General features: G+C 63.9%; 57 protein-coding genes (1 of these 57 running past the window's edge). 32 read left to right on the top strand and 25 right to left on the bottom strand.

Annotation, left to right across the window (positions count from 1 at the left end; all coding sequences use genetic code 11):
- Both R3P93_RS14305 and R3P93_RS14300 read right to left on the bottom strand, forming a co-directional pair.
- Nucleotides 1-1,188: the 5' portion of a carbon starvation CstA family protein gene (locus R3P93_RS14305; protein ID WP_269595267.1), read on the bottom strand. It extends 1,086 nt beyond the left edge of the window; 1,188 of the gene's 2,274 nt are visible here — the first part of the coding sequence; the start codon lies at nt 1,186-1,188; its stop codon lies beyond the left edge, outside the window.
- Between the two features lie 141 nt (nt 1,189-1,329).
- Nucleotides 1,330-2,511 (bottom strand): ROK family transcriptional regulator, encoded by a 1,182-nt coding sequence (locus tag R3P93_RS14300; protein ID WP_317533311.1) that lies wholly within the window; start codon nt 2,509-2,511, stop codon nt 1,330-1,332.
- Nucleotides 2,512-2,653: 142 nt separating this feature from the next.
- Between R3P93_RS14300 and edd the strand changes: the two genes are divergently transcribed.
- Nucleotides 2,654-4,477: a phosphogluconate dehydratase gene (edd, locus tag R3P93_RS14295; protein WP_317533310.1), complete on the top strand. Its 1,824-nt coding sequence runs from the start codon at nt 2,654-2,656 to the stop codon at nt 4,475-4,477.
- A 30-nt stretch (nt 4,478-4,507) separates the two neighbouring features.
- Nucleotides 4,508-5,137: a bifunctional 4-hydroxy-2-oxoglutarate aldolase/2-dehydro-3-deoxy-phosphogluconate aldolase gene (gene eda, locus R3P93_RS14290; RefSeq protein ID WP_317533309.1), complete on the top strand. Its 630-nt coding sequence runs from the start codon at nt 4,508-4,510 to the stop codon at nt 5,135-5,137.
- A gap of 19 nt (nt 5,138-5,156) precedes the next feature.
- Here eda and R3P93_RS14285 read toward each other — a convergent pair whose 3' ends face one another.
- Nucleotides 5,157-5,927, bottom strand: a complete 771-nt coding sequence (locus R3P93_RS14285) for an SDR family NAD(P)-dependent oxidoreductase (RefSeq protein ID WP_317533308.1) — start codon at nt 5,925-5,927, stop codon at nt 5,157-5,159.
- Nucleotides 5,928-6,029: 102 nt separating this feature from the next.
- On the opposite strand from R3P93_RS14285, the gene R3P93_RS14280 reads away from it, so the two are divergent.
- From R3P93_RS14280 to ychF, 4 genes are all read left to right on the top strand, one after another.
- Nucleotides 6,030-6,866, top strand: coding sequence for a helix-turn-helix domain-containing protein (locus R3P93_RS14280; RefSeq protein ID WP_317533307.1), 837 nt, complete (start codon nt 6,030-6,032; stop codon nt 6,864-6,866).
- 94 nt (nt 6,867-6,960) lie between these two features.
- On the top strand, nt 6,961-7,275 hold the full coding sequence (locus R3P93_RS14275) for a CD225/dispanin family protein (RefSeq protein ID WP_317533306.1): 315 nt from the start codon (nt 6,961-6,963) through the stop codon (nt 7,273-7,275).
- Nucleotides 7,276-7,323: 48 nt separating this feature from the next.
- The gene (locus tag R3P93_RS14270) at nt 7,324-8,118 is read left to right on the top strand and encodes a TIGR03620 family F420-dependent LLM class oxidoreductase (protein WP_317533305.1); all 795 of its coding nucleotides are present in this window, start codon (nt 7,324-7,326) and stop codon (nt 8,116-8,118) included.
- A gap of 12 nt (nt 8,119-8,130) precedes the next feature.
- Nucleotides 8,131-9,210 (top strand): redox-regulated ATPase YchF, encoded by a 1,080-nt coding sequence (ychF, locus tag R3P93_RS14265; protein WP_121873315.1) that lies wholly within the window; start codon nt 8,131-8,133, stop codon nt 9,208-9,210.
- A 637-nt stretch (nt 9,211-9,847) separates the two neighbouring features.
- On the opposite strand, the gene R3P93_RS14260 is transcribed toward ychF, so the two are convergent.
- The 5 genes from R3P93_RS14260 to R3P93_RS14240 all read right to left on the bottom strand — a co-directional run bounded on the left by R3P93_RS14260 (nt 9,848) and on the right by R3P93_RS14240 (nt 15,715).
- Nucleotides 9,848-10,669, bottom strand: coding sequence for a hypothetical protein (locus tag R3P93_RS14260; RefSeq protein WP_317533304.1), 822 nt, complete (start codon nt 10,667-10,669; stop codon nt 9,848-9,850).
- Nucleotides 10,666-11,487, bottom strand: coding sequence for a hypothetical protein (locus R3P93_RS14255; RefSeq protein ID WP_317533303.1), 822 nt, complete (start codon nt 11,485-11,487; stop codon nt 10,666-10,668). Before R3P93_RS14255 ends, R3P93_RS14260 begins: the two co-directional genes overlap by 4 nt.
- Before the next feature lie 693 nt (nt 11,488-12,180).
- Complete coding sequence (locus R3P93_RS14250) at nt 12,181-12,999, bottom strand: TRADD-N-associated membrane domain-containing protein (RefSeq protein WP_317533302.1); 819 nt, start codon at nt 12,997-12,999, stop codon at nt 12,181-12,183.
- Between the two features lie 1,085 nt (nt 13,000-14,084).
- Nucleotides 14,085-15,311 carry a DUF6575 domain-containing protein gene (locus tag R3P93_RS14245; protein WP_317533301.1) on the bottom strand — a complete coding sequence of 409 codons (1,227 nt, stop codon included), beginning with the start codon at nt 15,309-15,311 and terminating at the stop codon, nt 14,085-14,087.
- A complete protein-coding gene (locus R3P93_RS14240) occupies nt 15,308-15,715 on the bottom strand; it encodes a hypothetical protein (RefSeq protein WP_317533300.1) in 408 nt (135 codons plus the stop codon). Before R3P93_RS14240 ends, R3P93_RS14245 begins: the two co-directional genes overlap by 4 nt.
- Before the next feature lie 577 nt (nt 15,716-16,292).
- Between R3P93_RS14240 and R3P93_RS14235 the strand changes: the two genes are divergently transcribed.
- The 4 genes from R3P93_RS14235 to R3P93_RS14220 all read left to right on the top strand — a co-directional run bounded on the left by R3P93_RS14235 (nt 16,293) and on the right by R3P93_RS14220 (nt 18,474).
- Nucleotides 16,293-16,538: a hypothetical protein gene (locus tag R3P93_RS14235; protein ID WP_317533299.1), complete on the top strand. Its 246-nt coding sequence runs from the start codon at nt 16,293-16,295 to the stop codon at nt 16,536-16,538.
- A 6-nt stretch (nt 16,539-16,544) separates the two neighbouring features.
- The gene (locus R3P93_RS14230) at nt 16,545-17,219 is read left to right on the top strand and encodes an alpha/beta hydrolase-fold protein (RefSeq protein WP_317533368.1); all 675 of its coding nucleotides are present in this window, start codon (nt 16,545-16,547) and stop codon (nt 17,217-17,219) included.
- Between the two features lie 112 nt (nt 17,220-17,331).
- Entirely contained in the window at nt 17,332-17,685 is a 354-nt protein-coding gene (locus R3P93_RS14225) for a DUF1801 domain-containing protein (RefSeq protein WP_317533298.1), read from the top strand.
- A gap of 171 nt (nt 17,686-17,856) precedes the next feature.
- Nucleotides 17,857-18,474: a class I SAM-dependent methyltransferase gene (locus R3P93_RS14220; protein WP_317533297.1), complete on the top strand. Its 618-nt coding sequence runs from the start codon at nt 17,857-17,859 to the stop codon at nt 18,472-18,474.
- Nucleotides 18,475-18,498: 24 nt separating this feature from the next.
- Here the strand turns inward: R3P93_RS14220 and R3P93_RS14215 are convergent, their stop codons facing one another.
- The 4 genes from R3P93_RS14215 to R3P93_RS14200 form a co-directional block, all read right to left on the bottom strand.
- A complete protein-coding gene (locus R3P93_RS14215) occupies nt 18,499-19,506 on the bottom strand; it encodes a polysaccharide pyruvyl transferase family protein (RefSeq protein WP_317533296.1) in 1,008 nt (335 codons plus the stop codon).
- Nucleotides 19,503-20,405, bottom strand: coding sequence for a glycosyltransferase (locus tag R3P93_RS14210; RefSeq protein WP_317533295.1), 903 nt, complete (start codon nt 20,403-20,405; stop codon nt 19,503-19,505). The genes R3P93_RS14215 and R3P93_RS14210 overlap by 4 nt, the downstream gene beginning before the upstream one ends.
- Before the next feature lie 66 nt (nt 20,406-20,471).
- The gene (locus R3P93_RS14205) at nt 20,472-21,644 is read right to left on the bottom strand and encodes a winged helix DNA-binding domain-containing protein (RefSeq protein WP_317533294.1); all 1,173 of its coding nucleotides are present in this window, start codon (nt 21,642-21,644) and stop codon (nt 20,472-20,474) included.
- Nucleotides 21,645-21,648: 4 nt separating this feature from the next.
- Entirely contained in the window at nt 21,649-22,416 is a 768-nt protein-coding gene (locus tag R3P93_RS14200; RefSeq protein ID WP_317533293.1) for a metallophosphoesterase family protein, read from the bottom strand.
- A 178-nt stretch (nt 22,417-22,594) separates the two neighbouring features.
- On the opposite strand from R3P93_RS14200, the gene R3P93_RS14195 reads away from it, so the two are divergent.
- The 3 genes from R3P93_RS14195 (at nt 22,595) to R3P93_RS14185 (ending at nt 24,345) form a co-directional block, all read left to right on the top strand.
- Nucleotides 22,595-23,389 carry a hypothetical protein gene (locus tag R3P93_RS14195; protein ID WP_317533292.1) on the top strand — a complete coding sequence of 265 codons (795 nt, stop codon included), beginning with the start codon at nt 22,595-22,597 and terminating at the stop codon, nt 23,387-23,389.
- A 78-nt stretch (nt 23,390-23,467) separates the two neighbouring features.
- Nucleotides 23,468-23,863, top strand: coding sequence for a hypothetical protein (locus tag R3P93_RS14190; protein WP_317533291.1), 396 nt, complete (start codon nt 23,468-23,470; stop codon nt 23,861-23,863).
- A 5-nt stretch (nt 23,864-23,868) separates the two neighbouring features.
- Nucleotides 23,869-24,345, top strand: a complete 477-nt coding sequence (locus tag R3P93_RS14185; protein WP_317533290.1) for a DUF5956 family protein — start codon at nt 23,869-23,871, stop codon at nt 24,343-24,345.
- Nucleotides 24,346-24,460: 115 nt separating this feature from the next.
- Here the strand turns inward: R3P93_RS14185 and R3P93_RS14180 are convergent, their stop codons facing one another.
- Entirely contained in the window at nt 24,461-25,834 is a 1,374-nt protein-coding gene (locus R3P93_RS14180; RefSeq protein WP_317533289.1) for an FAD-binding oxidoreductase, read from the bottom strand.
- Nucleotides 25,835-25,874: 40 nt separating this feature from the next.
- On the opposite strand from R3P93_RS14180, the gene R3P93_RS14175 reads away from it, so the two are divergent.
- Nucleotides 25,875-26,414, top strand: a complete 540-nt coding sequence (locus R3P93_RS14175; protein WP_317533288.1) for a hypothetical protein — start codon at nt 25,875-25,877, stop codon at nt 26,412-26,414.
- 6 nt (nt 26,415-26,420) lie between these two features.
- Here R3P93_RS14175 and R3P93_RS14170 read toward each other — a convergent pair whose 3' ends face one another.
- Complete coding sequence (locus R3P93_RS14170) at nt 26,421-27,380, bottom strand: SDR family NAD(P)-dependent oxidoreductase (protein ID WP_317533287.1); 960 nt, start codon at nt 27,378-27,380, stop codon at nt 26,421-26,423.
- Nucleotides 27,381-27,451: 71 nt separating this feature from the next.
- On the opposite strand from R3P93_RS14170, the gene R3P93_RS14165 reads away from it, so the two are divergent.
- The 4 genes from R3P93_RS14165 to R3P93_RS14150 all read left to right on the top strand — a co-directional run bounded on the left by R3P93_RS14165 (nt 27,452) and on the right by R3P93_RS14150 (nt 31,257).
- Nucleotides 27,452-29,365 carry an alpha-amylase family protein gene (locus tag R3P93_RS14165; RefSeq protein ID WP_317533286.1) on the top strand — a complete coding sequence of 638 codons (1,914 nt, stop codon included), beginning with the start codon at nt 27,452-27,454 and terminating at the stop codon, nt 29,363-29,365.
- A 74-nt stretch (nt 29,366-29,439) separates the two neighbouring features.
- Nucleotides 29,440-30,396 carry an alpha/beta hydrolase gene (locus tag R3P93_RS14160; RefSeq protein WP_094641227.1) on the top strand — a complete coding sequence of 319 codons (957 nt, stop codon included), beginning with the start codon at nt 29,440-29,442 and terminating at the stop codon, nt 30,394-30,396.
- A gap of 17 nt (nt 30,397-30,413) precedes the next feature.
- Entirely contained in the window at nt 30,414-30,773 is a 360-nt protein-coding gene (locus tag R3P93_RS14155) for a VOC family protein (protein WP_317533285.1), read from the top strand.
- 10 nt (nt 30,774-30,783) lie between these two features.
- On the top strand, nt 30,784-31,257 hold the full coding sequence (locus R3P93_RS14150) for an SRPBCC family protein (RefSeq protein WP_317533284.1): 474 nt from the start codon (nt 30,784-30,786) through the stop codon (nt 31,255-31,257).
- Here R3P93_RS14150 and R3P93_RS14145 read toward each other — a convergent pair.
- Together R3P93_RS14145 and R3P93_RS14140 are read right to left on the bottom strand one after the other, a co-directional pair.
- Nucleotides 31,223-32,104, bottom strand: coding sequence for an alpha/beta hydrolase family protein (locus R3P93_RS14145; protein ID WP_317533283.1), 882 nt, complete (start codon nt 32,102-32,104; stop codon nt 31,223-31,225). The genes R3P93_RS14150 and R3P93_RS14145 overlap by 35 nt on opposite strands.
- Nucleotides 32,105-32,179: 75 nt before the next feature.
- Nucleotides 32,180-33,547 carry a WS/DGAT domain-containing protein gene (locus R3P93_RS14140; protein WP_317533282.1) on the bottom strand — a complete coding sequence of 456 codons (1,368 nt, stop codon included), beginning with the start codon at nt 33,545-33,547 and terminating at the stop codon, nt 32,180-32,182.
- A 196-nt stretch (nt 33,548-33,743) separates the two neighbouring features.
- On the opposite strand from R3P93_RS14140, the gene R3P93_RS14135 reads away from it, so the two are divergent.
- Nucleotides 33,744-35,096 carry a sialidase family protein gene (locus tag R3P93_RS14135; protein WP_317533281.1) on the top strand — a complete coding sequence of 451 codons (1,353 nt, stop codon included), beginning with the start codon at nt 33,744-33,746 and terminating at the stop codon, nt 35,094-35,096.
- Nucleotides 35,097-35,150: 54 nt separating this feature from the next.
- On the opposite strand, the gene R3P93_RS14130 is transcribed toward R3P93_RS14135, so the two are convergent.
- Both R3P93_RS14130 and R3P93_RS14125 read right to left on the bottom strand, forming a co-directional pair.
- The gene (locus tag R3P93_RS14130; RefSeq protein ID WP_149407578.1) at nt 35,151-35,972 is read right to left on the bottom strand and encodes a hypothetical protein; all 822 of its coding nucleotides are present in this window, start codon (nt 35,970-35,972) and stop codon (nt 35,151-35,153) included.
- A 134-nt stretch (nt 35,973-36,106) separates the two neighbouring features.
- Nucleotides 36,107-36,685: a TerD family protein gene (locus tag R3P93_RS14125; RefSeq protein WP_068052993.1), complete on the bottom strand. Its 579-nt coding sequence runs from the start codon at nt 36,683-36,685 to the stop codon at nt 36,107-36,109.
- 226 nt (nt 36,686-36,911) lie between these two features.
- Between R3P93_RS14125 and R3P93_RS14120 the strand changes: the two genes are divergently transcribed.
- Entirely contained in the window at nt 36,912-37,661 is a 750-nt protein-coding gene (locus R3P93_RS14120; RefSeq protein WP_317533280.1) for a DUF1906 domain-containing protein, read from the top strand.
- Nucleotides 37,662-37,814: 153 nt separating this feature from the next.
- Here the strand turns inward: R3P93_RS14120 and R3P93_RS14115 are convergent, their stop codons facing one another.
- On the bottom strand, nt 37,815-38,675 hold the full coding sequence (locus tag R3P93_RS14115; protein ID WP_068052996.1) for an Rv1157c family protein: 861 nt from the start codon (nt 38,673-38,675) through the stop codon (nt 37,815-37,817).
- Nucleotides 38,676-38,978: 303 nt separating this feature from the next.
- Here R3P93_RS14115 and R3P93_RS14110 point away from each other — a divergent pair, with 303 nt between their 5' ends.
- Nucleotides 38,979-40,196 carry a mannosyltransferase gene (locus R3P93_RS14110; RefSeq protein ID WP_300518086.1) on the top strand — a complete coding sequence of 406 codons (1,218 nt, stop codon included), beginning with the start codon at nt 38,979-38,981 and terminating at the stop codon, nt 40,194-40,196.
- On the opposite strand, the gene R3P93_RS14105 is transcribed toward R3P93_RS14110, so the two are convergent.
- Nucleotides 40,141-40,422, bottom strand: coding sequence for a 4a-hydroxytetrahydrobiopterin dehydratase (locus tag R3P93_RS14105; RefSeq protein ID WP_300518089.1), 282 nt, complete (start codon nt 40,420-40,422; stop codon nt 40,141-40,143). The two genes, R3P93_RS14110 and R3P93_RS14105, sit on opposite strands and share 56 nt — an antisense overlap.
- A gap of 14 nt (nt 40,423-40,436) precedes the next feature.
- Between R3P93_RS14105 and R3P93_RS14100 the strand changes: the two genes are divergently transcribed.
- A complete protein-coding gene (locus R3P93_RS14100) occupies nt 40,437-40,862 on the top strand; it encodes a (deoxy)nucleoside triphosphate pyrophosphohydrolase (protein WP_300518092.1) in 426 nt (141 codons plus the stop codon).
- Here R3P93_RS14100 and R3P93_RS14095 read toward each other — a convergent pair.
- Entirely contained in the window at nt 40,828-41,004 is a 177-nt protein-coding gene (locus R3P93_RS14095; protein WP_094609726.1) for a hypothetical protein, read from the bottom strand. The genes R3P93_RS14100 and R3P93_RS14095 overlap by 35 nt on opposite strands.
- 175 nt (nt 41,005-41,179) lie before the next feature.
- Between R3P93_RS14095 and typA the strand changes: the two genes are divergently transcribed.
- From typA to R3P93_RS14065, 6 genes are all read left to right on the top strand, one after another.
- Complete coding sequence (gene typA / locus R3P93_RS14090) at nt 41,180-43,117, top strand: translational GTPase TypA (RefSeq protein WP_068052974.1); 1,938 nt, start codon at nt 41,180-41,182, stop codon at nt 43,115-43,117.
- Between the two features lie 106 nt (nt 43,118-43,223).
- Entirely contained in the window at nt 43,224-45,005 is a 1,782-nt protein-coding gene (locus tag R3P93_RS14085) for an ABC transporter family substrate-binding protein (RefSeq protein WP_317533367.1), read from the top strand.
- A complete protein-coding gene (locus tag R3P93_RS14080; RefSeq protein WP_317533279.1) occupies nt 45,002-45,682 on the top strand; it encodes a haloacid dehalogenase type II in 681 nt (226 codons plus the stop codon). The genes R3P93_RS14085 and R3P93_RS14080 overlap by 4 nt, the downstream gene beginning before the upstream one ends.
- A gap of 91 nt (nt 45,683-45,773) precedes the next feature.
- Nucleotides 45,774-46,667: an N-acetyl-1-D-myo-inositol-2-amino-2-deoxy-alpha-D-glucopyranoside deacetylase gene (gene mshB, locus R3P93_RS14075; protein ID WP_317533278.1), complete on the top strand. Its 894-nt coding sequence runs from the start codon at nt 45,774-45,776 to the stop codon at nt 46,665-46,667.
- A 43-nt stretch (nt 46,668-46,710) separates the two neighbouring features.
- A complete protein-coding gene (locus R3P93_RS14070; protein ID WP_008714214.1) occupies nt 46,711-46,869 on the top strand; it encodes a hypothetical protein in 159 nt (52 codons plus the stop codon).
- A 45-nt stretch (nt 46,870-46,914) separates the two neighbouring features.
- The gene (locus R3P93_RS14065) at nt 46,915-47,367 is read left to right on the top strand and encodes a hypothetical protein (protein ID WP_068052980.1); all 453 of its coding nucleotides are present in this window, start codon (nt 46,915-46,917) and stop codon (nt 47,365-47,367) included.
- Here the strand turns inward: R3P93_RS14065 and R3P93_RS14060 are convergent.
- The 4 genes from R3P93_RS14060 to R3P93_RS14045 form a co-directional block, all read right to left on the bottom strand.
- Nucleotides 47,294-47,989: a uracil-DNA glycosylase gene (locus tag R3P93_RS14060; protein ID WP_068052983.1), complete on the bottom strand. Its 696-nt coding sequence runs from the start codon at nt 47,987-47,989 to the stop codon at nt 47,294-47,296. The genes R3P93_RS14065 and R3P93_RS14060 overlap by 74 nt on opposite strands.
- A 1-nt stretch (nt 47,990) precedes the next feature.
- Nucleotides 47,991-49,439, bottom strand: a complete 1,449-nt coding sequence (locus R3P93_RS14055) for a PH domain-containing protein (RefSeq protein WP_300518207.1) — start codon at nt 49,437-49,439, stop codon at nt 47,991-47,993.
- 77 nt (nt 49,440-49,516) lie between these two features.
- A complete protein-coding gene (locus R3P93_RS14050) occupies nt 49,517-49,996 on the bottom strand; it encodes a PH domain-containing protein (RefSeq protein WP_068052988.1) in 480 nt (159 codons plus the stop codon).
- Between the two features lie 19 nt (nt 49,997-50,015).
- Entirely contained in the window at nt 50,016-51,059 is a 1,044-nt protein-coding gene (locus tag R3P93_RS14045) for a zinc-binding metallopeptidase family protein (protein ID WP_300518120.1), read from the bottom strand.
- Between the two features lie 71 nt (nt 51,060-51,130).
- Between R3P93_RS14045 and R3P93_RS14040 the strand changes: the two genes are divergently transcribed.
- From R3P93_RS14040 to dapC, 4 genes are all read left to right on the top strand, one after another.
- Nucleotides 51,131-53,749 (top strand): bifunctional FO biosynthesis protein CofGH, encoded by a 2,619-nt coding sequence (locus R3P93_RS14040; RefSeq protein WP_394855305.1) that lies wholly within the window; start codon nt 51,131-51,133, stop codon nt 53,747-53,749.
- A gap of 36 nt (nt 53,750-53,785) precedes the next feature.
- Nucleotides 53,786-54,544, top strand: a complete 759-nt coding sequence (locus R3P93_RS14035) for a hypothetical protein (RefSeq protein WP_317533277.1) — start codon at nt 53,786-53,788, stop codon at nt 54,542-54,544.
- Nucleotides 54,545-54,657: 113 nt separating this feature from the next.
- Nucleotides 54,658-54,981 (top strand): ferredoxin, encoded by a 324-nt coding sequence (gene fdxA / locus R3P93_RS14030; RefSeq protein ID WP_008714223.1) that lies wholly within the window; start codon nt 54,658-54,660, stop codon nt 54,979-54,981.
- Nucleotides 54,982-54,985: 4 nt separating this feature from the next.
- Nucleotides 54,986-56,089, top strand: coding sequence for a succinyldiaminopimelate transaminase (gene dapC / locus R3P93_RS14025; protein WP_317533276.1), 1,104 nt, complete (start codon nt 54,986-54,988; stop codon nt 56,087-56,089).
- The last annotated feature ends 130 nt before the right edge of the window (nt 56,090-56,219 follow it).

Raw genomic sequence — 56,219 nt, 5'->3', positions numbered from 1 at the left:
GCCGTACCCGATCATCCGCATCTGCTTTTCCTTCTCCAGCAGCTTCGGCGTGGTTCCGGAGGAGATCAGTGCGTGGAAGCCGGAGAGTGCGCCGCAGGCGATGGTGATGAACAGGAACGGGAACAGTGAGCCTGCGAAGGCCGGGCCGTTGCCCTCGGTGGCGAAGGTCGTCATCGCGGGCATCTGGATCTCGGGGCGGGCGATGAGGATGCCGACGGCGAGCAGCGCGATGGTGCCGACCTTCATGAACGTCGACAGGTAGTCGCGCGGGGCGAGCAGCAGCCACACCGGCAGGATGCAGGCGAGCAGACCGTAGCCGATGAGCAGCCATGCGACGGTCACCTTCGACAGCGTGAACCAGTTGTTGCCCCAATCGGTTTCGGACACCCAGCCGCCGGCGATGATCGCGAACAACAGCAGGACGACGCCGATGAGCGAGACCTCGGTGACGGCCCCCGGTCGCAGGAAGCGTAGGTAGACGCCCATGAACAGCGCGATCGGGATGGTGAGCGCGATGGAGAAGACTCCCCAGGGGCTCTCGGCGAGGGCGTTGACGACGACGAGTGCGAGGACCGCGATCAGGATGATCATGATGGTGAACACTGCAATCAACGCGGCGGTGCCGCCGACGACTCCGAGTTCGTCGCGGGCCATCTGCCCGAGGCTGCGTCCGCGGCGGCGGGTGGAGATCCACAGCACCAGGAAGTCCTGGACCGCCCCGGCGAACACGACGCCGATGATGATCCACATGGTGCCGGGCAGGTAGCCCATCTGGGCGGCGAGGACGGGTCCGACGAGAGGACCGGCACCGGCGATGGCGGCGAAGTGATGGCCGAACAGCACCCGACGGTCCGTCGGCATGTAGTCCTTGCCGTTTTCCAGAATCTCGGCAGGAGTGGCGCGGTCGTCGCGTGGGAGGACGATCTTGCGTTCGATCAGCCTGGCGTAGAAGCGAAAAGCGAAGATGTACGTACACACCGCGGCGATGACGAACCAGACGGCGTTGGGATTCTCTCCGCGGACGATCGCGATGATCGTCCACGCAACACCGCCGAGTAGGCCGATGGCGACGAGCATCAGGCGCTTGATCGGGGTCATCGGATGTGACTCGACGACGCCGACCGGCGGTAGGTCGGGATCTGTCTTCAGCAATTCGACGTGTGGTTCGTCGGCCGCTTTCAGTGACATGTGTGGGGTCTCCAGGATCGCAGGTGTGACTGCGATCACCCTATGTGGGCCGCCGGTGTGCGTCCTCGAATCGACGCATCGCGGTGCGCCCGGCGGTCGCTGGAGTGCGACGAGCGGCAACCGCGGCGACGATGCCCGCGGTCAGCCGCCCAGTGCGTCGTCGACGGCCCGGGCGCTGAGCACCTGATCCAGCACCAGCGCCGCACTGCCGATCACCCCGGAGAGGTCACCGTGGGTGGTGGCCTGGATGGTGAGGGCCTTGGTGGCCAGCGCGGTTGCGTTTCCGTAGACGGTCTCGCGGAGGCCGGCGACGAAGATGTCGTAGGCGTTCGCCATGTCGCCGCCGACGATGAGGACCTCGGGGTTGAGCAGGTTGACGGCACCGGCCAGAGTTTCACCGATGTGGCGTCCGCTGTCGCGAATGAGTCTGCGCGCTTCGGGGTCACCGCTCACCGCGAGATCGACGACGCCGCGAACGTGGCCCACTTCGCGGCCCTGCTCGTTGAGTGCGCGCACAAGAGCCCAGCCGCCCGCGATGGCTTCGAGGCAGCCGCTGTCGCCGCACCTGCACGCGACCCCTGCCGCGGCAGCGGTCTTGGTGTGGCCGAATTCGCCTGCAGCGCCCAACGATCCGCGCTGCAATGCGCCGCCTGCGACGATTCCGGCACCGAGCCCGGTCGAGGCCTTGACGAGTAGGGCGTTCTGGAAGCGATCTCGATTGTCGCGGCGTTCGGCCAACACCATGGCGTTGGCGTCGTTGTCGAGGAAGACCGGAGCAGACGTGGTGTCGGCGAAGAACGGTGCCAGCGGCACTCCGTCCCAGCCGTGCATGATCGGCGAGTCCAGGCTGCACCCTCGGTCGGTGTCGGCGGTGCCGGGGATGGACAGTCCGACGCCGAGGATGCGGTGGTCGGTTCGGTGCGATTCGTCGAGCAATGCCTGCAAGCGCTTGGTGATCTGCGGCATCAGCTCGTCCGGGCCGACGCCGATTTCCTGATCGACGGTATCGCTCGCGAGCAACTCGCCGCCGAGGGTGAACACGCCCAGCTGGGAGCGGCTGCGTCCGATCGCGGCGGCGAGCACCACACCGGCGTCGATGTCGAAGGACAGTCTCGCCGGGGGTCTACCGCCGGTGGAGTGCGTGTCCTCGGTTTCGATGACCAGGCCGAGCTCGGTGAGCGCGGCGACGCGGGAGGCGACGGCCGACCGTGAGAGTCCGGTGATTCGGCCGAGTTCGGCACGAGTAGCTGCTTCTCTGTCGCGAATCAGAGCGAAAACCTCACCTGCCGTCGCAGGTGGAGCGCTCAGGCGCGGCATGGTCATAAACGCCATTCAACCAACTGGCAACTTTTACGGCAACAGCCTAAGAAGTGCCACTTATAACTTTGAAAAGCATAAGTTGGGTTGTCGGTCGACCTAATTGGCCTTAGGGTGAGTGATGAGAGACCGAACATCGGAGATACTCATGGACACACTTCATCCGGTCCTGCGTCAGGTCACCGACCGCATCGCAGACCGCAGCCAGTCCGACCGCACCGCCTACCTCGCGCGAATCGCATCGGCCGGGGATCGAGGCCCGGCCCGTGGCCGCCTCGCCTGCGCCAACATCGCTCACGGCTTCGCAGCCTCCGGCAAGGCCGACAAGCAGGCCCTGCGCGGCATGGTCAAGCCCAACATTGCGATCGTCTCCGCCTACAACGACATGCTCTCGGCGCACAAGCCGTTCGAGACCTATCCGGCCGTGCTGAAGAAGTCGGTCATCGACGCCGGCGGCATCGCGCAGTTCGCCGGTGGGGTCCCCGCCATGTGCGACGGCATCACCCAGGGCCGTGACGGCATGCAGCTCTCGCTGTTCAGTCGCGACATCATCGCGATGTCGACCGCAATCGCGTTGTCTCACGACATGTTCGACGCCACCCTGATGCTCGGGGTGTGCGACAAGATCGTCCCCGGAATGCTCATCGGCGCACTGAGTTTCGGCCATCTGCCTGCGGTGTTCGTGCCCGCCGGGCCGATGACGTCCGGACTCCCCAACGGGGAGAAGGCAAAAGCGCGCCAGCTCTACGCCGAGGGCAAGGTGGGGCGCGAGGCTCTGCTCGACGCCGAGGCCGCGTCGTATCACGGTAGTGGTACCTGCACGTTCTTCGGAACAGCCAATTCCAATCAGTTGCTCATGGAGGTCATGGGCCTGCATCTGCCGGGATCGTCGTTCGTCAACCCCGGAACCGCGATGCGCGACGCGTTGACCCGCGAGGCCGCCCACGTCGTCACCGGTCTGACGTCGCTCGGCGACAATTACACGCCGGTGGGGGAGGTCGTCGACGTCAAGTCGATCGTCAACGGCTGCGTTGCACTGCTCGCCACCGGCGGCTCGACCAATCACACGATGCACCTCGTCGCCATCGCGAAAGCCGCGGGTATCACGTTGACCTGGCAGGACCTGTCCGATCTGTCGGCCGTCGTGCCGCTGATGGCCCGGATCTACCCGAACGGCAAGGCCGACGTGAATCACTTCCACGCGGCCGGTGGACTCGGGTTCGTCATCGGGTCTCTGCTCGACGCCGGGTTGATGCACGAGGATGTGAAAACCGTTGCCGGGCCGGGTCTGCGGCGCTACACGCAGGAGCCGAAGCTCGACGGCGACGGGGTGATGTGGCAGGACGGTACTCGGATGAGCCACGACGACACCGTGTTACGAGGCGCGAACGAGCCGTTCAGCGCCGACGGCGGACTGAAGATGCTGACCGGGCCAATCGGTAAGTGCGTCATCAAGACTTCTGCACTGGCACCCGAACATCGCGTGGTCACCGGACCGGCGCGAGTGTTCGATGATCAAGCCGACTTCCTCGAGGCATTCGAAGCAGGGCTACTCGACGGCGACTTCGTTGCCGTGCTGCGTTATCAGGGCCCGAAGGCCAACGGTATGCCCGAGTTGCACAAGCTCACCCCGGCTCTCGGAATTTTGCAGGACAAGGGACGTTCCGTCGCGCTGATCACGGACGGCCGAATGTCCGGTGCCTCCGGCAAAGTCGCTGCGGCAATTCACCTCACGCCCGAGGCCGCGAGTGGGGGACCGATCGCGAAAATTCTCGACGGTGACATCATCACCCTCGATTCCCTCGGTGGCACACTGTCGATCGACGTACCGCTCGACGAGTTCGAGGCACGGCCGGTCACCGGCCGAGCCTTGGACAAGGACGAGTGGTCCAGCACCGGTCGGGACCTGTTCTCGGGCATGCGTGCGCTCGTCGGCCCTGCCGACGAGGGTGCAATGTTCGTCATGCGCTGAGCCCCTGTAACTCCAGAAGAAGGTAAGAACGTGACTGCATCTCTGCTCGACCGCGTCCCCGTCATCCCTGTCGTCGTCATCGAGAACCTCGATCATGCCGTTCCGATCGCCCGCGCCCTGGTGGCGGGCGGAGTGCCCGTCATCGAGCTGACCCTGCGGACACCGGTGGCCCTCGACGCCATCGAGCGCATCGCCGCCGAGGTTCCCGACATCCTCGTCGGTGCCGGCACCATCATCACCCCCGGTCAGGCCAAGCAGGCCGCCGATGCGGGCGCTCAGTTCCTGGTGTCGCCGGGCTGCACGCCTTCCCTGACGAAGTCCATGCGAGATACCGGATTACCGCATCTGCCCGGTGCCGCAACTGTGTCCGAGGTGCTCACCCTCCTCGAAGCCGGCTACACCGAGCTCAAGTTCTTCCCGGCCGAGGCGTCGGGCGGGGCGAACTTCCTGAAGTCGATCCACTCGCCGATCCCGGCCGCACGCTTCTGCCCGACGGGTGGCATCTCGACCGAAAATGCCTCGACGTACTTGGCTCTGCCGAACGTCGGCTGCGTCGGGGGATCGTGGCTCACTCCGGGTTCGGCCGTTGCGCAGGAGGATTGGGACGCCGTCACTCGGTTGGCCGAGGCCACCTCGACGCTGAAGACCTCAGCTCAGTAGCGGTCTTCGGTACGCGCGTTCATCCGCGGGTGACCGAGATACCGCCGTCGACGTAGAGCGTTGTGCCGTGCACCATCGCGGCGTCGTCGGAGACCAGGAACAACACACCGTTCGCGATGTCCTGGGGCGAAAGAACAGTGCCTGCAGGCGTTCCGGCCGTCATGGCGTCCAACACCTCCCGCGCATCCTCGTTGCCCGGCGTCAGCGTCGCACCGGGTGCGAGGGCGTTCACCCGCACGCCGCGTGGACCGAACTCGGCGGCCCAACTGCGCGTGAGTTGTTCGTCGGCGGCCTTGGTTGCGGAGTACATCGCGGCGAACGGGCTCCCCATCGTGGCCATCCACGATCCGATGTTCACGATGACGCCGCTGCCGCGCTCAGCCATGGCCGGTGCCAATTCACCGACCAGCACGTGTGGAGCACGAACGTTGACGGCGAGCATCGCATCGAGCTCCTCGTCGGCGAGATCTGCGGTTGCGGTGGCGGGATAGATGCCGGCATTGTTGACGAGAATGTCGACTCGGCCGCCGAGTGCAGCGGTAGCGACGCCCGCGAACCCGCGGATGTCCTGGTAGCTGCCGGAGAGGTCCACCGGCACGAAACTCGCGGTGCCGCCGGCCCCGGAGATTCGATCGACCACCGCCGAACCCTTCGCGGAGTCGCGGCCGCTGACGACGATCGATGCTCCGTGCGCGGCGAGAGTCGAGGCGATTGCGGCACCGATACCGCTGGTGGATCCGGTGATGACGGCGGTCCGTCCGGAAAGTCGCTGTGATGTAGAAGAAGTCATGACGTCATGTCTACGGGCGGTGAACACGGCCATCCAGGCGTCACTCGACCTAGGTCTGACATGACCAGGCTGGTAACCATCGTTGTCGCTACTGTGGAATTCGTGAGCAACGACAGGTCCGCCCTCAGCGCATTTCTGCGTGATCGGCGCGACCGCATCACCCCCACCGAGGCCGGACTGCGCACGTATCCCGGTACCCGACGAGTGCCTGGACTGCGGCGGGAAGAACTTGCTGCGATGGCCGGAGTGAGCCCGGATTACTACAGCAAGCTCGAACAGGGTCGTCAGGCGAACGTGTCGATCGAGGTGCTGCGAGCGATCGCTCGGGCGCTGAAGTTGAACGAGGTGGAGTCGGCTCATCTGCTCGACCTTGCGTCTCCCGCCGGATCCGTCGATGACGCCACTGAGCGACCGGATCCGGGATTGCTCCAGGTGATGAGGACGCTCGATCACGTTCCTGTGCTGCTACTCGGACGCTCGGGCACCATCCTGGCCAGCAACGCATTGGTTCGATCAGTGCTGAGTTTGCCCTCGGCGGCCGGAGAATCACTGTTCGACTATCTGTTTCGCAATCCCATCGCCCGCGAGCGAATCGTCAACTGGTCGCAGTTCGCGGCCGCCGCGGTCGCCAATCTGCGCCGCGACCTCGCCCGTCGCCCCAGGGACCGTGCGCTCACTGCGTTGATCGACGAATTGCGTTCCAGCGAGCCATGTTTCGAGCAATGGTGGAGCGACCACGAGGTTCGAGAATTCGAGCGTGCAACAAAGATCATTCAGCATCCGGCGGCGGGGACCCTCGAATTCGGTATCGAGTTTCTGACCTCGCCCAGCGAGCCGACTCAGAGTCTCATCGTCTACACGGTCGAGGACGGGTCGAGTACCGCCAAGATCCTGCCGATCCTGGCGAGCTGGGACCCCAATTCGGCAATCACCACCTGAACTCGGGATCGACCGGATTCGATTCGGTGGAACCCAACGGGTCGGTGCGGCGTCCTACTAGCTGTCCGTCATCGAACAATCGGGGGAAATGGTCATGTCGAATCCGTACGAGCAGTCAGAGTTTCAGCAGCCCTATCCGGCAGCGCAGTCCTATGTGCAGGCACCGACTCTGCCGTCGTCCAATGCGGGATGGGCCGTCGTCGCCATCATCTTCTTCTGGCCGTTGGCCATCCCGGCGTTCAATCACGCACTGAAGGTGCACCCGCTGTGGATGATGGGAGATGCTCAGGGCGCGCACTATTCGTCGAATCGTGCCGGGTTCTTCGGAAAGCTGTCGCTGGGGATTTTCGTCGTCCTCATAGTCCTGTACTTCGCCTTCATTGCACTGGTCGTCGCGAACTCGTACTAGGTCCCGACACTTGACCTCGACATAACTCGAGGTTCTAGCGTCGTAGCCATGGACACACTCGGTCTCGGCAGAATCGGCATTTCCATCGACGTATCGCCATCGTATCTCGACGACGTGCGCGAGTTGGAGGCACTTGGATTCACCTCGTTCTGGCTGCCGGGCGGGCAGATCGATCGACTCGGCAGGCTGACCGATCTGGTTCGGGCGACCGAGACAGCGAACATCGTTCCGGGCATCGTGCCGGTCGATGTGTACTCGCCTGCGCAGACCGGGAAGCTGTTCGACGAGCTCTCGCCCAGCGGTCGATTCGTCCTCGGGCTCGGTGGGCCGCAGACTGCGCGGCCATTGGCCGCATTGCATCGCTACCTTGACGAGTTGGCTGTGCCATCGGATCGAATTCTGCTCGCGGCGCTCGGGCCGAAGAAGCTGGAGATGGCCCGCGATCGCGCTGCCGGCGCGATCGGGTTGCTCGTGACGCCCGAGTGGACGGCGCAGGCGCGGCACTCTCTGGGGACGGCCGAGCTGGTTGTCGATCAGTTTGTCGTCGTGGAATCCGATACGGATCGTGCCCGTACTGCCGCCCGTGAGCCGCTGAGCTTTCTCGCCACAGTCCCTGGCTATCGGCAGAACTTTCTGCGCATGGGATTCACAGGGGCCGACGTCGACCAGCTCAGCGACCGTTTGGTCGACGCGCTGGTGGTGTGGGGGAGCGTCGGCGACATCGCCGATCGAGTGGCCGCCCACCACGAGGCCGGGGCGGATCACGTCGTTCTTGCGCCGCTCGGCGCGTCGAGCATCGCTGCTGGCCGGGCACTGTCCGAGCTGGTGGTGTTGTCAAAGTAGACTCCATAGACCGTGAGCCTCACCCTCGGAATCGTCGGACTGCCCAACGTCGGCAAGTCCACCCTCTTCAATGCACTGACCAACAACGATGTGCTGGCCGCGAACTATCCGTTCGCCACCATCGAGCCCAACGTCGGTGTGGTCGCGCTGCCGGATCCCCGGCTCGAGAAGCTGGCCGAGGTGTTCGGTTCGGAGAAGCTCGTGCCCGCGCTGGTGTCGTTCGTCGACATCGCCGGCATCGTCAAGGGTGCGTCCGAGGGCGCAGGTCTGGGCAACAAGTTCCTCGCCAACATTCGTGAGGCCGACGCCATCTGCCAGGTTGTTCGTGTCTTCGCCGACGACGACGTGGTGCACGTCGACGGTCGCGTCGACCCGACCGCCGATATCGAGGTCATCGAAACCGAACTCGCGATCGCAGATCTGCAGACGCTAGAAAAGGCCATCCCGCGCCTCGAGAAAGAGGTGCGGATCAAGAAGGATCGCAAGCCTGCACTCGACGCGGCGCTGGCAGCGCAGGCTGTACTGAACGATGGCAAGACGCTGTTCTCGGCCAAGGCGAAGCTGGACTTCGAGCTGCTCGGTGAATTCCAGCTGCTCACCACCAAGCCGTTCCTCTACGTCTTCAACGCCGACGAGTCGGTGCTCACCGACGATGCGAAGATCGGCGAACTCGCGCGCCTCGTCGCTCCCGCCGACGCCGTGTTCCTCGATGCGAAGATCGAATCCGAGTTGCTCGAACTCGACAAGGAATCGGCAGCGGAACTGCTCGAGTCGGTCGGACAGACCGAGCCCGGTCTCGACGCTCTCGCCCGCGCCGGCTTCCACACTCTCGGTCTGCAGACCTACCTCACCGCAGGCCCGAAAGAGGCCCGCGCGTGGACCATTCATCGTGGTGACACCGCACCGCAGGCAGCGGGCGTCATTCACACCGACTTCGAGCGCGGATTCATCAAGGCCGAAATCGTCTCCTTCGACGACCTGATTGCCGCGGGTTCCATGGCCTCGGCCAAGGCTGCAGGCAAAGTGCGCATCGAGGGCAAGGAATACATCATGTCCGACGGCGATGTGGTGGAGTTCCGCTTCAACGTGTAACCGCTGGTCAGTCGTCGCGCGGATGGGTCGATGGACACTGTCGGAGACTTGACTAAACGGGCGACTGCCGACCATTCGCAGAACGCTGCGTTTGGGACCCCTCCCAACGTCGCTCATATTTCGACGGCGTACTTAGCAACTGCCAATCGAAGCTGGAGCTAGCTGAATCTAATCCGTCCACATTGAATCGCGTGGTACGACGAACCCTGTGTCTGGTCACCAATTCAGCAACTATCAGGGTGGTCTTAGTTGCTTCGGTCTATTGGAGCATCCGAAGATCACAGCACGATTGCTTCAGCGGGCGGTCTGGACCGGCGAAGTCCGCAAAGGCTGGTCAACTGACTCGACGTGTTGGTCGACCGCACCCGCAATGGAGATCATCTCGGGTAGCATCCGTCCAACAGGTCAGAAGCTTGCTCAGTGCACCCACTGCTCGCGTGCACTTGGCCGCGCCTGCGCCCGTTAATGCAAGTGTCAAGGCTTCCCTGGAAACGCAATTAAAGGCGAGGACCCACGGTTCTGTAGGTCATTGGGAAAATGTGGGAAAAGGGTTCAATTGATGAAATGCCGGGTGATGGCGAACCGATTGGTCGGCTTCATTCGCTTGAGACCGGCTCGAACAAACTGAGCACGATAGTTAAGAGGTGTCCCCAGACGTTCTGGGAGTGAACATCGCATCGGCATCGGCCATTTCGGTACATCGATTCTCAAGGTAGTCGCTGAGCTCGTGCTCAGACAGTTCAGCGGAGTGAGTGCGCTCCTCAGTGTCCGTCGGTAGGGGGTAGTCGAAGGGGGTTGGCCGGTAGGGATTCTGCGTCCCGCCATCCCACTTGTCCAGTTCTAGGGCTAGTTTGTGGATCGCCCCGATCGTAACCGTTGCAGTCCGGAGGGAAACGTCGAGACGGCGAAGGCCAATGACTTCTGCCCGGTCTTCACCACTGAGCCGAAGCTTGTGGTGCTGCAGTACTTTCGCCTGAGCAATTGAGACGTTTGGGATTTGGTAGGCGGCCCAAACATAGGGGCCGGACCCCAGTCTCGAACTGAGTAGAGCAGCCGCAGCAGATAGATCCACGTTCGCACGCGTGGCAGATTTGATGAACGTAGTGACGCTTCCAAGGTCGGTCTCGCGGACGAAACTGGCGCAGTCCTCCAGAAGGTTGTCGGCGATGCGACGAGCTGTTGCAGCATAATCAAGACCAAATCCGTGCCGTCGCTCAAGTTCGCGGGCAGCTCGGTCGGCCTCGAGCTGTGTATTCAGTGCTTTGCGGTCCGCCTCAAGGGTGCCGTTGAAGTACCGACCGGCAAGCCAAAGACCAAGACCGGCAACTACCAGGGGCAGCCCGACGTCGGCGATCCACTCCACCGTCGCAAACCGTGACAGCAATGCCGTGAATGACCTCCAAATGTTGACGGCCGCGGACGCGAGCCATCCGATGACCGCGGGATCGCCGTCGGTCATCGCTGGGTGTTCGTTGCGGTGCTTGCAGGCTGATCGCTCAAGGTTGAAGAGGCTTCCCCGGCGAACACTTCCCACGCCTCTTTGGCTTGGCTGGGGAGTACGAGCATTCCGCCTGCGGCTCCGGTAGCGAGCGTGATGGCAGCGAGCAGTTTGCCGACTTTCTGCAGGAGGGTGCGGCCCTCGGGTGTGGTGGGAATGCCTGTGTTGGTGAGGGTGCGGATCATTGCGCCGTGGACTTCGTCGGCTGAGGACTGGACTACGCGGGTACCGACGAGCTCGGCCGCATCAAGGGCGGCGATGACACGGCCGAGTTGTTCGGTTACGAAGTAGCGAAGTTGCTCGTCCAAGTCGTTGGAGCCGTATATCTCGGCGATCAGCTGTGTGACGCGCTCACGTAGTTCGACAAGGGTCGCGGTGGTGACAGGTGGGTGGGTAGTGAGGTTCTGCAGCCAGTAGTGGGCGGCTTCGAGACTTGCCATCTCTTCAACGTCGATGACTCGGCTGACGGCGGAGGTCGGGCCGGCGAGATTGTAGAAGGCGGTGTGGAGGGCTTTGCTGACGGTGGGGTGCCAGCGGCGATAGAACATGAACTGGGCACTGTTGACGTCGAGTCCGGTGCGGTTTGCGGCGTCGATCAGCGCCTTTTCGGTTTCGTCCGGCAGCGCCAATAGTCGGCCGATACTGGTGAAGACCTCGGCGTGAGTTTCAGCATCGAGCAGTGGACGAAGGTTGTCGCGCAGGGAGATGTCGGCGTTGGCGTTCCTGATCTTGGTGAGGATGGTGTGGAGTCTGTAGGCGGGGTTGCAGATGTCGGTCACGGAACGATCCTTGTCGATTCGTGGCACTACCGGGTGTAGGCCGCCATTCAAGTGTGACGGCTGGGTGAAACTCGAGCGATGGTCAGTGCTTGTCAGCCCCACCCCTCGCAATTTTGGTGGGAGCTGGTGTGTTCGCGATGCAGCGGGTCGGAATGAGAGACGGCCCCGAATTCGCCGACCACGACGCCAGCAGGCGGGACCCAAACATGTTCGTCTATGAATCTTCTCGGTCGCCTGCCGCATCGCCATCCACGCCTACTACACGCACTTGAGACTGTCGAAAACTGCGACCTGGTCGGCGCTGATCGTCATCGACCTGGCCCGGTTGGCGGCGTTCACTGCGCCCGCCTGACCATCAACCCGCCCGCACCGCCAACCCGATAGACCCCGACTCGTACCGAGGAACCGAGCGCCGCCGACCGACATCGCCTTGCGCACCCGGCGCAAGGCGGGTCGAAAACCGCAGTCTCGAACCGCTCAGCCAGCACCTCAACCTGACGAAAGATCAAGGCTAGATGGCCACCGCTAGTCAGCTCTATGAGTCCAGTTGGCAGGAGTGACTGGCCTGCACGACGACGCCCATGCTGCCGTCACGGATGCGATGTGAGCGGCCTTGGCGCACCTGGCATTTGGGAGAGGGATGCGAGGGTGATCAGAGATTGAGGCCCCAGGTCGTCGGCCGTTCAGCTTCGTCTAGGAAAACGAAGGCCGGTTTTCTAACGCAGATCGGTACACAGCCTCAGGGTGGCCACTTTGAGTGCTGCTTTGCATAACTAGCGATAGTGCGATGGTAGAGAAGACATACTCTCGCTGAGCCTCGTCCTTTAGATTTGCCGCAATGGAAAGCGATTGATTTAACCGGTTCGAATCATTGACGGCCTGGTTGAGGTGCGCAAAATTCTCGTTCGCTACCTTCTCTGCCGCATCTGCGCGCTGGAATATTAGCGACCCGAAAATGGTCGGTACAGCGCCGCAGACGCCTGTGAATATGCCTACGTCAAGTGCTGAGAATAGAGCTAATCCGACTCCTAAAATTACAACCGCGAGCCCCAGGATGATGCTCGCGATTGAAAGCAAGCGTAGTATCGAATTTTGACGTTCTGCAGATCTAAGGTGATTAAGGTATAAGTTGGCTCGTTTGGTCGTAAACTCATCTATATTCGATTTGATTTCGGCTTGTTGGACGTATTTTGCCGCTTTATCATCCAGTGTGGCGAGGTCTGCAGCAGAGATGTCGCTGACGCTGCCGCTACTCTCTGGATTTCCACCGTCAATTGAACCAAGGTGAAGTTCAAGAAAATCGTATAGCTCTTCACGGTTCTTCTTCCCGATGGCCTCAAGGTCTCCCACTAACTCCTCGGCCTCGTTGAGCTGTTCCTTGCGATTGCTGGTGCGGACAAAGGCGCTAACAGCTGCTGCGGCACTTGATATCCCAACCGCCGCCGAGGCAGCGGTAAGTGGCCAGGTCGAGTCCCCGCCTTCGAAGAAGGAAGCCAACAGTTGCGTGGTCATTGGAGCATTCTGCACTATGGAAAACCCACCTCGGGAGTCTTGGGCTAGTTTGGTGCAAAGTGCTCAGTTGAACGACGCATTGTTGCTGCTCAAGCGACTAGCCGCGGCCTGGGCAGCGTTCAGCTTCAACGACTAGGAAGCTCTCAGCGCGACGGGTAAGCCGAGTTCGGACCGACCTGAGACTCGACAACCGCTTGCCTACGGTTTTTTCCGGACGGCGTCGGTCTAGTCCCGAACAGGAGTGGTTGAGCCCCGATGCGGGGGCCGGCGGGGTTTAAACAGGGCTAAGTTAGGCCTTGAAGATCGGCGCGCGAGGGCATGTTGCGGTGCGGGCACGGTAGCCCAGCCAACGGGCTTATTCGCGACGACATGCCCCGACACCATCGAGAAGAGGTGACGTTCTTGAGGGTGCCGCAAGTAGAGCGGTTGGCTGTTGCTTTGGAGTCCGTGGCCATCGACGCTGGCAGTAGCGACTCGACGGCCACGGCATGCTGGTGCGGTTCACCGCGCAGACCAGAATGCGTGCCAGCGAAATCTGCGGTCTGCGGGGGAAGAACGTCAACAGGTTGCGCCGGCTGGTCGCGGTTAGCGAATCAGTCAGCACGAGCAGTTCTGGGGAGTGGTAGGTGGTTCCGCCGCAGTCCAACAGACTTGAGACGTACCGTTGACTCCCGTCCTCGCATCATCACTCGCGGCTGATGGAAAAGAGCAGGCGAAACGGGGTGCGCTCGGCCCCGGCCGTGTATGTGTGGCAGACCCCGGTTATGTCTGAGGCAGAGCCCTGCGGGTCGACACCGATGCACTGGTGCCGAGTCTTCTACTTGCCGCACTCGAAAGATGCTGCAATAGTCGCGGGGTCGCCAGATACGCTGCGCTCCCACGATCTCCGACATACTTGCGCCGCGCTTCTCATTGCGGCCGACGTGTCAGCGAAGGCCATTCAAGCTCACCTTTGCCAATCTTCCTTCAAAGTTGCGATGGAGATTTACGGGGACCTCTATGACGACGTCTCAGACGCGGTCACGGATGTGAGCGGTGCCGCCTTCGCTGTTTTGGCACAGCGATCAGATCGAACTTGTGGATGCTCAGGGGGCAGTCGCGCCATCAGTCGGGACTGGGTTAATTTGCATCAGGCGGTATGTGTATTGCGTGGCGTTGGTCAATTCGTCGGTCACGCTCGTCACTGACAGGACCATATCGTAGAAGGCCCCGAGAGGGGCCTGCTTGAATCCCGAAAGTGCTTGTTCATCAACGTATCCCGTGTATGTCTGTTCGCTGGACGGATTATCCGCACCGAATGTCGAATGGTCAACGTCGCCCCTGAACAGGCGCATACGCGCTCGAACTTCCGGCTCGATTTGATCAGGGGTTAAGTAATTAAGGGTCGCAAGCATTCGTTGAATTTTCAAAGAGGACAGCTTTGCTTCAGTGAACTCCGCTGACTCATTGGCTGCAACAAGGCTGACCGGCCCCCCGATGTTGTCGAATTGTTTTACAAGGCTACGGAAACTTCTCTGCGCACGAGTATTGAGGGACTTCACTTGTTCTTTGAATTCCAGTTTCGTGTCGTCCATGGAAAAAATTAACACTATAGCGTTTGAGCTATCCTCGAACGGGGAGCCAAACAGATTCATGAAGCCCATTGATGCAATATCAATCACGAAACTTGCGGCTGTCAAGCTGACGATTTCGCTGGCCATTGTTTCCTGAATATTCGTTGGCACGCGTCCGCGCAGCGCAGCTTCTCTACCAGACAGTGCTTGTGAGTATCCCATGTTGTCCAATAGGTTTTGGGTGAGGACTAGGAGATTGCCAACTGCTCGAGTAGGAGCGACCGTCCGTCGACTGGCGGTTGGTTCCACTTCGACACGAAGGAATGGCCGCGCCTCGCGCATCGCTCGACGAGCGAGTTCTGATGGCCTCTCTGCACGGGGTGCTGTATCGGTGTGTCGCTCTATCCGATAATTTGTGCCGGGAAGCCATTCTTCCTGAATTTCGGGTCCACTAATTAGTCGCTCGATCGTGTCCACGTTTTCACCATCCGTGGGGGTGCGAACCAGATACACGAAGTCCTCGGCATTCAGGAATGCTGCCCGAACTGTTATCCCACCGGAACGTGCAATGCTGAACCGTTCATTCGATATTGGCAGGTAAAGCCAGAGGTCGTGATCGGGGGCTTCCTCGGCCCAAGCGGCCAAGTAACGCTGGCCCGACGCGGACGATGCTGCAAAAAGGCGTGGTCCGTCGTAAAACTCGAACGTCTCATCAATCTCAAGACGCCCAAGTGCTGTTCCGACCGGAACCCAACTCATGCCACGACCTCGCAGTTTCCCCAGTCGTTGTCAGCCGCCGGCCTCCACCACGTGTGGTGATTCTGGTTGCCCCCCGTTTGTTTAAGGACCCCCGAGCCTGAGACGTCTACCTTGGCGATCAACTTCTTGCGCAAGGGGCCTACTGCTTCACGTGTCCGTTCCGCTGCAAGTTGCTCGTCAAAGACGCTGAACCCTGACGCCATGCACTCTTGGTCGCCGAAGTCCTTGTTCTTAAAGCGGGCACCTGCCCGTTTAAGCTCCACGTGGCTGAGCGTGTCCTCGCCTGTCGGCGGGGCCGCGTCGACCAGCCGGAAGTAGAGACCAACCGCCCGTGCGGCGTCAGCAGGAGGGCACTGGTCCGGATAGTGGTCCGGCCAGATGATGTCTACTCCTCCTCCAGTCATTCGCAGATCTTCGCACAGCACTCCGACGTTCCTCAGACTCGGCGGGTAAGCCGAGCGGGGCATCGTGAGCTAGGGGGATGAAACGGGAATGTCTCGAACCTAGCGCTATGCGTTCTACCTGGTCGGAGGATTGTGTTTGGTCTTGCTCGCGTTCCGCTTCAAGGTCTAGCCCGACGTGCGACATCAGTAGGTCACCCGGGCATGTCACTTGTTGGGAGCCCACTGGAAGCTCGCGGCCTAGGTTAAGTACTGAACTATTCAAATGGGTGCGGCACAAAACAGGCTGAATCCCGGATTTTTCACAAGTTGCTGACGATTTAGTCCGATTCGTGCCATTCCTTCTTGCAAGATTGCCTCGACGACAGCGGGCCACAGCGCCGCGGGCAGTGGGGGTTCTATGCTCGGCGTGCGGCCGGTTCTGGTGGTGATCGCAGTTCTGCTCACCTGCCTAGCGGGCGTGCCCGCCGCTGCTCAAGACATCGACACTGAAAATCCTGCACCGAGCCAGCCTGCGCGGATCGAGAACCGAATCAATACCGGCCCGACGCTAACGTGGCTGTCGGTGTACTCGCCGAGCATGGATCGGACCATAGAGGTGCAGGTTCTGACCTCCGCGGAGCGTAAAGGCCCGCGCCCGACGCTGTACATGCTCAGCCGATCCGGGGAGAACGAACCGTCGAGCAGCATCTGGCTTCGCAAGGGCAACGCGGCGGAGTTCTTCCGTGACAAGAACATCAACGTGGTTCTCCCGCTTGTCGGTCCAGCGAGCTTCTACACCGACGGGGAGAACAACGACCCCCGCCTCGGCCCCTACCGCTTCTAAACCTTTCTGACGCAGGAGCTTCCGCCGCTGATCGACGCGGAGTTCGAGGGCAACGGCAGTGACGGTGTGGCGGGCCTGTCGAGGGGCGCTCAGTCGGCGATGATGCTGGCCGCCCGGAACCCGGACAAGTACTCGGCCGTCGCGGCGTACAGCGGGTGCTTTCTATCCGAGGGCATACTCGGGCAAACCGTCCTGCGAAGCATCGTCGCCGGTTACGGCGGCAAAGCGGACAATATGCTCGGCGGGTCCCTCAACGCGGGGTGGGCCGCCCACGACCTGTTGGTAAACGCAGAACCGCTGCGCGGAATGTCGATCTACCTCTTTTCCGCCAGCGGCCCCCGGTCCGCACGAGCGGTACGAGACGCTCGAAGACCTCGACACGCTGGTGATCGGCGGGGCGATCGAAGTAGGCACCGATTTCTGCACGCGACTGCTGCGCGACAGGCTTGTCGAGCTGAACATGCCGGCCACGTTCGATCTGGGCAGCCCTGGTACGCACTCGTGGCCGTGCTGGGCCGATCAGCTTGCGAAGAGCTGGCCGACGCTGGCCGCGGGGCTCGAGCCGTGAGCTTGTCCAGTCGACGAATGTGCAGACTCTTTGGCGCAGTACGACCGAGTGTCGGATATTCTTATCGCGGTGGTACGCGCCACCGACTGCGCTTCCACGTGGCAACCACGTGAATCATCGAGGAGAGGCCTGACCAGCTCAGGACATGTCCGGATGGGGTGCGGCGCAGAATTGCGCCATCTTCATTCCGCCGATGCCCGACATCGGTTGACGAAAGGACATGACATGTCGTCGAAGGACGAGAAGAATTTGGCTCAGGTGATCGAAAAGATCTCGAAGATGGACGAACCTCGGCGTTCGGTCATGCAACGTGTGCACGACATCATCGTGTCCGCGGCCCCCACGTTGAAGCCGCGGATCTGGTACGGAATGCCCGCCTACGCGAAGTCGGCGAGCACGCCGGCGCTCGTGACGCTGCGCAACGACGATCGATTGAATCTAGCCATCACCGAGAAGGCGGCATTTCACGCTGCCGGTGGCGCGGACGGGCAATTGATGCCGGCGGCGTGGTACTTCGAGACTGTGGACGACGCTACGGCGCAGCGTATCGCCGAGATTGTTCGTTCTGTCGTCGACTGAGCGAGCACGCTCGGTAGACCGAGGGTCCCGGCGGGACAACGAGCCCACGGGACCCTCGCCATGACGGAAGATCCAACAGGTTCGTGGCGGCGTGTTCTGCGAGTGGGCGTCGTCGTCTGCGCCGCCCACCGATGCTGACTACGCTCCGAATCAGACGATAGGAGAACGTGAATGGGTCTGCAGGAACTCGAGGCATTGGTGCACCGAACAGCCACTGCTGGGGAACCTTTCGAGCGGGGAGCCGACGAGGCGGAGCAGGCATATTTGTCTTCGCTTGCGGCACGGCCGAGTACGAAGCTGATCTGTGAGGTCGGGTTCAATGCCGGCTTCTCGAGTTGGGCGTTCCTCGACGCATCGACCGACACGACCGTCGTGTCGTTCGACCTGGCCGCCTATGCCTACAGCGACGCCGCGAAAGCCCATATCGACGAACACTTTCCGGGCCGACACACGCTGATTCAGGGTGACTCGCACACCACTATCGCGGCCTACGCGAAGGAACATCCGGACATGCGGTTCGACGTCATCTTCATCGACGGAGACCACTCGGTGGAGGGGGCTCGCACAGACCTCGACGATCTACGTGCGCTCGCTACCGCAGAATCGGTCGTGATCATGGACGACATCACCCCGTGGCTCTGGTTCGGCGAAGGCCCCACTAAGGCGTGGCAGGAAGCGGTCGACGAGGGTCGGATTCTGCACACGCAGTACTTTCGCGACGGTGAACCTGTCGAGGCGGTGGAACCTCCCGCCGCTCGCGCCTGGGCCGAGGGCCGCTACCCCTTCTGAACTTCCGCGCGGTGCAAGCAGCGTTCATCCACGACAGTCGGACACGGCCTGCCGAACCAACTCGGCAGCCTCGTCGGAGTTCGATGCGTAGTGGACATTGTCGAAGCGGTGCAGGTAGGCGTCGTAGATGCCGGAGACCTTCTTGTTCGCGTTGTCCATCGCCACGACACGCTTACCCATCATTGCGGCCAGTACGGCAGCGTGCAGTCGATCGGTGAGGACAATGGGCGCAAGGTTCAGAATGCGTTGCGCCACACGAAGGTTGAGCTTGGCTGTTTGCTCGTACGAGCGTAGGAGAGCGGGGTAGAGCAGCCGATTCGTTCTGGGGAAACGTTGCGCAATCAGAGTCGGCAGCATCACCGCCGTCGAGATCGCCAGATCCGTTCCGCGTAGGCCCCAGTCGTAGTGCACGGACGAGGCGTCGATGTTCACCGCCGCGTGGCCGAGGCTTTCCGAATCGGCGCGCAGGAGTTTCACGACGTCCACAGCAGATCCTTCGGTGCTTCGAGCGATGTCGGCACCGAACGCCATGTCCGGACAGTATTCGACGCGGTTGCTCGGGAAATGGGCGAGCGCCAACTCGTACGAACGCTTTTCACGCAGCATCAGGGTCAGATCCGGGTGCTGTGCGTACAGGGCTGCGGTCCGCGTAAGGGCGTCGGTGTCGGCAAAGTCGATGCTCTGGGGGAGGCAGACGATCTTGTTGCGAGGAAACCGCGCAACGATCGTTTCACGGAATTTTTGGTCGATCGGCCACCGGTCACCGAAATTTCCCCCGCCTTGCAGAAACAGGGTCCCGTCACCGATTCGTTCCTCGAGAAGAGCATGGTTGTGAGTGAACGGATCCGACACGTAGTCGACGTGCACGTTCAACCGCTTCAAATACTCGACCTCGCCGGCGTAGATGAGCGAGTCGCCGGCGTTGTAATGATTCGGAAAATCCAAGTGAGCCACACGATCTCCCGGTGCCGCGTGAGTCCGTAGGACGGCGAGAGTCTCCTCGCGTATCGCGTCGATTGTCTTGCGGGTCATCGGACGCTCGGTCGCTGTCGTCGGCCCAGCGTCGTCACTCGAATCCGCAGTGCGCCGTAGTGAATCCCGATGTAGTGAGCCCACAGACCGACGGGCATCGGTCTCAGTAATTTCGGTAGCCACGGATTACGAACTGTCGCAAGATAAAAGATCGACACTGCATGTACGGGGATCCGGACGAACGACGACGGGTGCGGGCAGCCCGCCGCACGGTGCTTCGTCGACAGTTGGTAGGACGTGTGCCCGTAGGCGCGGCCTTGCACGAACGATCGGCGGACAGTGGTTCTGATGCGGTAAGCGACCAACGCATCGGCGGCATGTCCGAGCGTCAATCCCGCTTGCTGAATCCTCCACGAGTAATCGACGTCCTCGGCACCGCCGATGAGGTCCTCGTCGAAGTCTCCGACCTTCTCGAAAACTTCACGCCACATTGCGAAGTTGCTGCCCGGCGCGTACGGCAGGTAGGCAGTGGAAAACAGAGCACCGGGTGGCGGTACATTTCGCCACTCCGCCACGTCCGCCGAATTGAGGGATTCGATTTCCAGTGCGCCGCCCACGGCGTCGAAGCTGTCGAGCGCACGCACCATCGCAGTCAGCCACGTCGGATGAGCGACGTCGTCATGGTCGACGACGGCCACGATGTCACCGCGTGCGGCTTTCACTCCGACGTTTCTGGCGTATGACACTCCACGCTTGGCGGAGGCGTCGACCCTACGCATCGACAGAGGCAGGGACAGTTCTTCGAGGTGTGCGCGCAGGCCATCGCTCGAGCCGTTGTCGCTGATTATGAGCTCGACATCGCCCGTGTAGTCCTGTGCGGCGATGGCCTCGAGCTGCTCGTCCAGATCGGGCAAACCGTTGTACACGGGGAGGACGATGGAAACCAGACTGATCGGCACGGTCTGACCCTACCGCGAATTCGAGCGCCGATCGGTCGCGTGCACCGCTGACCAGGCGCAGGTCGGCTACTTCTTCCCACGAAGTTTCTTCTCCAGCGGTGTCGGGAAGGAGGGGACCACCGGGGTGCCGTCGAGCAGGGTGGTGAGTCGTTCGGCCTCGGCTGCAACTGCTTTCGATGCCGTCGATCCGACGTCCTCGAGCAATTCGGTGACCACCTCGCCGGAACCGGTCACCGCCCAGCCGCCGACGATGCGGCCCCCGGACCAGATGGTCGGGCCGATGTTGCCGAAGGTGTCGAACAACGGGGCCTTGTGTTCGCCGAGATACCAGGTGCGGTGCTTCCACCCCATCGGCGTCGGATCGAGTGCAGGTAGCAGCATGACACTCGTCTCGGACGGCTTGTCGAAGGTAGTGCTGGACAACATGATTCCGTCGCCCTCGGTCAGTTCGACCGTCTCGGTGTCGAGGCCCGAGACCGCACCGCGAGTCTGCGTCTTGTTCCAGCCCGTCCACCACTGCAGGTCGTCGAGGGTTGCGGGTCCGAATACTTCGAGCCATCGTCGTGCCAGGACCGTCCTCGCCTCGGTCTCGTCGAGTTCGGGAATCCCGTCCGGCCACCAGTGATCGATCGGTGCCCATGCGTGCCGTCGGGAAGTCCACGCGCCCCGCGGTTCGACGCGCACCAATTTTCCCTCGGCAGCCATCATCACCAGCACCTCGGAGGTGACGTACCTCTTGACGTCGTACACCTTGTCGGTGGTCGGTAGCAGCGCGGTCTTGAGCCCGGGCACGGCGGCCGAGAGCTCGGCTCCGGTCGCGGTCCCCATCGATCGCAACGCCGATTCGGTCTCGGCTTCGGTTGCGGCGAGCCATGATTCGACGTCGTCGATCACCGGTTCGGTGGGCAAAGTGGAGACCTGCTTGATCAGCCGCGCTCGCATGGTGCGCGATACCCCGAGGCTCGCCGCAGCGTGAATCATCGGAACGTCGTCGTGCGCGACGACGAACATCGTGCGCCGCATCGCCATCAACCGCACCAGGCTCCGGCGTTCGTACATCGCATCGCGAACATCCAAGAGTCCCAGTGTTCGAGCGCGGGCGAGCACCGACAGATACACCGTCGCCGGATCGGTCGCATGCAACGCGAGGAGTGACGACACCACACCTTCGGTGGTCGAGGCACGGGCGAAGTGCTGCGCGACGAGCCGGTGTCGGCGCTGAGCGTCGGTGATCTTCACGCGATCAGTGTGACTGCTCTTGTGGCGCAGGGCCGACGAATCCGGTGAGAAGAGCGTCGGCGATGTCGTTCATCCCGTGTGCGCGGGCGTCGTCTGCCGCACCGACGTAGTCGTATTCGACCAACTCGAACGACACTGTCCAGCTGCCACTGTCGTGGTCGTCGAGTACCGCGTAGCGGGCATGCGGAGACCCGGATTCCATGACGTGAGGGTAGGGGAGATCGTCGTCGTACGCGGGGGTGCCGACGCTTCCGGGATTGACCACGAGTGTGCCGCTGGGGAGAGTCCACTGTCGCTGCAGGTGGGTGTGTCCGCAGACGATGACAGCTTTGTCGGTGAAACCTGCTGCCCGGTCGAGAATTTCGGCATCGGTTGCCTCGCGAGAGCCGTCGGGGTCGACCGAGTGCAGAAAGTACTGCTGATCATCGGTGGGCGTTCCGTGCACTGCGAGGATTCCGTGATCGAGGTCGAGTGAGAACGGCAGCGAGCCCAGCCACTGTCGATGCTCGTCGTCGAGTCGATCATGGGCGTGCCGATCCCAACTACCCATCGAATCGGGATGCTGTTCGAGCAGATAGCGATCGTGATTGCCCGCGATCGTGGGCATGTCCAAGGCCATGAGTCGATCTGCAGTTCGACGCGGATGCAGGCCGCCGGAGAGCAGATCGCCGAGATTGATCACCGAGTCGACGCGATGACGTTCGATGTCTTCGAGGACGGCGTCGAGCGCCGCGATGTTGCCGTGAATATCGGCTATGAGAGCTACTCGCACGACCACAGAATCGCAGCGTGGGCAGTCGACTGCAACACGGCAGCCACTGGGCAACCCTCGCCTAGCATGAGGACGCATGCGACGCTCTCGGTTGGTTTGTGTCTCTATCGCTGCTGCCGTGTTCCTGACCGGGTGTACGGGACCACCCCCTCCAGAGGAGGAGCGTCTCCCTGCGCGAGTGTCGTTCGACGACGGCTATGGCCAAATTTTCGTGATGAACGAAGACGGCACCGGCTTACGTCAGGTCACGCCTACTGTGACCGGTGAAATGTCCGATACGAGGTATGCGAACTACGCCTCGATTTCGCCCGATGGATCGTCCATCGCTTATACCCGAAATGGCCGGTTCATCGAATCTGTGGATTTGGAGTCCGGAAATTCACGGACTCTGTACGAGGGGGGATATCAGCCCACCTTCTCGCCGGACGGATCGACAATCGCATTCACTAGCCTCGACGGGATCAGCGCGATGAATGCGGACGGTAGCGACGTACGGCTGTTGGCTCGCGAGGAGAGTGCGTTCGGCGCAGCTTTCACACCCGATGCGACCCGCGTCGTCTTCAATATCGGCGGATACATTGTCGCTGTACCTGCTACGGGCGGTGAGACGACTGTGGTTCTGAGAGATCAGTTCTGGAACGCCGACCCTACATTTTCCCCGGACGGTTCAACAATGGTCTTTTCCAGCAATCGGGGTGGAAACAACGGGTCTGAGCTGTATTCGATGCCTGCGGCCGGTGGACCGATCACGGCTTTGACCGACACGTATGCGGTGCACCCTCAGTTCAACGCGGACGGTTCCCGGATTATCTACAACAGGGCGACGACGCGTACCGGCGAACTGGTTACCGACATCGTCAGTTACGAGCGGTCCGAACTTGCAACGATGAACGTTGACGGCTCCGATCAGATTCGGCTGACTCCGCAATCGATCACAGCGCAGGACGCGAGCTTTGGCGGAGGAAGGCCCTGACGGCATGTTGCTTGCGCGACGCGGACCGGCACTAGGGCTGTTGTCGGCTTTCCGTTTGGGACACTGTTCTCGTGAACGATGCGGACCTCGAACAGCGGAGATGAAACACTCCTGCCCGACTTCAGCGCCGCGGAGGTCGAGCGGCTCCTGAATGCAACCGGTCCATGGTCCGTGACTAGCCAATGGGAGCGGCTGTCACGGTTTCTGACAGCGAATCTGAAGGTCGAGAATTTCGGTGTCTCCGACAAAGCGATCACAGAAGCCGAGCTCGCGATGTGCCCGTTGACCGAAGAAGTACGGGAACTCTACCGATGTGTCGAACGAGTTGATGACCGCCGGGGCATGCTGCTCTTTCCTCCCAGTTTCGAGCTGTTGCCCGTTTCGCAGGCCACCGATCTGGCGGTCGATAAGCGCGATGCTCGAAGACTTGACCCTCTCGCTCGGTGGCCGACGTTGGTGTATCGACCAGAATGAAAAGTATGGCGCAATACTGGAGCGAGTATCCGTTGTCCGAGGTAGACGAACGGGTGCCTAGCGAGCTACCCGCGGGGCGCTACGTCAGCGTCATATCGAACGGTCACGGCGCGTTGACCGCGTGGGTTGCTGGACCGGGCCGGTGCTACCGCACGCCCTATCCAGCATCCGCTCATCCGCCAGTGCGGGTCACTCGCGGTGACCCGAGCAAAGAACCCGAGGAAGTCTGGTTCGAGCCCTTCACCGAGTCGGACCTTCGGATGGTGAACGACGACGTCAACTCCTACCTCGCAGACGCCGGCGTTCGCCTGCAGCCACAGGGATACAAATGGCACGTGCTGGTGCCTGAGAACATCCGCGACGGTCGTGAGTTGGACAACGCGATGCGAGAGAAGAACCAGTGGATCGAGCCAGCAGAGGTCCTGAAGGCAATACAACGGTTGTACGAATCAGTGGTGGGCCAAGCGCCGCCGCCATCGTGACAGCGCCGGCTGTGTCTGCATCGGTTGGTCTTGTGCTGGTCAACGGCCTACCGAGTCTGCTGGTGACCGTGCTGCACAACGGCAATCTGCGATCACAACCACAGGGCTGAAACCGTTACGACGCGAATACCTTGCCCGGGTTCAGGATTCCGTGGGGATCGAGCGCCTTTTTCACCGCGCGGTGCAGGTCCAACACCACCGGATCGAGTTCTTGCACCAGACCGTCCATCTTGAGCAGTCCGACTCCATGCTCGCCGGTGACGGTGCCACCGAGTTCCAATGCCGCGTCGATGATTTCGGCGAAGGCGGCCTGAGCCCGCTCCCGAGCCGGGAGGTCGTCGTGCGGCGTGATGAGCAATGGGTGCAGGTTTCCGTCGCCTGCGTGGGCGATGTTGGCGATCGTCGTCTCGTAGCGCAGGCCGATCTGCTCGATACGCGAGAGCATCTCGGGCACATGCTTCTTCGGCACGCACACGTCCTCGGTCAACACCGGACCCAGGCGTTCCATCGCCGGATACGCCAACCGTCGGGCAGCGAACAGCGCGTCGGCCTCCTCCTGATCCGTCGAGACCGCGGACCACGTGGCCCCGGCCTCCTCGAAGCACGAGAGCATCTTCTCGGCTTCCTGGTCTCCGATGAGTCCGGGATCGTCGATCCGTCCGAGCAACACCACATTCGCCTCCACCGACAGCCCCATGTTCTTCCAGGCGTCGACGGCGATAAGGCACTGCTTGTCGATCAGCTCCAGCGCGGACGGCGTCAATCCGGCGGCGGCCACCGCTGCGACGGCACGCCCGGCGTCGACGATCGAATCGAAGTAGCCGGCGACGGTCCGCTGCGGATCCTGGAGCGGACGGAGCTTGAGCGTCACCTCCGTGATGATGCCGAGCGTGCCTTCCGATCCGACCATCAGGCCCGCAAGATCGTATCCGGCAACACCTTTGGCGGTCTTACGTCCGAGCCTCACCAGCTCTCCGGTTCCGGTGACCACCTGCATGCCCATGACGTAATCGCGGGTGACGCCGTACTTCACGCAGCACAATCCGCCGGCATTGGTGGCGACGTTGCCGCCGATGGTCGACCACGGCGCGCTGGCCGGATCCGGGGGATACCAGAGACCCTGTTCGGCGACCGCTGCCCGCAAGTGGTCGTTGACCACCCCCGGTTCGACGACGGCGTAGCGCTCGAGCGGGTCGATCTCCTTGATCGCGTCCATGCCGTCGAGGGCGAGCACGACGCATCCCTCGGTGGCATTCGCACCACCGGACAGTCCGGTGCCCGCCCCGCGAGTGACAATGGGCGCGCCGTGAGCGAGGCATGCGCGAACGACGGCCTGCACTTCCTCAGCGGTGCGGGGCCGAACGACCGCGATCGGGACCGAATACGGTGCCCACTCTGCCTCGTCGTGCTGGTACGACGCGATGACGTCGGGATCGACAACGCTCCGATCCGTGGGGAGCGAGTTCGACAACCGATCGACGAGCGACATGTCTCGACTGTAGCTATGCGATGTCCGATAGCGTCGGGTCATGGCAGTCGACTTCTCGTGGTCTCAGTTTCTGTGGATTGTCTTCGTTTTCGTCGGTGTTCCGTCGACGTTCTGGGCTCTTGTTCTGTGGGCCATCTTCTCGAAGCGCCGAGAGACTGCGGGGACCGGCCCGCTTGGCTTGTGGGCCACCGGATCGACTGCTGCCGCATCGGGTTTCGTAGCGTGTGCGGGCTGGTTGAGCTGGTCTGCCGATCAACGGGGCGAGTTCCGCGGACCGGGTCTCCCAGCTCCCAACGCGTTCCCGTCATGGCAGGTGGCGGCGTGCGGTGCGACGGTGGTGTTGCTGTGCCTGCTGGCCGCGCACCTGTCACGATGGCCGAAGACCGGCGGACACGTTGCTGCGTTGGGCCTGACGGCGGGCTTCTCGACGGCGTTCTGCATCGAAGCGAGCACCGATGTCACCGGGCAGTCGGGCGTGGGTGTCATTCTGTGCATGCTCGGCTGGGGATTCAGCTTGACCCTGCTGATCCTCATTCGAAACGCGGTCGTTGGGCGGAAACAGCCTGCACGCGAGCCGTGAACGACGTCAGATCTCGATACCCGTTGCCTCGACCACGCTGGCCCACAGGGCATCTCGCACGCGAGGTGAATCACCCCGCCACGACGGGTAGTGCGTCGGACGCGGGGCTCGGTCGTGCCAGAACGTGCCGGTACTGGTCAACGCCTGGTCGGATGCGACGAGCCAGACGATGGTGTCGGCCCCGTTGTCGGCACTGCGCAGAATCGGCTTCATCACCGAACCGAACAGTGGCATCGATCCGGTGACGCCGGGTGTCGCCGCCCAGCCGGGATGCATGCTGTGCACCACCGGATCGTCTTCGAGTGAGAACCGCTCGGCCAGTTGCTCGGTTACCACCACCTGCATGCGCTTGGTCCTGGCGTACGCCGTCATACCGGAGTATTTGCCGTTCTCGTACTCGAAGTCGGCGGACTGCAGCGGCACCGGGTACATGCCGCCGCTGGAGACGAACACGACCCGCGATCCGGCGTCGAACAGCTCGCGCAGTCCCACCGTCAGCGCGACCGGTCCCAGAACGTGGGTGGCGAAAGCAGATTCGTGACCTTGCGCGGACAGGTGCCGCCCGTCCGGCATGACCCCGGCGCAGTGCACGAGCGCGTGCACCGCGGTGAGTTCCGACGCCAATGCCGCGATCAATTCGGCAACGGAATCGAGATTGCTGATATCGCACTCGCGCACCACGAGCGAGGCGTCGGGCACCTCGGCTCGGATGGCGGCGGCCGCGGACTCCAGCCGATCGGCCGACCTGCCGACCAGGTGCACCCGTGCCCCCAACCTGGCCAGTTCCTTCGCCGTAGCTGCGCCCAAGCCGGACGACGCGCCGGTCACCACCATGTCTATGGGGGAGGGGAACGGCGTCGGATCCGCGGCCCAGAATCGGCGACGCACCGTGGCACCGATGCGGGAGTATCCGGGAACGACTGCTCTGTCGAGGATCGTGTCCAGCGTGCGGGTCAGCAATGACATGGGCCTCTGATACCCCGCGGTAACCGGATGTATGCGCGGCCGCACGCTGGGGTCGATGCCAGAATGTGTCCATGGTTCACCCCGCCGTCTCCGACGACACCCGAGGCATCCTCGCCGAACTTCCCGCCCACCGACGCGAGACGTTCGAGTTGCGTCTCGAGCAGTGGTTTCCCGATCTGCACGACGCGGTCACCGCCGTATACCCCGATCCCGATGCCGTGGCGGCCACCCTCGTGGAGATCGCTGCGCGCGCCTATGCCGCCCGCCCGGAGGATCTGCACCGGCTCGATCAACGCCGTTTGCTCGAACCGGACTGGTTTCAGCAGCCGGACATGTTCGGTTACGCCTGTTACGTCGACCGGTACGGCCGAACCCTGCGCGGGGTGGGGGAGCGGCTCGACCATCTGACCGATCTGGGTGTCACCTACCTGCACCTGATGCCGCTGCTGCAACCGCGGCCCGGCGACAACGACGGCGGCTACGCGGTGATGGACTACCGAGCGGTGCGCGAGGATCTCGGTACCAACGAAGACTTACGGGCACTCGCGGAGACGCTACGCGGCCGCGGCATCAGTCTAGTGGTCGATCTGGTGCTCAATCACGTTGCTCGCGAACACGAATGGGCAGAGAAGGCGCGCGCAGGCGATCCGAAGTATCGAGACTACTTCCTGATCTATCCCGATCGCACCACCCCGGACTCGTACGAGCGCACTCTCCCCGAGGTGTTTCCCGATTTCGCGCCCGGCAGCTTCACCTTCGACGACACCCTCGGCGAGTGGGTGTGGACGACGTTCAACGAATGGCAGTGGGATCTGAACTGGGCCAATCCCGCTGTGCTGCAGGAGTTCGCGAGTATCGTGCTGCACCTGGCAAACCTCGGGGTGGAAGTGCTGCGCCTCGATGCGATCGCATTCCTGTGGAAGCGGCTGGGAACCAACTGCCAGAACCAGCCCGAGGTGCACGCGGTCACCCAGGCCTTGCGCGCTACTGCTCGACTCGCTGCTCCGGCCACGTTGTTCAAGGCCGAGGCGATCGTCGGACCCCGGGATCTGTTGCCGTACCTGGGTCAGGGGCGGCACACCGGACGAGTCTCGGACATCGCCTACCACAACTCGCTGATGGTGCAGGTGTGGTCGATGTTGGCAACGGGCAGTACAGCATTGGCGCGACACGCGTTGGCGTCGTTGCCCCCGACGCCGCCGAGTGGCACCTGGGTGACCTACGTTCGCTGCCACGACGACATCGGCTGGGCCATCGACGACGGCGACGCGGCGTCTCTCGGACTCTCGGGCGCAGGGCATCGCCATTTCCTGGCCGACTGGTACTCCGGGGAATTCGACGGCTCCTGGGCCGAAGGCCTTGTATTCCAGTACAATCCGGACACCGGCGACCGCCGGATCAGCGGAACCGCAGCAGCGCTGACCGGTCTGGGCCCGTCCCGCCCGGATCCCGACGGCGCGTTCGGACGAATCTTCCTGGCGCACGCCGTCATTGCCGGATGGGGCGGAATTCCTGTCGTCTGGAGCGGCGACGAGCTCGGGTCCCCGGGCGATCCGAACTGGGCCGAGGAACCAGCTCATGCCGAGGACAACCGGTGGGTGCACCGACCCCGCGTGACCGACGCCGATCGCGCCGGCCGATTCCAGCAGGGGAGCGACGCGCAACGAGTGTTCGACGGGATCGCGCGGATCGCGAAGGTTCGCGCCGGACTACCGATGTTGCACGCCGAGGCACCGGTGGACGTACAGAGTGAGTCGGACGACGGTCTGCTCGTGGTGCGCAGACGGCATCCCAGCGGCACCCTCGTCGCCCTCTACAACGTCACCGCCGAACACCGGCCGTTCCCGCACGCGCAGCTGATCGAACTCGGAATTCCGGCCCCGGTCGAGGTTCTCTCGCAGCACGATCTGCAGGTCGACGACGCCGGTTCGGTGTGGTTGCCGCCGTATGCGGCGTGGTGGATCGTCGACAGCCCGCTGCGTTAGGAGAGGCGGAGCCGTGACCGGGCTGTTACCCTCCCCGAGACGGTCGGATGGATACGAACAAGGGGACAATGTTCATGCTGCATGGTCGGATACGAAGTCTGGTGCTCGCTGTAGTGGCGGTGTTGGTCGCCACGATGGCAACGGTGCTGATGGGGACCGGTGTGGCGAAGGCCGACTCCGAGCTCGTCTACGTCTACTCGCCGTCGATGGACAAGAACATTCCGGTCAAGGTGCTCAAAGCTGCGGGTGGGGGCCCGGCACCCACCCTGTATCTGCTCGACGGCCTGCGCGCGCCCGAGAACGACAACGGCTGGCTCATCGAGACCGACGTCGAGAGCTTCTTCGCCGACAAGCACGTCAACGTGGCCATCCCGTTCGGCGGCGGCGGCACCTTCTACTCCGACTGGCAGCGTGACGACCCCAAGCTCGGACGCGTGAAGTGGGAAACCTTCCTCACCCAGGAGCTGCCTCCGTTCATGGCCGATCGCTTCGGCAGCGACAACGTCAACAACGCGGTGGCCGGACTGTCGATGAGCGGAACCTCGGCGCTCAACCTGGCCGCCCATCACCCCGACTTCTACAAGGCCGTCGCCTCGTTCAGCGGCTACCCGACCGCCAGCAGCCCCGGATTCGCGCAGGGCATTGCCGTCGCCGTCGGCGAGATGGGCGGCAACGCTCGCAACATGTGGGGTACCTGGCCGTCTGCGGACTGGATCCGCAACGATCCGTCCCTCAACGTCGGTGCGCTGCGCAACACGGCAGTCTTCGTCTCCTCGGGAAGTGGCTCACCGGCCACGGACCCTGTGTTCAACCCGGCCAGCAGCAGCTTCGACCCGGTCAGGTTCGCGCAGATGGTGCCGCTCGAAACAGCCGCAGGCATGAGCAGCCGGGCATTCGTCCCGCTGCTGCAGGCTGTCGGTGGTCGACCCAACGTCAAGATCACCGGTACCGGTGTGCACTGGTGGAACCACTGGGAGCAGCACCTGCACGACGCATGGTTCGAGACAATCGCCCCTGCCGTCGGAGGCTGACAGCTACTCTTTCCGCCATGACGCCACCGCGGATCACCGTCGACTACACGGTGCTCGATTGCCCGGATCCAGCAGCGCTTGCCCGCTTCTACAGCACAATTCTCGGCTGGGAGCATGCCGGCGACGACGGGGACTGGGTGGTGGTGCACGGCCCGGGCGAACTGCGGCTCGCCTTCCAGAAGGCGCCGGACTTCACCCCCATCGACTGGCCGAGCGAGGGCATCAAGATTCACCTCGATCTGGTGGTGGACGACATGGAACAGGCCAGGGACTTCGTCGTCGACGCCGGGGCCGAACTCATCGACCACGCGCAGCCCTCGTTCTGGGTGTACCGCGATCCCGCGGGGCACATCTTCTGCCTGTGCAAAAGAAAATGAAGGAACCGTCATGGTCAGCGAAACCCACCCGGTACTCGTCGAGCGATCGGCCCTCGTCCGGGCGGACGCCGCCACCGTGCACGCTCTGATCGACAACTTTCACCATTGGAAGCAATGGTCGCCCTACGAGGGACTCGACCCTGGTTTGCAGCGCACCTACACCGGTCCCGACGCCGGAGTGGGGGCGTCGTACTCGTGGTCGGGTAACCGCAAGGCCGGCGCGGGGACGATGACCATCACCGAGTCGATTCCCGAAGAACTGATCGTGCTCGACCTCGCGTTCACCAAGCCGTTCAAGAATCGGAACGTCACGGCGTTCCTGCTCGAGCCCGTCGCCGACGGGACCCGGGTGACCTGGCGTATGTCGGGAAAACAGAACAAGCTCTTCGCTCTGATCGGAAAAGTGTTCTCGATGGACAAGCTCGTCGGACCGGATTTCGAGAAGGGGCTCAGGCAGCTCGCCGTTGTGGCCCAGAAGGGCTGAGTCGGTTCTCCCGTAGATCCGCCTGCTCGCCGAGCCAGCGGGCGAGAACCTGGCAGCCGGTGAGGCCGTCTGCATAATCCTCGCGCGCATACGCGATGTGTCGGCCACCGCCGGGGTTCGACCACTCGAATCGACGCCAGCGCATCGACTGCGGCAGATACCCGCCCAATTCTGCGGCCGCGGTGCGGAGGCGTCGAACATCCTTCGCCCACTGCGAGGGTCGAAGGCGCGTCCGGGTCGCGTTTTGGAAGCTGTTGCTGCGCAGTAGTTTCAGTAGTTCACGCAGCCAGATTTTCGGGGTGCGAAACGACATCCATCGGGTCAGGTCGGCAACGTCGCGGATGAGACTGTCGTCGCTTGCGTTGCAGATCATGTCCGAGGCGAGGCCGATCCACCGGACCGGAATCGACTCGGGCAGAGCCGGACCCGCACCGGCGACGCCACGTCCGGTGCAGCCGTCGACGGCACCCACCGGCTGCTGAGGATCCGACACCAGACCAGCGGCAACGATGCGGCTGCCGTCGATCGTCCCGTCGTGGACGAGACCGAGGACCTCGCGCACCACCGTCGCTCCCTGGGAGTATCCGATCAGCGCAATCGGCCCGGCAGTGCTCTCGAGTGTGCGGCGTAGACGCCGGACACCGATGTCTGCGCTGTGCCGAAAGCAGAGTCCACCGAGCGCGACCGGACCGTACGACGCCGGATAGCCGACCCAGCGGCCGACGAAGCGGTCGTCGAGCTCGCGGGTGACGCAGGCCAGCAGGCCCGTCACTCGCGTCCGGTGGTCGGACGGATGTGATTCACCGGTACCTCCGACGGCGAGTACGGTGACCGTTTCGTGGCTCATGGCTGTCAGTCTGGTCGGGGAACCTGAGCCCGACGCCCGACAAATGCTGAGAACTGTCTGGCAGTTCGGTCCCGGTCAGGTCAGAGCAGTGCGGACCTTGTCGAGGGCGTCGCGAAGGAGTGCCTCGTACAGATCCGGGTCGGGTACGGCTGCGCTGTTCGACGTGATTCCGATGGTGACGGTATCGCCGATGCCGTGGACTCCGTGGGTCAGGCTCATGGCGGGGGACAGGGCCGGAAAACCTGCGGTGAATCGGACGCGGCCGCCGCCGAGCGTCAGGTCTGCAGCACCGCGCGAAACACTGGACACGACGGTGTTCCCGGTGACCATCGGAGGGGCTGCGGTCGGATCGAACTGTGCGACGCCCCATTCGGCCAGAAACGCGGGCACGTGTGCTTCGACGTCGTCCTGTGATGCGCGGGCTGCCTGCGACAGCGGATGATTCGCGCGAGCTCGGCGCGCAGCCAGATCGGCGGCGACGAGCTGACTGCGAGTACGGATGTCCGGTTCGGCGGGAAACAGTCCGACGCCGACGTTGCCGAAATTGTTTCGCGCGGCGGCTCGCTCATCCCTGGCGACGGTGACCTCGGCGGCCAGATCCGGACCGTCGCCGAGAAGCCGTTGCAGTGCAACGGATACTGCAGTCAGCACGAACGTGGTGACGGTGGTCCCGCCGGACTGCAGCTCGGTTTTCGGAAGCACGATGGTCCGCACCGACGTCCGGCCGGTGGGCGGCACGTCGAGGGCGGTCGGAGCGCGCGAATGTGCGGGCGGGGGAATGTCGCCCGAATCGGTACCTCGCCCGAGGCTCAGCGCGTCGCGTCGGGCGCGGACACCGCCGCGAACCATCTGCGCCAGTCGAAGCGGAAGAGTTGCGGCGGCAACGATTGTGGATGCCGACTCGAACACCGCGCGAGGCTCTGCTCGGACGCAGGCAGGCGGGAGCGGATGCGTGCCGAACAGCTCTCGAGCAGTGCGAGCGGCCAGTGTTCCGTCGGCCGCCGCGTGCGAAAGCTGCAGCACAGCAACGAGGGCCGTGCCGCCGGGAGCGTCGACGATGTTCGGATACAGGTGCAGGTGCCACACGGACACTCGGGGGTCGACCTGACGTGCGAACGATGCGGCGATCGCATCGAGGCACTCCGACCACGTGCTCGTTTTTCGGTGCACGGAGATCGCGTCGGAGCGCGGGCCCGCCTCGGTCCAACGGGGATAGTCGAGGCCGCACGCGACGTCGCTGATGCGTCGACTCAGGACCTCGATGCGGCTGCTGCGCTCGTGCAATCGGGCCACCTCGGAATCGAGGTCTCCCGATTCGCTGGCGAAGCAGTACAGCAGAAACTGGTCACTCGGAATCTTCGATGCCATCCAGTACGCACGCGCGTCGGTCGGATGCAGGCGGGTCGATCCGGGGCGGCTGTGGGCGGCTCGAACGCGGGGCACTCGTCGAGCCTATGCGTCCCTGCGTGAACCGGAAATCCACAGACTGGCCGGTCCCATTCTGTGAACTGTCACCAGGATGGGCCGAGGACTTCTTCGATTGCCTGGAGGTCTACCGGCATCATGGGCGCTAGCCTGATCCAATGCATCGACCAGCACTGTGGCCGCGACGCCGCGGCGGCACCCAACGGCGGGTGTCGTGACGCCCAGAGTTGCCTCGGGTTATCGGGCTGGACTGCGTTCCTCGACCAATGCCGCCGCATCGGCCGACTTCGTCACCGACATCTCCTACACCGAGTACGGCTCCGCCGCCTGCACCCTCGGGGTCGCGGCGGACAACACCGTGTTCGTCGCGCCCGCGTTCACCGTAGACGGCATCGGGGTACTGCGCTCGTCCGATTTCGGAAAGTCATGGCGCGCATCGGTTCCCGAGGGCGTGCAACAGAGTCGGAATCGTCCGTATCTGTATTTCGACGACGTCGACGAGCGTCTGTTTCTCCACGCCGGACGATTCGACGCGGTACCGCCCCATCAGTTGCGAACGGGCTTCACCCTGGGAGTCAGTGACGATCGGGGCGAAACCTGGCGCACGCGCACAGTGGCATCGAAAGCCAGGATGGATGCCAAAGTCTTTGCCGGTCCGAGCAATTCACGGACCGGAAGGGTTACGTACCTGTCCGCGCCCACGCCGTTCGCAGTACGTGTGAGGCCACTGATCAACGTCACCCGTCAGGTCATCTGGCGGTCCTTCGACGGCGGGGTGAAGTGGGAGGTAGCCGGTGGTTTCGACATCGATTCGAAGAACATCCCCGGATTGCCGAGTCGGGAGTACGTCGCGTTCGGTAAGGGTGTCGTCGGTCCGGACGGCACCGTCTACATCGGTGGCCGCTACGGTCGACGGTTCGCTGTGGCGGTCAGTCGCGACGAGGGCCTGACGTGGGACGTACGGATGGTCCCGGGATCGGCGCTGGCGAAGTACCACAACGCAGTGCATTTTCTGCTGCTCGGTTCGCGCTATCTGCTGCCGGAGTCGATGGCCGTCGACGACGACGGAAACGTGTACGCGGTGTGGCCGGACCGCGACGGATTGCTGCATGCTGCCTGGTCCTCGGACGGCGCGGTGAATTGGTCGAGGCCGGTGGTGGTGTCGGCACCGGGAGTGCGCGACGCCCGCTTCGGCGCGATCACCGCCACCGGGTCCGGGCGGGTGGGCATCGCATACTACGGACGCGAGAAGGGGCGTGCCTTCCACGGCTTCATCGCGCAGTGCCGCGACTTCCGTACCAGCAGCCCGGTGTTCGTCGGCGGTAAGTACAACGAACCCGATGCACCGCTGTTTCCCTACGGATTCTGCAGTGGCGTTGCGGGTTTCGGTTTGGGCCGTTCACTCAACGAGATAGTCCGCGTGCATTTCGCCCCCAACGGTGACCTCGTGACCGGGGCCGCGATGCAGATGCGGGGACGAAACAGGCAACGCCCCTGGGCGGCGCGCTCGCAACACACCGAGATGCAGGCGGTCCTGGGACGGCTGGGTCGAATCGTCAGGGCATAGACGAAGGGCCCTGCAGCAGAGCGCTGCAGGGCCCTTCGTGGTCTTGCTTACCTACTAGGCGACGTTGATCATGCCGACTGTGGGGAAGAAGAAGCAGCTCTTGTCCGAACCGTCAAGGGCCTTGTGGTTCACCGTGCCGAACACCGCGGCCAGAACGGTTCCCGATCCGGTTTCGACGGGTACGGCGCGGGCACCGGCGGCAGGCAGCGAGTCGATCGCTCCGATGACGAACGGCCGAACGATGTCCTTCGCGGCGTCGGGCACACCGGAATTGGTGAGGATCGAATCGGCGAGAGTGGTTGCCAGGCCGCCGAAGTCGGCGAATCCGCCCTGCAGGGTGTTGACGTTGAACCAGGCGACCTGCATCCCGGTCTTGTTCTCGGAATCGTTCACGATTCCGGCCGGGACGAACGCGAACATCGTCTCGCCCTTGTCGACTGCATTGAGCTCGGGAATCTGGATGGACGGCAGGAACGGCAACGTGGGGATGGCGGGCGCGGTCAGCTGCGGCCACGGTCCTGCCGCTCCGCCTGCGACACCGGGAACGATGCCGAGGGGCGAGCTCGCCGTTGCGGAGCAGTTGATGGCTGCGGTGGGGTAGAAGAACGGCGTGATGCCGAAGTCGGTGAGGGCTTTGTTGGCTGCGTTCAGTGCGGCGAAGGGATCGACGTTCGCATCCTCGGCGACCGGGGTGCGTGAGTCGGCGATCGCGGTCGCGGCGTCGAGCGAGGCACCACCCTGTCCCTGCAGTGCGGCGATCGCCTGCGCCAGCGGATCGGCCGGTGCCGGATCCGCTGCGGCAGTGGCGGGAACAGCGAGCAATGCCGCGCAGGAGAGCGCGAGCGCGCCCGCCAGACGGCTGAGGCGACGAGACATGTGTGACTCCTGTGACTGATGTGGCTTATGTTGCGGTTGCGCTGATATCACCACACATCATCTCGACGTCACAAGCTCAGAAAGATTCCGTTGTTCAATCGAGACGGTCCCAACGAGCCGGGGTGTGACTGCCGTCACCCCACGTCGATGCCGAAGTCGCGCACGATTCCCTCCAGCCCCGAGGCGTAGCCCTGGCCGATGGCGCGAAATTTCCATTCGGCCCCGCGTCGGTACAGCTCGCCGAACACCATCGCGGTTTCGGTTGAGGCGTCTTCGCTGAGGTCGAAACGGGCGAGTTCGCGCCCATCGGACTTGTCGACCACGCGAATGAAGGCGTTGACGACCTGACCGAAGTTCTGGCCCAGGGCGTCGGCGTTGTGAATGGACACGGGGAAGACGATGGAGTCCACTTCCGGGGTCAGGGCAGCCAGGTCGACATCGATGCTCTCGTCGTCACCTTCGCCCTCGCCGGTCCGGTTGTCGCCGGTGTGCTCGATGGCACCGTCGGGGGAGCGCAGGTTGTTGTAGAAGACGAAGTAGCTGTCGCTCAGTGCCTTCTTCGTGGTGCGAAGTCCGATGGCGCTGGCGTCGAGATCGAAGTCACCGCCGGTGGTGGCGCGGACATCCCAGCCGAGTCCCACGCTCACAGCCGTCAGATTAGGTGCTTCTTTGGTCAGCGAGACATTTCCACCCTTGGCAAGCGTTACGCCCATGTCCATCCACTCCTCAGCGCGTTCGTCCGTGCGTCGTCCCCTCCACCATATTCATGTTCGTTATCTGGGTGCGCGAGGTGCTCGTGTGAAGCTGGAGGGGAACGGGGTGGGTGTGAGCAGTGGGGCTGGCGGTACCGATGGGATTGTGGTGGGATACGACAAACGATGGAAGATAGCAGTGGTTGTGCGATTTCTCGGGTAGGCGCGCCGCCGCGATCGAACGACGATGGAGATTTTTGTGCAGGTTTCGCGACGTGAACTGTTCAAGTACGCCGCCGCGGGGTCCGCGGCCGCCGTCGGATTGGTTGCGTTGGGCTCTGCGACCGCGCACGCCGACGCTGGGCTCGGCACACTCGTCGACTATTCGGGTGGGGTGCCATCGGCATCCGCGATCAAGAATGCCGGTCACCTCGGAGCTGTCCGCTACGTTTCCGATCGGCGACCGGATGCGAACTGGATGATCGGGAAGCCGATGCGCAAGTCCGAGGCCGATGCCTTGACATCCGCAGGCCTGGAAGTGGTCTCGAACTATCAATTCGGCAAGGGGACCACGTCCGACTGGCGTGGCGGGTACGCAGCGGGCGTGAAGCACGCAGAGCGAGGCCTCGAGCTCCACCTCGCCGCCGGAGGTCCGGCAGACCGCCCGATCTACGCGTCGATCGACGACAACCCCACCGCAGTGGAGTTCGCAACCCTGATCGCGCCGTACATCCTGGGCTGGCAATCGGTGATCGGAGCCGAGAACACGGGAATCTACGCCAATTCACCGACCATCGAATTGGCCTCGGTCGCCGCCCTCGGCCGGTGGTATTGGCAGCACAATTGGGGAACGCCGAAGGGCTTCGTTCATCCCGACGCGCACATTCATCAGATCCGAATCGACAAGGATTTCGTAGGCGGAGTCAAAGTCGACATCAACAATATTCTGAAGGCCGATTACGGGCAGTGGTCGAAATCTGCCGCTGACATTCTCTGAAATACCAACGATGTAATTCATCCGACAATCTCCGAATGCAGCACGGCATTCGGAGAACCCGTGCACATTCTTTCCGAATTCACCCCACAAACAGTTCGCCCCCGGCTTCTCACGGAAGCCGGGGGCGAACTGCGTCAGTAGTGCAGATACGAGCTACGGGACGTAGACCGTACCGATGGTGGGCAGGAAGGTGCAGCTGCGCGGTGCTGCCGCCGGGTCTTCCTTCGACTGCGTGGTGATCGAACCGGAGACGACCGAGAGAACGCGTCCGGGTCCGGTGTCGGCGATCGCGGACAGCGTCGCCGGACCGTCGGTGTTGATCATGGATGCGCCGGTGAGATCCTGGGTGCCCGAGCGACGGTTGTCGATGTTGAGCCAGGTCACCGTCAGGGGAGCTGCCTGCTCGGCGGCGATCGGGGCGGTGCCGAGAGCAGTGAAGACGAAGCCGGCCTGGCCTGCGCCGGGTCCGGGAGGCGGCAGGGTGGCTGGGCCGGGTACGGCCAAGGCGGTTCCGACGGAATCGGCGGTGTCGGAGATGCATCCCACGCCGAGCGTCGGGTACAGGAACTGGGCGATGACGGGTCCGTCGGACGGCAGTTCCGGTCCGCCGCCGCCGGAGCCGTCCAGGAACGTGATGACCCGTTCGAGCAGGGACTTGACCTGGTCCGGCAGCTGCGCCGTCTCGAGCAGCGCGCGGGCCTGACCGAGCAGGTCGGCGGCCGGGGCGGCTCCCACGTCGGCAGGTCCGGCTGCGGCACCGACGATGGCCGGTGCGAACGAGGCGAGTGCCTCCACCTCGGCCAGGTTGGGCATCGGCTCACCGGGGGCGGGAAGGAACTGAGCGATCAGAGCAGCGGGATCGGCCGGTGCTGCGGGCAGATCTGCCGGTGCCATCGGCACCAACGGCTGTGCGGATGCGCTGGTCGGCACGACTAGTGCGGCGGCTGCGGCTACGGCGAAAGCTGTAACTACGCGACGCGTTCCGCGGGTACGAAGCACGGTGATATTCCCCATTCTGATCATGACGCGGGCCCACGGCGACAGCCGGTGCTCGAGGGGTCACTCTATGTAGCGCAATCCCCGATGTACAGCTGTTGTCGATCGAGCCCTCCCCCGTCGCATCTATGCCAGGGCAGTCTATTGGTCACACGCTGCGAATTCTCCGCAGACGCACACGATAACCTGTTACTGAAGTTGTCAGTGTGAAAGGTGATGCAAATGTTACTCGGGTGCATCGGTGGTTGGGGCGCGTGAGCTGAGCCCTATAAGCTCGACGATCGATACACGGCATCGATACCGAACGGAACCGCACGCACAGTGAACCGACTTGTTCGGCTGGCCCCCGTTCTGCTCGCGGTCTCGGTGATCAGCCGATTCGTCTGGGCCTTCGCGACGCCCAACGGAATGAACCTCGTGGACCTCCACGTCTACGTCGACGGCTCCGCGACACTTCTCGGCGGCAATCTGTACGACTACACGTACTCGGTGCAGACCCCGGACTTCCCGCTCCCGTTCACGTACCCGCCTTTCGCCGCGCTCGTGTTCTTTCCGCTGCACTATCTGCCGTTCACGCTGGTCGGAGTGCTCTGGCAGGCCGCGACCATGATCGCGCTGTTCGCCGTGGTGAAGCTGACGCTGTCGATGGTTCTCGGCGACGAGCGTGCCGCCGAGCCGCGCTGGGTGCGGATCGCGATGCTGTGGACCGCGCTGGGTCTGTGGTTCGAACCCGTTCGAACGACCCTGGACTACGGCCAGGTCAACGTGTTCCTGGTGCTGCTGGCGATTGTCGCGGTACGCAGCAGCAGGTGGTGGGTGGCAGGCGGGCTGGTCGGGTTCGCTGCCGGAATCAAGCTGACCCCGGCCATCACCGGCCTGTACTTTCTGGCCACTCGGCGGTGGAAGGCAGCGGCGTTCTCGGCAGTGGCCTTCGCTCTCACCGTCGCGGTCAGCTACGCGGCGCTCGGACACCAGGCGGCCACCTACTTCACCACGCTGCTCGGCGATGCCGACCGAATCGGCCCCGTCGGCTCGGTCTGGAATCAGTCCCTGCGTGGCGCGCTCAGCCGGATCGCGGGGGAGGACGTCGGGCAGGGGCCGGTGTGGATCGCCGCCGCCGTAGTCGCGACAGGACTTGCGATCGCGGCATGGCGGGCGATCGGACGCGAGGACCACCTGGGCACGGTGGTGATCGTGCAGCTCCTCGGTCTGCTGATCTCGCCCATCTCGTGGTCGCATCACTGGATCTGGGTGATCCCGATGGTGATCTGGCTGGTGCACGGGCCGCTACGCGACGTCGCCGGGTCGAAGATCGTCGCGGGCTACTGGTTGGTGACGGTCACCGTGGGGGTGCCGTGGCTGCTCAGTTTCTTCCAGGAATCGATCTGGACCATTCCCCGTCCCGGCCTCGAGGCGTGGGCCGGTGCCGTGGATGTCGTCGGAGCGGCCCTGTTCCTCGGCTGGGTCGTCTACGCGGGACGCATCAAGTCGCAATCAGGGCATCGATCCGACGCGCCAGATCCACATCCTTCTGTGTGAGCCCGCCGGCGGAGTGGGTCGAGAGCGTGAACGAGAGCGTCCGCCACCTGATGTCGATGTCGGGGTGATGGTCCGCCGCCTCCGCGGCCTCGGCCACTCGGTTCACTGCGTCGATCGCCGCTGGAAACGACTCCAGTTCGACGGTGCGCGTCAGCGATTTCCCGTCCACGGTCCATTCGGCGAGTCGGGCGTCCTCGATGTCACGGTCGGTCAGCAGTTCGGTCATAGAAAGATGGTGGCATGTCCGGTACCCCCGCCGCTGTGGTTGTCGCAGCCGCATTGACGCTCCAGGGCAGGCTGCTGCTCGCCCAACGAACTCGTCCGCCCGAGCTGGCCGGCCGGTGGGAACTGCCCGGCGGCAAGGTGGAGCCGGGGGAGTCGGAGGACGCGGCCCTGGTGCGCGAGCTGCGTGAGGAACTGGGAGTGGAGTGCTCGATCGGCGCGGCGCTCACCGGCGACGTCGACCTGCCCGGCGGTCTCGTGCTCCGCGCCTACCGGGCCTGCCTCATCTCGGGAGTTCCTGCAGCACTTGAACATTCGGCTCTACGGTGGGTGGACGCAGAAACCTTGCCGACGATGGATCTGGTCGATGCCGACCGACTCTGGATGCCCGAGTTGCAGGACATTCTGCTCACTTCGCCCGAGCGGTCTTCAGACCTTTCTTGAGGTCTTTCTTGGTCGCGCCCGCGGATTCCAGCTTCTTCATTCGCATGATCACGACGGGGCATTTGATGCAACGAACCTTCTTGCGGCAGCATTTTTTCTTGGGCTTCATCCCCGAGACATCTGCGGCCTTTATCTTGCCCATGAGCACCAAGACTAATGGGTGGCGCAGGTCACAGACCTGAGGGTGGCGCGGGGCACTGCCGGACTACGGGTAAACTCGATCAGTCGCGAGAACCTCGCGGTGCAGCGCGCTTCTCTAGCGACATAAGCCCGCTAGCGAACAAGAGCCCGCATTCGACTCCAGGAGAATTTTTCGCGTGAGCGCCCCAAGCAGTGCAGACAACATCGACAGCACCACCACTTTCCGCAACGTCGCCATCGTTGCACACGTCGACCACGGCAAGACCACCCTGGTCGACGCCATGCTTCGACAGTCCGGCGCGTTCGAGGAACGTGCCGAAGCGATCGACCGCGTCATGGACTCGGGTGACCTCGAAAAAGAAAAAGGCATCACGATCCTGGCCAAGAACACGGCCGTCCACAAGCGCAACGCCGACGGCACCATCACCGTCATCAACGTGATCGACACCCCCGGCCACGCCGACTTCGGCGGAGAGGTCGAGCGCGGCCTGTCCATGGTCGACGGTGTCGTCCTCCTCGTCGACGCATCCGAGGGCCCGCTTCCGCAGACCCGCTTCGTGCTCCGCAAGGCGCTCGCCGCCTCGCTGCCGGTGATCCTGGTCGTGAACAAGACCGACCGTCCCGACGCGCGTATCGAAGAGGTCGTCTCGGAGAGCCACGATCTGCTCCTCGACCTCGCGTCCGACCTGGACGACGAGGCATCCGAAGCTGCCGAGCTGGCGCTGGACCTTCCGGTTCTCTACGCCTCCGGCCGTGAAGGCAAGGCATCGAAGGTTCAGCCCGAGAACGGCCACGCCCCCGACGCCGAGAACCTCGACGAGCTCTTCGAGGTTCTGCTCAGCTACGTCCCCGCGCCCAAGGGCAACGTCGACGCTCCGCTGCAAGCGCACGTCACCAACCTCGACGCGTCGGCCTTCCTCGGCCGTCTCGCCCTGGTCCGTATCCACAACGGACAGCTCTCCAAGGGCCAGACCGTGAGCTGGATGCGTGAGGTCGACGGCGAGCCCGTCGTCCAGAAGGCCAAGATCACCGAGCTGCTCAACACCATCGGCGTCGAGCGCGTGCCCGGCGAGAAGGGTGTTGCAGGAGACATCGTCGCCGTCGCAGGCTTCCCGGACATCATGATCGGCGACACCCTCGCCGACCTCGAGAACCCGGTTGCCCTGCCGCGCATCACCGTCGACCAGCCGGCCATCTCGGTCACCATCGGCACCAACACGAGCCCGCTCGTCGGACGCGTCAGCGGCCACAAGCTGACCTCGCGCATGGTCAAGAGCCGTCTGGACCAGGAGCTCATCGGTAACGTCTCGCTCAAGGTCCTCGACATCGGTCGCCCCGATGCCTGGGAGGTCCAGGGTCGTGGCGAGCTCGCACTCGCCATCCTCGTCGAGCAGATGCGTCGTGAGGGCTTCGAGCTCACCGTCGGCAAGCCCCAGGTGGTCACCCAGACGGTCGACGGCAAACTGCACGAGCCCTTCGAAGAGCTCATGGTCGACACACCGGAGGAGTACCTCGGTGCCGTCACTCAGCTGCTCGCCGCACGCAAGGGCAAGATGGTCCAGATGACGAACCACGGCGCAGGCTGGGTTCGCATGGAATTCATCGTTCCTTCGCGTGGCCTGATCGGTTTCCGCACCGAGTTCCTCACGGACACTCGCGGTACCGGTATCGCCAACGCCGTCTTCCACGGGTACGCACCGTGGGCCGGTGAGATCCGCGCGCGCCACACCGGCTCGCTCGTGTCGGACCGTCACGGCACCGTCACTCCGTTCGCGATGATCCAGCTGGCCGATCGCGGCACGTTCTTCGTCGAGCCGGGCGCAGACACCTACGAGGGCATGGTCGTGGGCATCAACCCGCGTCAGGAAGACCTCGACATCAACGTCACCCGCGAGAAGAAGCTGACCAACATGCGTCAGTCCTCCGCAGACGTCATGGAGACCCTGGCCAAGCCCAAGAAGCTGGACCTGGAAATGGCCATGGAGTTCTGTGCAGGCGACGAGTGCGTCGAGGTGACCCCCGAGGTCGTCCGCGTCCGCAAGGTGCACCTCGATTCCAACGAGCGCGCTCGTGAGCGTTCGCGGAGCAAGACCCGCGACAAGGCTGCTCTGTAAGACTCACTTCGTGCGGCAGAAGCGACGTGTCACCCTTGTGGGGCGCGTCGCTTCTGTCGCACAAGGTAGCCGACTACGAAGGAGATCCTCGTTGCGCAAGGTGCTGATGCCGACGGTTCTGGTTTCTGCCATCGCTTTGGTACTCACCGCGTGCACTGCGGATCCCCCGCCCCCGATCGAGAGCATCGAGACCACGGTCAGCACCACGATGGTGCCGGCGAAGACCGGTGACCCGGTCGTCGTCGCCATCGACGATGTCGGCATCGGCTTCAACCCCCATCTTCTGGCAGATCAGTCGCCTGCCACTGCCGCGGTCGGTTCACTGGTACTGCCCAGCCCGTTCCGTCCCTCGCGCGACCCGGACACCGGGGTGACGACCTGGGAACCGGACCTGTCGTTGTTGATCTCGGCCGAGGTGACGTCGCAATCGCCGTTCACCATTCGCTATCAGCTGCGCAACGAAGCCCAGTGGTCCGACAGCGCGCCGATCGCCGCCGAGGATTTCCGCTACCTGTGGCAGCAGATGACCACTCAACCCGGTGTCGTCGATCCGGCGGGGTACGCCTTGATCGACGACGTCGCATCCTCGGGCGGTGGCAAGACGGTCGACGTGACGCTCTCGTCGCCGTACCCGGCCTGGCAGCGACTGTTCGCCGATCTGGTGCCCTCGCATCTGCTCAAGGACTCACCCGGCGGTTTTCAAGGCGGCCTGACGGACAATGTGCCGGTCTCCGGTTCTCGGTTCAACATCAAGACCGTCGACCGGGGTCGGGACGAGATTCTGCTCGAACGCAACGACCGATTCTGGGGCGAGCCCGCATCACCCGACCAGATCCTGATCCGCCGCGGGGGCACCTCCGCGCAGCTGGCCGATTCACTGCGGTCCAGTGACGCTCAGATCGCCCAGGTTCGTGGCGACTCGGCCCTGCGAGCCCAACTCTCGGCGATTCCCGGCGTGCGGACCGACACCATCCGACAATCCCGCGTGCTGTCGATGACGGTCAACGGGCGAGCGCCGAACATGTCGAATTCGGTTGTGCGACAGGGGATATTGGGTCTACTCGACCCCGATCTACTGGCGACGGTCGGAGCCGGCGGTGGCGCGACGGATCGCCGGGCTGCAGCGCAGCTGTCCTCGCCGTCCGACCCCGGATACACCGCGACGGCACCGGCCCCCATCGGCAGAACAGCTGCTCTCCAACTGCTCGAACGGGCCGGGTTCGTACCGACACCCGATGCCGTGGTCACATCGACCCCGAACCCGAGCGCACCGACCACCGCCGCTCCGACGACGAGTCCCGACCCGACCTCCACGAGCGCTCCGGGCCCGAGTGTCACCAAGCTTGCGGACCCGACCGGCACAGCGTTGCGGTTCGTGATCGGTGCCGTCGAGAACGACGACATCGCGCTCGCGGTCGCCGGAACGGCCGCAGACGAACTCGTCGGCGCAGGCATCGATGCGACCGTGACCCCACTTCCCGCCGACGAGCTGTACTCGACGGCGTTGATAGACGGAACCGTCGATGCGGTGGTCGGATGGACCAGCGCGGGAGTCGACCCCGCCACGGCCCTCGCCTCCCGGTTCGGTTGCGTCGACGAGCCGGCCGACAGCGGCGGCGACGGCGTCGAGATACCGCGAAATCTGTCCGGCCTGTGTGTTCCGGAACTGCAACCGACGATCGACAGGGCACTGGTGAGCGGTCTCGAGTCCTCCGTGGCCACCAACGACATCGAGCCGAGGCTGTGGTCGCTGGCGTCGACGCTGCCGATCATGCAGGACGCATCCGTGGTGGCCGCCGTACCCGGCATCACCGGCGTCTCGCTGACCGGCCCGGTCGAGGTCGGGATCTTCGCCGACGCGCCGCAGTGGATGCGGACGCCCCGGTGACTCGCATCGATCGCCCCGCCGTCATCGTGTTCGACGTGAACGAGACGTTGTCCGACATGTCCACGATGCCGGCACGGTTCGCCGACGTGGGCGCTCCGCCGCACTTGTTCGCGACGTGGTTCGCGGGCCTGCTCCGGGACGGATTCGCGTTGGCAGCAGCGGATGCTGCCCAGCCCTTCGCCGTCATCGGTTCCGGTTCACTTCGTACGCTGCTGTTCGACACCGCCTCGAACCCGGATCTGGACGCCGCGGTGGACCACATCATGGGTGGTTTCGCGGAGCTCGACGTTCATTCCGATGTCGTCGAGGGAGTGACCGCCCTGGCAGCACTCGGCATCCGGCTGATCACTCTGAGCAACGGTTCGGTCCAGGTGGCACAGACCCTGCTGGACAAGGCCGGAGTGCGCGAGAGTTTCGAGTCGTTGCTGTCGGTGGAGGCCGCCGGTCGATGGAAGCCGCACGCGGACTCCTACCGCTACGCACTCGAGCAGTGCGGCGCGAAGCCGGAGGACGTCATGCTCGTCGCGGTTCATCCCTGGGACATCGACGGCGCGCACCGTGCAGGCTTGGCGACCGCCTGGATCCATCGCGACGGCGGGCCCTACCCGGATTACCTTGCTGCGCCCGACGTGACGGCACGATCGCTACCGCATCTGGCGCAGCTGCTCGGCCGATGACAGCAGTGATGCCGATGCCGGCAGTGATACGGACGACAGAACGAACGGCGAGTAACCAGCGATGACAGGGCAGGCAATGACGGATCAGGCGATGACGGAGCCACAGCGGTTGCTCCTGGTGCACGCGCATCCGGACGACGAAACCATCACCACCGGCGGCACCATCGCGCATTACGTCCGCGCCGGGGCCGAGGTCACGGTGCTCACCTGCTCGCTCGGCGAGGAGGGAGAAGTGATCGGTGAGACGTGGGCCGATCTGGTGGTCGATCGCGCTGATCAGCTCGGCGGCTACCGGATCCTGGAATTGCACCGCGCGCTCGCTGCCCTGGGCTGCAACCCGCCGCGCTTTCTCGGCGGCGCCGGACGCTGGCGGGACTCCGGGATGGCGGGGACGTCGGCGGCTCGCAAACCGCGCGCATTCGTCAACGCGGACCGTGACGAGGCCCTCGGAGCGCTCGTGACGGTCATACGTGAGCTCCGGCCGCAGGTCGTCGTCGGATACGACCCCGAGGGCGGGTACGGCCACCCCGATCACCAGCAGGTGCACTCGCTGGTGACCGAGGCCGTCGAGGTCTGCGGAACCGAGGTCTACCCCGATGCCGGAGCGACGTGGGAGGTGTCGAAGTTCTACTGGACCGTCACCGGACACGATCAACTGCAGTCGGGTCTCGCCGCGATCGACGAGCTTCCGGCCGGATGGCGACTGCCGGTCGACGGTGAGCTGCCCAGCGTCCCCGAAAGCACGATCACCACCAGCATCGACATTCGGGGCGTGCTCGACGCCAAGCGGGAAGCACTGCGCGCACATGCGACTCAGGTGACCGTCGCGCCGTCGGGCAACGAGTACGCACTGTCCAACGACATCGCCCAGCCGATATTGCTCGACGAGCAGTACGTGCTCGTTCGGGGCGAGCCCGGCGGCGATGCGACGGGCAGGGAGACGGACCTTTTCGCAGGCGTACTAGGCTGTGCTTCGCATCACTGAATGACCACAGGGTCGATCTCACCACAGCAGGGGCGGAACACACATGTACAACTGGGTAGTGCAGGACGCCATCGTCGCGTTCGTCGATTCTCTCAAGCCGCAGTTCGGCGCACAGGCAGATCTGTACCAGTACGTTCTGGGTCAGATCGCCATGGGCGCGAGCAATCTGCTCACCTCGCTCGGGTACCCGCCGGTTTCCTGAGTGCCGGCGCACTGAAACAACCAGGGTCAAGGCAGTATTGGGCGCATGATCTCGAAAGCTGCATCCAATACTGTCGCCCTGGTGTCCTGGGCGACGGTCGCAGTGCTGGTGTTCGACGGCTTTCTGTCCGGAATTCTGTCGGTCTTCTTTCTCCCGACCTACCTCGGTTCGGTGCAGTTCCCCGTCAGTGCACTGCTCGGCGGAGTTGCCAACGTCGCGTTGATCCTGGCGGCGCGCAAGGTCGCCGAGCGGCCGCTCTGGGTGGCGTCACCCTTGATCGGATGGTTCGCCGCGGTTCTGCTGTGCATGTTCGGCGGGCCCGGCGGCGACGTTCTCCTGCTCGCCGATTGGCGCACCATGCTGCTGATCGTTGCCGGAGCGGGCCCCGCAGGAGTGCTGCTGTTCATGTTCCGGATGAAGGCGATCACAGCAAGCGTGCATGCCGACCCGCATCCCGCAGTACGTCCTCGATCATCGTCGGAGTCAACAGTCCGGTGAAGGTGTTTCGCTGGCTGACGTGATAGCTGGCGAACACGGTGATCGACCCCAGATCGAGCTTGGCTCCATGGCCGAACTTCGGTGCAGGCCTTGGTATCTCCCATCCGTTGGCCGCCAGTATGGGCAACAGGGACTGCCAGCCGAAGGCGCCGAGAACGAGCACCGACCGTAGCGTCGGGCGCAGCAACCGCAATTCGTCGTCCAGCCAGGGCCTGCATGCGTCTCGCTCGGCGGGAGTCGGCTTGTTCTGCGGCGGAGCGCAGTGCACCGGTGCCGCAATGCGAACTCCGTTGAGCGCCAACCCGTCTCCGATATGCGTCGCGGTGGGTTGGTTGGCCAAACCGACCGCATGCATCGCGCGATAGAGAACGTCCCCGCTTCGGTCTCCGGTGAACATCCGGCCGGTGCGGTTGCCACCGTGCGCTGCCGGGGCGAGCCCGACGATCAGCATGGCCGCGTCGGCGGGTCCGAAACTGGGAACCGCTCTACCCCAATATGTTTCGTTCGCAAAAGCGGCTCGCTTCTCGAGCGCGACCTGCTCGCGCCACTGCACCAGACGCGGGCAGGCGCGGCATTCCGACACTGCGAGGTCGAGCTCCTCGATGCTCTGCGGCCGCGTCATGTCAGGTTCGGTGCAGCCAGATGTCTCCGGCACCAGGGGTGACGGCGTCGATCATCGCCCACGCGTTCTCGATGGGGATGTCGATCACCTCGTAGTGACCTACGCCGGCCGGAGTAGCGGCGACGATGGTGGCCACCCCGGCGCGACGCTGGAAGAACGTCTGCCGCACCGTCCAGCCGATGATGCCTGCGGCCTCGAGGCTGTGCCGACTCCTGTCGAGCGAGCCGTGTCGGGTGATGAGCCAACCGGGCAGTACCGCGTGGCCGAGGCCACGGAAGCGATCGTGCGCGAGCCCGAAGGCGGCGACGAACAATACCCCGAGCGCGATCCAAGCGAGTATCGGGATGGGCGCGCCGAAGTACTGCGCGATTCCCAGGCCGGCCGCGATGACCAACACCGGCAGCACCGCCCGGGTGTAGCGGCGACGCCGCGCCGCGGGTCCGTGCTGCAGCAGGGGGCGGTCGGCACCGCCGTGCAAACCGGCGTCGCCGAGGACCGTGGTCATCATGCGGAGTGCTTCGGCGCGCGGGGCCTGGGGGAGCAGCAGGGACGATTCCTTCTTCTCGGCGCTGACGCCGGTCATGATGGCGTCGAGCCTGGCGCCTTTCACCGCGCGCAGCAGCAGTGGTTCGGACAGTGACGTGCCGCGCAGCCGCTTGCGATCGAGTGTCGACTGGCGGGTTCGCAGCAGTCCATGACTGACGTGGAGCGTGCGCCCCTGATCGGTGACCGTCAGATTGGCGTAGGTCAACAGGTAACGAATGCACGCGAAGATGCTCGACACGACCAGCAGCGCAATCAGAGCCACGACCACGAACAACGCGATTCCCAGTTGCTCTGCGGAATCGATGCTGTTGGAGACCACCGAAGACTCGGCCAATGTTCGCCCGAGTCCGTACTGGAACAGCACACCGACGGCCGCGGCGATGGTGACGATGCCGGTGATGGAGAACGGTGCGAACCGCACCCACGAGAACTGCCAGTGAGCGATCTCCACTTCGGGTTCCGGTGCCGCCGTTGGCATCCCGTCGGACGTCGGTATCTGTCCCGAGACCCGCTGCAGCAGATCCCCACGAAGCGCAGGCACCAGCGACGTGTCGAGTGCGTTGAGCTCGAAGGCCTCGCCGTTGCCTGCTTGTCGGCCGGTGCCGATACGCAGGATGGACAGCCCCAGCACCCGGTGCAGAACGTTGGCCTCCACGTCGACCGACCGAATCCTGTTGCGCGGAATGGACAGAACTTTCTTCTGCAGCACCCCGCTGCGCAGTTGCACGTGCACCGGACCGATCCGGTAACTGGTGGTGAACCACCGCAGGATCGCGAACACCACGACGACCACGAGAATGCCGAGACTCCAGTAGTGGTTGCCGCTCTGGCTGCCGACGAAGAACGAGATCAGCAATACGGGCAGGAGCTTGATGCCCTCGTTCACCGGATGTACCAACAACATTCGCTTGTCCAGGCGCAGCCACGGCTGCTCCTCCTCGACGGCCAGCAGTTCTGCCTGATCCTGCGGGTCACCGACGGTCACGTTGCGTCTCCGACGGTACGGCCGGCGATGTCGGTGAGTCGCGCGACCGTCTTGTCCGCGACTTCCTGGTCGAGCGCCGTGATCTTCACCGCGCCGGCAGAGGACGCCGTCGTGACCGTGACCGTGGCCAACCCCAGCAGGCGATCGAGAGGTCCGCGCTCGGTGTCGACGGTCTGTACCCGCGAGATCGGTGCGATGCGTCGCTCCTGGCTCAGCCAGCCGGTGCGGGTGTAGACCGCGGTGTCGCTGATCTCCCAGCGATGCACGCGATACCGCCACTGGGGCACGATCGCGATGTGCAGCACAGCGAGCACCACCGAGGCGACGAGGACGGCCACATGCGGCCAGGTCGTCCAATTGGAGTCGACGATTGCCCACACGATCTGGGCGACGAAGATCGGTACCCACAGCAGACCGGCACTCAGAGCCCAGAGCAGACGTGCGCGCGGAGACGGTTGCCACTGTGGATCGGTCATCGTTGTCACGGTTGCAAACCTAGCCGTCTGTTCGTGCCGCGGTCGTGACGACGCGGTGCACGAACCGCAACTTCTCGTGCACGGGTTGCGCAATGGTGAATGGATAGAGGTCGCCCTTGCCCATCGACCTGTTGACCCTGTTGAACACTCCCGACAGGATCTGCCAGTCCTCGAGGATGTCGTCGATGTCCGCGTCGTGATAGCTCGTTCGAGGAGCGACATCGTCTCGCATTGCCCAGGCCGCCAGGTCGGCGCGCAACACCACTCCGGACTCGGCGGCTGTGGCCAGTGTGTCGGTGATGTGCAGGTAGTGCGCAAAGCATTCCGCGAAGTCCTCCCACGGATGCATCGTGGCGTACTCCGAGATGAAACTCTGCTGCCAGTCCTCGGGTGCACCGAACTTGTAATGACGTGCGATCGCATCCGAGTAACTTGCGCGTTCATCGCCGAACAGCACTCGACAGTCGTCGATGAGCGGGCCGTTCTCGACGAGGATGTTCTCGTAGTAGTGGCCGACCTCGTGCCGCAGATGACCCAGCATGGTCCGATACGGTTCACGAAGCCGCACCCTCAGGGCCTCGCGATGTGCGTCGAGTGACTCCGCCAGGTCGATGGTGATGACACCGTTGGCATGACCGATGGTGATCTGCTGACCGGAGGTCCGGGAAGACAGTAGGTCGAAAGCGAGCCCGCCGTCACGTTGTCGGTACGAATCGACGGGTAGGCCCAGATCCAGCAACTGGAAGAGAAGCTGACGCAGGGAAGCGGATGCGTCGGCCAGCTTTTCCAGTGCGATCGTGTCGTCGCTCTCGGGCCTGCGGCGAATGAGGCGGCCCGCCGCACACTGCCCGCTGCCGGAGTCCTCGGAAACCAGCCAGTTGCAGTGCCACGACCAATTGACGCAACGGTGCCAGCGAACTCCGTCGACGACGATCTCGTCGCCCGGGATCGCGACCAAGGTTCTGGACGGGAGATGAAGGCCGAGCAGGATCGAGCACGATGGGCAGCTTTGCGACTCGAAAGGGGCGAGTCGGCCGCAGGCCGGGCAGGCGAAAGCGCGCATGAACAGGAGCTTCCCACGATGGCGTGCGCTTTCCTGCCCGTACGAACTGGGGCATCCCGAGTCGTTACCGAATGGCGACGTTCGGATCGGCGAAGGACTACCGACCCCTGCGGTGGCACGTGCGTACCAGGAAGGCGCATGATCGACTGGTGACTTCGTTGCCTGACACCGCTCCAGCTGCTTCTGCCATGCGCCGCGTTCTGCGTCGTGCCCGGGACGGAGTCTCGTTGAACGTCGACGAGGCGACGGTTCTGCTGCACGCGCGTGGGGACGATCTGGTTGATCTGATGGCGTCGGCTGCGCGGGTTCGTGATGCGGGTCTCGAGTCGGCCGGGCGTCCGAAGACCGTGTCGTATTCGCGAAAGGTGTTCGTACCCATCACCCGGTTGTGCCGCGACAAGTGCCACTACTGCACATTCGTCACGGTCCCGGGCAAGCTCAATGCTTCCGGGCACGGGATGTTCATGGACCCCGACGAGATCATCGACGTCGCGCGCAAGGGTGCCGCGCTGGGCTGCAAGGAAGCTCTGTTCACTCTCGGTGACCGGCCGGAGGAGCGGTGGCCCGAGGCCAAGGCGTGGCTCGACTCGCGCGGCTACGACTCGACGCTGGATTACGTGCGTGCCATGTCGATCAGGGTGCTCGAGGAGACCGGTTTGCTGCCGCACCTCAATCCCGGTGTGATGTCGTGGCAGGAACTCTCGCGCCTCAAGCCGGTCGCCCCGTCGATGGGGATGATGCTCGAGACCACCTCGCGTCGGTTGTTCGAGGAGAAGGGGCAGGCGCACTACGGCAGTCCGGACAAGGATCCCGAGGTTCGCCTGCGCACGCTGACCGACGCGGGACGGCTCAACATTCCGTTCACGACGGGCATCCTGGTGGGAATCGGCGAGACGCTCCGTGATCGCGCCGAGTCGATCATGGCAATTCGCAAGGTGCACAAGTCTTTCGGGCACGTGCAGGAAATCATCGTGCAGAACTTCCTGGCCAAGTCCGATACCGCTATGCGGTCCGTACCCGACGCCGGTCTCGAAGAATTCCTGGCGACGATCGCGGTGACGCGCATGGTGGTCGGCCCTTCGATGCGAATCCAGGCTCCGCCGAACCTGGTGGCAGCGGAGGAGACCGCAGCGTTGCTGGGCGCAGGCGTCGACGATTGGGGCGGGGTCTCGCCGCTGACCCCCGATCACGTCAATCCCGAGCGCCCGTGGCCGAACCTCGACACCCTGGCGGAACTGTCCGACAAGGCGGGCTACCGCTTGGTGGAACGTGTTGCAGCGCAGCCGCAGTACGTCCTCGCCGGTGCTCCGTGGATCGATCCGCGGATCTCGGCGCACGTGCGGGCGCTGGCCGATCCGGAGACCGGCATGGCGCGCGAGAACGTGAACCCGACGGGTCTGCCGTGGCAGGAACCGGACGAGGAGTGGGAGTCCTCGGGCCGCGTCGACCTGAACACCGAGATCGACACCCAGGGACGTAACACCGAGACGCGTTCGGATCTGGCGAATGCGTTCGGCGACTGGGATTCGATCCGCGAACAGGTACGCGATCTAGCCGGCCTCGAACGGGTGGACCGGGACCTGGTCTCGGCGTTGACGGCTGCGGAGAAGGACCCGGCCGGGTTGTCCGACGAGCAGTACCTCGCACTCGCGACCGCCGAGGGCGCGGGCATGGACGCCGTCGCTGCCCTCGCCGACGATCTGCGCAAGCAGGTCAACGGAGACACCGTCACCTACGTGGTGAACCGGAACATCAACTTCACCAACATCTGCTACACCGGCTGCCGCTTCTGCGCGTTCGCTCAGCGCAAGGGCGACGCCGACGCATTCACGCTGTCCACCACCGAGGTCGCCGATCGGGCGTGGGAAGCTCACGTCGTCGGGGCCACCGAGGTGTGCATGCAGGGCGGGATCGACCCCGAACTGCCGGTGACGGGTTACGCCGATCTGGTTCGCGCGGTCAAGGCCAAGGTGCCGTCGATGCACGTGCACGCCTTCTCTCCGATGGAGATCGTCAACGGGGCATCGCGGGGCGGTCAGTCGATCCGTGAGTGGCTGACCGAGCTCCGGGCCGCCGGGCTGGACTCGATCCCGGGAACGGCCGCGGAAATTCTCGACGACGAGGTCCGCTGGGTACTCACCAAGGGCAAGCTGCCCGCGGCCGAGTGGATCGAAGTGATCACCACCGCGCACGAGGTGGGCCTGCGGTCGAGCTCGACGATGATGTACGGCCACGTCGACAATCCGTCGCACTGGGTCGGCCACCTGAACGTGCTCAAGAAGATCCAGGACAAGACCGGTGGGTTCACCGAGTTCGTGCCGCTGCCGTTCGTGCACCAGTCCTCGCCGCTGTATCTCGCCGGGGCTTCGCGACCCGGCCCGACCAACCGGGACAACCGCGCCGTGCATGCTCTGGCCCGCATCATGCTGCACGGCCGGATCGACAATATTCAGACATCATGGGTGAAATTGGGAATCACGGGTACACAGGCGATGCTGAACGGGGGCGCGAACGATCTGGGCGGGACCCTGATGGAGGAGACGATCTCACGCATGGCGGGTTCGCAGAACGGTTCGGAGAAGACCGTTGCGGAACTGCACGAGATCGCCGACGGCATCGGACGACCGGTTCGTCAGCGCACCACCACGTACGGCCCGGCTCCGGCGGTGTCCGTTGCCGGCCTGATCTGACCCTCGGGGTCACTCTCGAAATGGAGCTTGTCTGACATGGACGACCGTCGCGTCGCCGCGGTGCTGAGCAGTGCCGTCGCCATCATTCATCCCGTGCTCGACATCCTCGCGACACGCGACCCGATAGGGCTCAAGGGCAGGACGTTCCGCGAGTCCTCCGCGGATGATTCGACCCTCGACAACGTCATCGATTTCCTGGCGAAAGCCTTCGACACCACCGACTTCCCGGGCACCGCAGGCTGGGAGAAGCTCGGCAGTGACGCTCGGTCGCAGTGGTGGGTCAATCGCATCGGAGCTCTCAACACCGTTGCCGTCGCGTTTCCCGGCGTGTTCGGCATCCTGGTCAACCGCCTGCCGATCCAGGATCTGCTCGGGTTCGCCAACCAGGCGATGGTGCTGGTCGCCGTGGCCCGCGAATCAGGGGTGACCGACCGCGAGACGCATGTGGCGCTACTCGGCTCGGTGTTGTGCAAGCGCGACCTGACGTCCCTGGCCGACAGTGCTCCGGCGAAGAAGGAAGAGTCCCCCAAGTCGGGTCCGTTCGCGCTGCTGCGCGGCATGTGGCAGATCGCCAACGTGCTGCGCGACGTCGCAGGCGAGTTGGAGAAGCGTCCGCATCCTCGCGGCATCTACCGCGTGCTCGGTGCCATCCCGGTCGTCGGTGGCGTCGCCGGCTACTTCGGCGAGCGCGGCGCGCTCTCGCGCGCCGCCAAGCAGGGACGCAAGTGGCTCGCGGCCCACAAGAAGGCCTCGGCGCTCGGTGCAGACTCACCGGCAAAGCAGCTGCGGCGATAGCCAACCGGGGCAGGTGAGGCCACCCTGGTCGGTTTGCCCCATGTTCGGACCGCGATACTAGGATGCTCAGGGCGCGCGAGCGCCCACGATCGATACAGGAGGGGAGAGCAGCAGTGACCTACTCGATTGCAGAACCGTGCGTAGATGTACTGGACAAAGCGTGCATCGAAGAGTGCCCGGTGGATTGCATCTACGAGGGTAACCGAATGCTGTACATCCACCCCGACGAATGCGTCGACTGCGGAGCCTGCGAGCCCGTGTGCCCCGTCGAGGCCATTTTTTACGAGGACGACGTGCCCGAGCAGTGGAGCGCATACGTCGGTGCCAACGTCGACTTCTTCGACGACCTGGGATCTCCGGGCGGCGCTGCGAAGCTCGGCAAGACCGACTACGACCCGCCGTTCATCAAGGCTCTGCCTCCCATGGGCGAGAACTGACGCCTTGGCACGCAGAGCGGTGGCAGCGGCGCTGCCCGATTTTCCATGGGACTCGCTGACCGCTGCCAAGGACAAGGCGTCGGCGCACCCGGGCGGCATCGTCAACCTGTCGGTGGGTACACCGGTGGATCCGGTTGCGCAGGTGATCCGCACGGCCTTGAATTCCGTTGCGGGCGAGCCCGGTTACCCCACCACGGTCGGTACCGCCGCATTGCGCGAGGCCGCGGTGGCCGCGCTCGAGCGTCGGTATTCGATCACCGGTCTCTCGCCCGACGCGGTGCTCCCGGCCATCGGCACCAAGGAAATGATCGCCTGGCTGCCGACGCTGCTCGGCCTGGGAGCTGACGACCTGGTTGTCATCCCCGAATTGGCTTACCCCACTTACGAAGTGGGGGCACTGCTGGCGGGTGCGCGAATTCTGCGGGCCGACGGGTTGTCGCGTTTGGGCCCCGAGCGGGCGTCGCTGATCTTCGTCAATTCACCGTCCAACCCGTCCGGCAAGGTGCTCGGAGTCGAGCATCTCCGCAAAGTCGTCGACTGGGCCCGCGAGCGTGACGCCATCGTCGTGTCGGACGAGTGCTACTTGGGTCTGACCTGGGAAGCCGAAGCGGTCTCTGTGCTGGATCCGCGCGTGTGCGACGGCGATCACACCAATCTGCTTGCGGTGCACTCGCTTTCGAAGACCTCGAACCTGGCCAGCTACCGCGCCGGCTTCGTCACCGGCGACGCATCCCTGGTTGCCGAGCTGCTCGAGGTACGCAAGCACGCCGGCATGATGGTGCCGCTGCCGATCCAGGCCGCCATGACCGCCGCACTCGCCGACGACGAGCACGAGAGCATTCAGCGCGAGCGGTACCGATCACGCAGGACTGTATTGAAGGAAGCCGTCGAAGCAGCCGGATTCACCGTCGACCACTCCGAGGCCGGGCTGTACCTGTGGGCTACGCGAGGCGAACCGTGCCGCGACACCGTCGACTGGCTCGCCGAACGCGGCATCCTCGCTGCCCCGGGAGAGTTCTACGGACCGAACGGTGGACAGCACGTGCGCATCGCACTCACGGCCACGGACGAACGCATCGAGGCTGCGGCGGCTCGCCTGCGCGGGTAGTCGGGTTTCTCTGGTGCGCTGAGCGTCCACTATTCGACTTCGCGAGCGGGATTCGGGCTGTTGCGAATTGGGCCTGGTTGATGTTGCTGCGTGTTGGTCTGTAGTGGGGTGTGGTCGGCTGGGAGAATGT

The organism is Rhodococcus cerastii (assembly GCF_033042195.1).
Classification (GTDB): Bacteria; Actinomycetota; Actinomycetes; order Mycobacteriales; family Mycobacteriaceae; genus Rhodococcoides.
This window is presented reverse-complemented; position numbering and strand designations above follow the sequence as displayed.

Excerpts from the sequence above, each read along its gene's own strand:
- R3P93_RS14300 (WP_317533311.1), bottom strand. The coding sequence starts at position 2,511 with ATGACCATGCCGCGCCTGAGCGCTCCACCTGCGACGGCAGGTGAGGTT.
- edd (WP_317533310.1), top strand. The coding sequence starts at position 2,654 with ATGGACACACTTCATCCGGTCCTGCGTCAGGTCACCGACCGCATCGCA.
- R3P93_RS14285 (WP_317533308.1), bottom strand. The coding sequence starts at position 5,927 with ATGACTTCTTCTACATCACAGCGACTTTCCGGACGGACCGCCGTCATC.
- R3P93_RS14275 (WP_317533306.1), top strand. The coding sequence starts at position 6,961 with ATGTCGAATCCGTACGAGCAGTCAGAGTTTCAGCAGCCCTATCCGGCA.
- R3P93_RS14270 (WP_317533305.1), top strand. The coding sequence starts at position 7,324 with ATGGACACACTCGGTCTCGGCAGAATCGGCATTTCCATCGACGTATCG.
- R3P93_RS14260 (WP_317533304.1), bottom strand. The coding sequence starts at position 10,669 with ATGACCGACGGCGATCCCGCGGTCATCGGATGGCTCGCGTCCGCGGCC.
- R3P93_RS14250 (WP_317533302.1), bottom strand. The coding sequence starts at position 12,999 with ATGACCACGCAACTGTTGGCTTCCTTCTTCGAAGGCGGGGACTCGACC.
- R3P93_RS14245 (WP_317533301.1), bottom strand. The coding sequence starts at position 15,311 with ATGAGTTGGGTTCCGGTCGGAACAGCACTTGGGCGTCTTGAGATTGAT.
- R3P93_RS14240 (WP_317533300.1), bottom strand. The coding sequence starts at position 15,715 with ATGACTGGAGGAGGAGTAGACATCATCTGGCCGGACCACTATCCGGAC.
- R3P93_RS14235 (WP_317533299.1), top strand. The coding sequence starts at position 16,293 with ATGGATCGGACCATAGAGGTGCAGGTTCTGACCTCCGCGGAGCGTAAA.
- R3P93_RS14225 (WP_317533298.1), top strand. The coding sequence starts at position 17,332 with ATGTCGTCGAAGGACGAGAAGAATTTGGCTCAGGTGATCGAAAAGATC.
- R3P93_RS14220 (WP_317533297.1), top strand. The coding sequence starts at position 17,857 with ATGGGTCTGCAGGAACTCGAGGCATTGGTGCACCGAACAGCCACTGCT.
- R3P93_RS14215 (WP_317533296.1), bottom strand. The coding sequence starts at position 19,506 with ATGACCCGCAAGACAATCGACGCGATACGCGAGGAGACTCTCGCCGTC.
- R3P93_RS14190 (WP_317533291.1), top strand. The coding sequence starts at position 23,468 with ATGCGGACCTCGAACAGCGGAGATGAAACACTCCTGCCCGACTTCAGC.
- R3P93_RS14185 (WP_317533290.1), top strand. The coding sequence starts at position 23,869 with ATGGCGCAATACTGGAGCGAGTATCCGTTGTCCGAGGTAGACGAACGG.
- R3P93_RS14180 (WP_317533289.1), bottom strand. The coding sequence starts at position 25,834 with ATGTCGCTCGTCGATCGGTTGTCGAACTCGCTCCCCACGGATCGGAGC.
- R3P93_RS14175 (WP_317533288.1), top strand. The coding sequence starts at position 25,875 with ATGGCAGTCGACTTCTCGTGGTCTCAGTTTCTGTGGATTGTCTTCGTT.
- R3P93_RS14170 (WP_317533287.1), bottom strand. The coding sequence starts at position 27,380 with ATGTCATTGCTGACCCGCACGCTGGACACGATCCTCGACAGAGCAGTC.
- R3P93_RS14165 (WP_317533286.1), top strand. The coding sequence starts at position 27,452 with ATGGTTCACCCCGCCGTCTCCGACGACACCCGAGGCATCCTCGCCGAA.
- R3P93_RS14160 (WP_094641227.1), top strand. The coding sequence starts at position 29,440 with ATGCTGCATGGTCGGATACGAAGTCTGGTGCTCGCTGTAGTGGCGGTG.
- R3P93_RS14155 (WP_317533285.1), top strand. The coding sequence starts at position 30,414 with ATGACGCCACCGCGGATCACCGTCGACTACACGGTGCTCGATTGCCCG.
- R3P93_RS14150 (WP_317533284.1), top strand. The coding sequence starts at position 30,784 with ATGGTCAGCGAAACCCACCCGGTACTCGTCGAGCGATCGGCCCTCGTC.
- R3P93_RS14145 (WP_317533283.1), bottom strand. The coding sequence starts at position 32,104 with ATGAGCCACGAAACGGTCACCGTACTCGCCGTCGGAGGTACCGGTGAA.
- R3P93_RS14130 (WP_149407578.1), bottom strand. The coding sequence starts at position 35,972 with ATGTCTCGTCGCCTCAGCCGTCTGGCGGGCGCGCTCGCGCTCTCCTGC.
- R3P93_RS14125 (WP_068052993.1), bottom strand. The coding sequence starts at position 36,685 with ATGGGCGTAACGCTTGCCAAGGGTGGAAATGTCTCGCTGACCAAAGAA.
- R3P93_RS14120 (WP_317533280.1), top strand. The coding sequence starts at position 36,912 with ATGGAGATTTTTGTGCAGGTTTCGCGACGTGAACTGTTCAAGTACGCC.
- R3P93_RS14115 (WP_068052996.1), bottom strand. The coding sequence starts at position 38,675 with ATGGGGAATATCACCGTGCTTCGTACCCGCGGAACGCGTCGCGTAGTT.
- R3P93_RS14105 (WP_300518089.1), bottom strand. The coding sequence starts at position 40,422 with ATGACCGAACTGCTGACCGACCGTGACATCGAGGACGCCCGACTCGCC.
- R3P93_RS14100 (WP_300518092.1), top strand. The coding sequence starts at position 40,437 with ATGTCCGGTACCCCCGCCGCTGTGGTTGTCGCAGCCGCATTGACGCTC.
- R3P93_RS14095 (WP_094609726.1), bottom strand. The coding sequence starts at position 41,004 with ATGGGCAAGATAAAGGCCGCAGATGTCTCGGGGATGAAGCCCAAGAAA.
- R3P93_RS14085 (WP_317533367.1), top strand. The coding sequence starts at position 43,224 with ATGCCGACGGTTCTGGTTTCTGCCATCGCTTTGGTACTCACCGCGTGC.
- mshB (WP_317533278.1), top strand. The coding sequence starts at position 45,774 with ATGACGGAGCCACAGCGGTTGCTCCTGGTGCACGCGCATCCGGACGAC.
- R3P93_RS14070 (WP_008714214.1), top strand. The coding sequence starts at position 46,711 with ATGTACAACTGGGTAGTGCAGGACGCCATCGTCGCGTTCGTCGATTCT.
- R3P93_RS14065 (WP_068052980.1), top strand. The coding sequence starts at position 46,915 with ATGATCTCGAAAGCTGCATCCAATACTGTCGCCCTGGTGTCCTGGGCG.
- R3P93_RS14060 (WP_068052983.1), bottom strand. The coding sequence starts at position 47,989 with ATGACGCGGCCGCAGAGCATCGAGGAGCTCGACCTCGCAGTGTCGGAA.
- R3P93_RS14055 (WP_300518207.1), bottom strand. The coding sequence starts at position 49,439 with ATGTTGTTGGTACATCCGGTGAACGAGGGCATCAAGCTCCTGCCCGTA.
- R3P93_RS14050 (WP_068052988.1), bottom strand. The coding sequence starts at position 49,996 with ATGACCGATCCACAGTGGCAACCGTCTCCGCGCGCACGTCTGCTCTGG.
- R3P93_RS14045 (WP_300518120.1), bottom strand. The coding sequence starts at position 51,059 with ATGCGCGCTTTCGCCTGCCCGGCCTGCGGCCGACTCGCCCCTTTCGAG.
- R3P93_RS14040 (WP_394855305.1), top strand. The coding sequence starts at position 51,131 with ATGGCGACGTTCGGATCGGCGAAGGACTACCGACCCCTGCGGTGGCAC.
- R3P93_RS14035 (WP_317533277.1), top strand. The coding sequence starts at position 53,786 with ATGGACGACCGTCGCGTCGCCGCGGTGCTGAGCAGTGCCGTCGCCATC.